General features: G+C 42.3%; 49 protein-coding genes. 23 read left to right on the plus strand and 26 right to left on the minus strand.

Annotated features, from left to right (window positions below; all coding sequences use genetic code 11):
* The first annotated feature begins 206 nt into the window (after positions 1-206).
* Positions 207-1,907, plus strand: coding sequence for an AMP-binding protein (locus tag I6E84_RS03120; protein WP_197216083.1), 1,701 nt, complete (start codon positions 207-209; stop codon positions 1,905-1,907).
* Positions 1,908-2,169: 262 nt separating this feature from the next.
* On the opposite strand, the gene I6E84_RS03125 is transcribed toward I6E84_RS03120, so the two are convergent.
* The 5 genes from I6E84_RS03125 to sohB all read right to left on the minus strand — a co-directional run bounded on the left by I6E84_RS03125 (position 2,170) and on the right by sohB (position 8,149).
* Positions 2,170-3,042: an SDR family oxidoreductase gene (locus I6E84_RS03125; RefSeq protein ID WP_197216084.1), complete on the minus strand. Its 873-nt coding sequence runs from the start codon at positions 3,040-3,042 to the stop codon at positions 2,170-2,172.
* Between the two features lie 199 nt (positions 3,043-3,241).
* The gene (locus I6E84_RS03130; protein WP_197216085.1) at positions 3,242-4,006 is read right to left on the minus strand and encodes a histidine phosphatase family protein; all 765 of its coding nucleotides are present in this window, start codon (positions 4,004-4,006) and stop codon (positions 3,242-3,244) included.
* 48 nt (positions 4,007-4,054) lie between these two features.
* Positions 4,055-5,299, minus strand: a complete 1,245-nt coding sequence (locus tag I6E84_RS03135; protein ID WP_197216086.1) for a phosphotransferase family protein — start codon at positions 5,297-5,299, stop codon at positions 4,055-4,057.
* Between the two features lie 255 nt (positions 5,300-5,554).
* Entirely contained in the window at positions 5,555-6,805 is a 1,251-nt protein-coding gene (locus I6E84_RS03140; protein WP_227681297.1) for an acyl-CoA dehydrogenase family protein, read from the minus strand.
* Between the two features lie 363 nt (positions 6,806-7,168).
* Positions 7,169-8,149 carry a protease SohB gene (gene sohB / locus I6E84_RS03145; RefSeq protein WP_197216088.1) on the minus strand — a complete coding sequence of 327 codons (981 nt, stop codon included), beginning with the start codon at positions 8,147-8,149 and terminating at the stop codon, positions 7,169-7,171.
* A 379-nt stretch (positions 8,150-8,528) separates the two neighbouring features.
* Here sohB and aspS point away from each other — a divergent pair, with 379 nt between their 5' ends.
* The 7 genes from aspS (at position 8,529) to I6E84_RS03180 (ending at position 16,630) form a co-directional block, all read left to right on the plus strand.
* Positions 8,529-10,355 (plus strand): aspartate--tRNA ligase, encoded by a 1,827-nt coding sequence (aspS, locus tag I6E84_RS03150; RefSeq protein ID WP_197216090.1) that lies wholly within the window; start codon positions 8,529-8,531, stop codon positions 10,353-10,355.
* 68 nt (positions 10,356-10,423) lie between these two features.
* Positions 10,424-11,389, plus strand: coding sequence for a lysophospholipid acyltransferase family protein (locus I6E84_RS03155; protein ID WP_197216092.1), 966 nt, complete (start codon positions 10,424-10,426; stop codon positions 11,387-11,389).
* Positions 11,390-11,593: 204 nt separating this feature from the next.
* Entirely contained in the window at positions 11,594-12,310 is a 717-nt protein-coding gene (locus tag I6E84_RS03160; protein WP_413786935.1) for a glycosyltransferase, read from the plus strand.
* Between the two features lie 20 nt (positions 12,311-12,330).
* On the plus strand, positions 12,331-13,329 hold the full coding sequence (locus tag I6E84_RS03165; protein WP_197216096.1) for a Stealth CR1 domain-containing protein: 999 nt from the start codon (positions 12,331-12,333) through the stop codon (positions 13,327-13,329).
* A gap of 228 nt (positions 13,330-13,557) precedes the next feature.
* A complete protein-coding gene (locus I6E84_RS03170) occupies positions 13,558-14,724 on the plus strand; it encodes a nucleotide sugar dehydrogenase (protein WP_197216098.1) in 1,167 nt (388 codons plus the stop codon).
* Positions 14,724-15,737, plus strand: a complete 1,014-nt coding sequence (locus tag I6E84_RS03175) for an NAD-dependent epimerase (RefSeq protein ID WP_197216100.1) — start codon at positions 14,724-14,726, stop codon at positions 15,735-15,737. Before I6E84_RS03170 ends, I6E84_RS03175 begins: the two co-directional genes overlap by 1 nt.
* Positions 15,738-15,862: 125 nt before the next feature.
* Entirely contained in the window at positions 15,863-16,630 is a 768-nt protein-coding gene (locus I6E84_RS03180) for a hypothetical protein (RefSeq protein WP_197216102.1), read from the plus strand.
* Here the strand turns inward: I6E84_RS03180 and I6E84_RS03185 are convergent.
* The 6 genes from I6E84_RS03185 to glnE all read right to left on the minus strand — a co-directional run bounded on the left by I6E84_RS03185 (position 16,627) and on the right by glnE (position 24,953).
* On the minus strand, positions 16,627-17,763 hold the full coding sequence (locus tag I6E84_RS03185) for a glycosyltransferase (RefSeq protein ID WP_197216104.1): 1,137 nt from the start codon (positions 17,761-17,763) through the stop codon (positions 16,627-16,629). The genes I6E84_RS03180 and I6E84_RS03185 overlap by 4 nt on opposite strands.
* A gap of 52 nt (positions 17,764-17,815) precedes the next feature.
* Positions 17,816-18,907: a glycosyltransferase gene (locus tag I6E84_RS03190; protein ID WP_197216106.1), complete on the minus strand. Its 1,092-nt coding sequence runs from the start codon at positions 18,905-18,907 to the stop codon at positions 17,816-17,818.
* Between the two features lie 66 nt (positions 18,908-18,973).
* A complete protein-coding gene (locus I6E84_RS03195; protein ID WP_197216107.1) occupies positions 18,974-19,840 on the minus strand; it encodes a glycosyltransferase in 867 nt (288 codons plus the stop codon).
* Between the two features lie 108 nt (positions 19,841-19,948).
* Positions 19,949-20,785 carry a glycosyl transferase gene (locus I6E84_RS03200; protein WP_197216108.1) on the minus strand — a complete coding sequence of 279 codons (837 nt, stop codon included), beginning with the start codon at positions 20,783-20,785 and terminating at the stop codon, positions 19,949-19,951.
* 109 nt (positions 20,786-20,894) lie between these two features.
* Complete coding sequence (locus I6E84_RS03205; protein ID WP_197100309.1) at positions 20,895-21,824, minus strand: branched-chain amino acid transaminase; 930 nt, start codon at positions 21,822-21,824, stop codon at positions 20,895-20,897.
* Positions 21,825-22,085: 261 nt separating this feature from the next.
* Entirely contained in the window at positions 22,086-24,953 is a 2,868-nt protein-coding gene (glnE, locus tag I6E84_RS03210; RefSeq protein WP_197216109.1) for a bifunctional [glutamate--ammonia ligase]-adenylyl-L-tyrosine phosphorylase/[glutamate--ammonia-ligase] adenylyltransferase, read from the minus strand.
* A gap of 217 nt (positions 24,954-25,170) precedes the next feature.
* Here glnE and tusD point away from each other — a divergent pair, with 217 nt between their 5' ends.
* From tusD to I6E84_RS03230, 4 genes are all read left to right on the plus strand, one after another.
* Complete coding sequence (gene tusD / locus I6E84_RS03215; protein ID WP_197216110.1) at positions 25,171-25,587, plus strand: sulfurtransferase complex subunit TusD; 417 nt, start codon at positions 25,171-25,173, stop codon at positions 25,585-25,587.
* Positions 25,588-25,675: 88 nt separating this feature from the next.
* On the plus strand, positions 25,676-25,999 hold the full coding sequence (locus I6E84_RS03220; RefSeq protein WP_110922923.1) for a hypothetical protein: 324 nt from the start codon (positions 25,676-25,678) through the stop codon (positions 25,997-25,999).
* 22 nt (positions 26,000-26,021) lie between these two features.
* Positions 26,022-26,351 carry a hypothetical protein gene (locus I6E84_RS03225; RefSeq protein WP_197216111.1) on the plus strand — a complete coding sequence of 110 codons (330 nt, stop codon included), beginning with the start codon at positions 26,022-26,024 and terminating at the stop codon, positions 26,349-26,351.
* Between the two features lie 26 nt (positions 26,352-26,377).
* The gene (locus I6E84_RS03230; protein WP_197216482.1) at positions 26,378-26,713 is read left to right on the plus strand and encodes a TusE/DsrC/DsvC family sulfur relay protein; all 336 of its coding nucleotides are present in this window, start codon (positions 26,378-26,380) and stop codon (positions 26,711-26,713) included.
* Positions 26,714-26,961: 248 nt separating this feature from the next.
* On the opposite strand, the gene I6E84_RS03235 is transcribed toward I6E84_RS03230, so the two are convergent.
* On the minus strand, positions 26,962-27,534 hold the full coding sequence (locus tag I6E84_RS03235) for a tRNA (cytidine(34)-2'-O)-methyltransferase (protein ID WP_197216112.1): 573 nt from the start codon (positions 27,532-27,534) through the stop codon (positions 26,962-26,964).
* A 260-nt stretch (positions 27,535-27,794) separates the two neighbouring features.
* Between I6E84_RS03235 and I6E84_RS03240 the strand changes: the two genes are divergently transcribed.
* A complete protein-coding gene (locus I6E84_RS03240; RefSeq protein WP_101204419.1) occupies positions 27,795-27,935 on the plus strand; it encodes an entericidin A/B family lipoprotein in 141 nt (46 codons plus the stop codon).
* A 122-nt stretch (positions 27,936-28,057) separates the two neighbouring features.
* Here the strand turns inward: I6E84_RS03240 and hemW are convergent, their stop codons facing one another.
* Positions 28,058-29,311, minus strand: coding sequence for a radical SAM family heme chaperone HemW (gene hemW, locus I6E84_RS03245; protein ID WP_227681299.1), 1,254 nt, complete (start codon positions 29,309-29,311; stop codon positions 28,058-28,060).
* Between the two features lie 317 nt (positions 29,312-29,628).
* On the opposite strand from hemW, the gene I6E84_RS03250 reads away from it, so the two are divergent.
* The 4 genes from I6E84_RS03250 to accC all read left to right on the plus strand — a co-directional run bounded on the left by I6E84_RS03250 (position 29,629) and on the right by accC (position 34,402).
* A complete protein-coding gene (locus tag I6E84_RS03250) occupies positions 29,629-30,102 on the plus strand; it encodes an EVE domain-containing protein (protein ID WP_197216116.1) in 474 nt (157 codons plus the stop codon).
* Between the two features lie 626 nt (positions 30,103-30,728).
* Positions 30,729-32,096, plus strand: a complete 1,368-nt coding sequence (locus tag I6E84_RS03255) for an MATE family efflux transporter (RefSeq protein ID WP_197216118.1) — start codon at positions 30,729-30,731, stop codon at positions 32,094-32,096.
* A gap of 359 nt (positions 32,097-32,455) precedes the next feature.
* A complete protein-coding gene (gene accB, locus I6E84_RS03260; protein WP_110922931.1) occupies positions 32,456-32,884 on the plus strand; it encodes an acetyl-CoA carboxylase biotin carboxyl carrier protein in 429 nt (142 codons plus the stop codon).
* Positions 32,885-33,040: 156 nt separating this feature from the next.
* Complete coding sequence (gene accC / locus I6E84_RS03265) at positions 33,041-34,402, plus strand: acetyl-CoA carboxylase biotin carboxylase subunit (RefSeq protein WP_197216120.1); 1,362 nt, start codon at positions 33,041-33,043, stop codon at positions 34,400-34,402.
* Positions 34,403-34,572: 170 nt separating this feature from the next.
* Here the strand turns inward: accC and I6E84_RS03270 are convergent, their stop codons facing one another.
* Both I6E84_RS03270 and leuA read right to left on the minus strand, forming a co-directional pair.
* Complete coding sequence (locus I6E84_RS03270; protein ID WP_197216123.1) at positions 34,573-35,193, minus strand: hypothetical protein; 621 nt, start codon at positions 35,191-35,193, stop codon at positions 34,573-34,575.
* Positions 35,194-35,444: 251 nt separating this feature from the next.
* Positions 35,445-37,232: a 2-isopropylmalate synthase gene (gene leuA / locus I6E84_RS03275; protein WP_197216125.1), complete on the minus strand. Its 1,788-nt coding sequence runs from the start codon at positions 37,230-37,232 to the stop codon at positions 35,445-35,447.
* 217 nt (positions 37,233-37,449) lie between these two features.
* Here leuA and I6E84_RS03280 point away from each other — a divergent pair, with 217 nt between their 5' ends.
* Positions 37,450-37,938 (plus strand): Lrp/AsnC family transcriptional regulator, encoded by a 489-nt coding sequence (locus I6E84_RS03280; protein ID WP_197216127.1) that lies wholly within the window; start codon positions 37,450-37,452, stop codon positions 37,936-37,938.
* A 263-nt stretch (positions 37,939-38,201) separates the two neighbouring features.
* Here the strand turns inward: I6E84_RS03280 and I6E84_RS03285 are convergent, their stop codons facing one another.
* From I6E84_RS03285 to I6E84_RS03305, 5 genes are all read right to left on the minus strand, one after another.
* Complete coding sequence (locus I6E84_RS03285) at positions 38,202-38,963, minus strand: hypothetical protein (protein WP_197216129.1); 762 nt, start codon at positions 38,961-38,963, stop codon at positions 38,202-38,204.
* A gap of 37 nt (positions 38,964-39,000) precedes the next feature.
* The gene (locus tag I6E84_RS03290; protein WP_197216130.1) at positions 39,001-40,308 is read right to left on the minus strand and encodes an ABC1 kinase family protein; all 1,308 of its coding nucleotides are present in this window, start codon (positions 40,306-40,308) and stop codon (positions 39,001-39,003) included.
* Between the two features lie 90 nt (positions 40,309-40,398).
* Positions 40,399-41,193: a HesA/MoeB/ThiF family protein gene (locus I6E84_RS03295; protein ID WP_197216131.1), complete on the minus strand. Its 795-nt coding sequence runs from the start codon at positions 41,191-41,193 to the stop codon at positions 40,399-40,401.
* Between the two features lie 56 nt (positions 41,194-41,249).
* Positions 41,250-42,128 carry a peptide chain release factor N(5)-glutamine methyltransferase gene (prmC, locus tag I6E84_RS03300; RefSeq protein WP_197216132.1) on the minus strand — a complete coding sequence of 293 codons (879 nt, stop codon included), beginning with the start codon at positions 42,126-42,128 and terminating at the stop codon, positions 41,250-41,252.
* Positions 42,125-44,107 (minus strand): AmpG family muropeptide MFS transporter, encoded by a 1,983-nt coding sequence (locus tag I6E84_RS03305; protein WP_197216133.1) that lies wholly within the window; start codon positions 44,105-44,107, stop codon positions 42,125-42,127. The genes prmC and I6E84_RS03305 overlap by 4 nt, the downstream gene beginning before the upstream one ends.
* 847 nt (positions 44,108-44,954) lie before the next feature.
* Between I6E84_RS03305 and katG the strand changes: the two genes are divergently transcribed.
* From katG to I6E84_RS03325, 4 genes are all read left to right on the plus strand, one after another.
* Entirely contained in the window at positions 44,955-47,132 is a 2,178-nt protein-coding gene (gene katG, locus I6E84_RS03310; RefSeq protein ID WP_197216484.1) for a catalase/peroxidase HPI, read from the plus strand.
* A gap of 338 nt (positions 47,133-47,470) precedes the next feature.
* Positions 47,471-48,397 (plus strand): LysR substrate-binding domain-containing protein, encoded by a 927-nt coding sequence (locus I6E84_RS03315; RefSeq protein WP_197216134.1) that lies wholly within the window; start codon positions 47,471-47,473, stop codon positions 48,395-48,397.
* A 328-nt stretch (positions 48,398-48,725) separates the two neighbouring features.
* Entirely contained in the window at positions 48,726-49,727 is a 1,002-nt protein-coding gene (locus I6E84_RS03320; RefSeq protein WP_110922941.1) for an LLM class flavin-dependent oxidoreductase, read from the plus strand.
* A gap of 48 nt (positions 49,728-49,775) precedes the next feature.
* Entirely contained in the window at positions 49,776-49,931 is a 156-nt protein-coding gene (locus I6E84_RS03325) for a hypothetical protein (RefSeq protein ID WP_197216135.1), read from the plus strand.
* A gap of 82 nt (positions 49,932-50,013) precedes the next feature.
* Here I6E84_RS03325 and I6E84_RS03330 read toward each other — a convergent pair whose 3' ends face one another.
* The 6 genes from I6E84_RS03330 to ispF form a co-directional block, all read right to left on the minus strand.
* Complete coding sequence (locus I6E84_RS03330) at positions 50,014-51,045, minus strand: ornithine cyclodeaminase family protein (protein WP_197216136.1); 1,032 nt, start codon at positions 51,043-51,045, stop codon at positions 50,014-50,016.
* Positions 51,046-51,112: 67 nt separating this feature from the next.
* Entirely contained in the window at positions 51,113-52,072 is a 960-nt protein-coding gene (locus I6E84_RS03335) for an AEC family transporter (RefSeq protein ID WP_197216138.1), read from the minus strand.
* A 258-nt stretch (positions 52,073-52,330) separates the two neighbouring features.
* The gene (mnmG, locus tag I6E84_RS03340; RefSeq protein WP_197216140.1) at positions 52,331-54,226 is read right to left on the minus strand and encodes a tRNA uridine-5-carboxymethylaminomethyl(34) synthesis enzyme MnmG; all 1,896 of its coding nucleotides are present in this window, start codon (positions 54,224-54,226) and stop codon (positions 52,331-52,333) included.
* 230 nt (positions 54,227-54,456) lie between these two features.
* On the minus strand, positions 54,457-54,987 hold the full coding sequence (locus I6E84_RS03345) for a hypothetical protein (RefSeq protein WP_194363140.1): 531 nt from the start codon (positions 54,985-54,987) through the stop codon (positions 54,457-54,459).
* 172 nt (positions 54,988-55,159) lie between these two features.
* Positions 55,160-55,510, minus strand: coding sequence for a Grx4 family monothiol glutaredoxin (gene grxD / locus I6E84_RS03350; protein ID WP_110922946.1), 351 nt, complete (start codon positions 55,508-55,510; stop codon positions 55,160-55,162).
* Positions 55,511-55,633: 123 nt separating this feature from the next.
* Positions 55,634-56,134 carry a 2-C-methyl-D-erythritol 2,4-cyclodiphosphate synthase gene (gene ispF, locus I6E84_RS03355; RefSeq protein ID WP_194197513.1) on the minus strand — a complete coding sequence of 167 codons (501 nt, stop codon included), beginning with the start codon at positions 56,132-56,134 and terminating at the stop codon, positions 55,634-55,636.
* A 274-nt stretch (positions 56,135-56,408) separates the two neighbouring features.
* Between ispF and mnmA the strand changes: the two genes are divergently transcribed.
* Positions 56,409-57,635: a tRNA 2-thiouridine(34) synthase MnmA gene (gene mnmA, locus I6E84_RS03360; protein ID WP_197216142.1), complete on the plus strand. Its 1,227-nt coding sequence runs from the start codon at positions 56,409-56,411 to the stop codon at positions 57,633-57,635.
* Positions 57,636-57,671 lie beyond the last annotated feature (36 nt).

Raw genomic sequence — 57,671 nt, forward strand, 5'->3', positions numbered from 1 at the left:
CTACTCAGATTCTTACCTTTTGCGGTTAAATCAATTTGTAGTTAAAAACTTTATACATGTAAAGGCCACCGTATTCTAGCAGTCTGTGAATCACTATGATGTCACTCGACAATTTATTGCTATTTTAGCGATAATATATTGTTGACACGGATGTGACTACTTTTTTATAGAACCTTAACTTATTTCAACACTTAGGGACTTCAAGTATGACAGTAGATAAACCTTGGCTTGCTCAATATCCAAAAAACGTACCCAAAACCATTAACCCTGATCAATATACCAGTCTTATAGAACTGTATGAGGAATGTTTTGAGCGATTCCGTATGCATCCTATGACCATCTGTATGGGTGTTACTCATACTTATGGCGATGTTGATAAAGCCTCAATGGCGGTTGCGGCATGGTTACAAGCACAAGGCATTCCTAAAGGCAGCGTTGTGGCATTGATGATGCCAAACGTTCCACAATACTTGCCTACGATGATTGGTATTTTGCGCGCAGGATACGTGTGTACGCCTATTAATCCACTTTATACTGGTCGTGAACTGCGCCATCAGTTGAATGATTCGGGCGCTCAGGTTATTTTTGTGGTTGACAACTTTGCCCAAGCACTTGAGCAAGTCATCGAAGAGACCAATATCAAGCGCATTGTCCTCTCAAAAATGGGCGATATGATGGGTCTTAAAGGTATCTTGGTCAATACGGTTATCCGTCAAGTTAAACGACTTGTTCCTAAATATAATCTTAATGATCCTAAGTACCATGTTACTAAGTTTCCTGAAGTACTCAAAAAAGGTAAGCACCTACCTGTTCAGTCACCAAAAGCCACCATGCAACAAAAAGCCATTCTGCAGTATACGGGCGGAACGACTGGACTGTCTAAAGGTGCTGTTTTAACTCAACGTAACATCGTTGCTGCTGCCATGCAGTCAGAAGCATGGTACCGCCCCGTGACCTCAGATATTAATGAAGTCTATATCAATATGGTGATGGCCCTACCGCTATATCATATATTTGCGTTTATGCTAAGTCTGCTCGGTATGCGCTCTGGCTACACCTTTATATTGATACCCAATCCGCGCGATATGCCAGGGTTCATCAAAACTTTATCAAAGCAACCGTTCCATATTTTCCCTGCGGTAAATACCCTATTTAAAGGTTTGCTCGATCAGCCAAACTTTAAAGATTTGAACTTTAGCTCATTACGTATCACTCAAGCGGGCGGTATGGCTGCGACTGAACAGACAGCAGCACGCTGGCTTGAAGTGACTGGCTGTCCTATGGTTGAAGGTTGGGGTATGACTGAAGGGGTAGCTGCAGGTACTGCCAACGTCATCACTGACCGTAAATTCAACGGCACTATTGGCATACCAGTCCCTAGTGTTGATGTCATCGTAGTCGATGATAACGGCAAACGCATGGGGCTGAATGAAGCGGGTGAAATGTGCATTAAGGGCCCTAATGTCACTTCAGGCTATTTCAACAAAGACAGTAGCAATGACTTTACCAGTGATGGTTATTTCCGCACTGGCGATATTATTAGCATGGATGAAAAAGGCTATATCACCCTACTCGATCGCAAAAAAGACATGGTGCTAGTCTCAGGGTTCAACGTATTCCCGAACGAAATTGAATCTGTCATGCTAGATTGCAAAGCTATCGTTGATTGCGCAGTCATTGGTATTCCTGATGCACATCAAGGCGAAGCCGTTAAAATTTATGTCGTTCCTGCTGATAATAATGTCACTAAAAATGATATTAAAGAGTTTGCATTGGAAAACCTCACTGGTTATAAGTGTCCACGCCATATTGAGTTTGTAAGTGAACTGCCAAAGAGTGCTGTTGGTAAAGTCTTACGTCAGAAATTGCGTGAAAAACATATATCAGACAACCCTCAAACTCTTTAATTTTTAAGCGCTGTACACTTAAAGGTGGAAAGAATAAAAAAAGCCCTTTACCTAATTAGGTAAAGGGCTTTTTTTATTCTTCTGTAATATGTTTACTTTAGGGCGTGTCATCAATTAGATTGTGAGGCTTAAAATGAGAAAAATTGTAGATAAACAAGGAATAAATTGCCGTTAATATGAACATATTGGCAAAATTACTGACGATGTTTAGCAAAACTTAGCCATTTTAAGACCACTAAATCTAATTGATGACACGCACTAGCTACTTATTTACTTTATTAATCACCTGTAGTGGCATATGCTTCATCGCCTGTCCCACGATCGACCATGGCAAACTTGGTACACAAGCTTCGTCAACACCAGCTTCAATCGCCGCAACGATTGCCTTGGTACCTGTATCGGAATCTACTTCAAACGGTAATGGCTTCGCATTTTCATTGATTTCAGTACGAATATAGCCTGGGTAAATAGTAGAAACCTTGATAGGTAATTTAGTTAGTAGCATATCAGCACGAATGCCTTCTGCTAAGTGTGCCAAGCCAGCTTTACTAGCACCATAGGCTGTCAAGTGCTTGGGCATTCCACGAATGGCTGACATGCTTGATATGACCACTAGATGGCCACTACTCTGTGCCCGAAAAATATTCATGGCGGCTTCACATTGCGCCAACGCTGAGATAAAATTAATCTCAACCGTACGGCGGTTCGTCTCAAAACGACCTTTACCAATCCGGCGACTTTCGCCAATACCTGCATTCACAACCACTTTATCGATATGACCAAAATCCGTAGTGAACGCATCAAACACCTCAAATATGGCATCATAGTCACTGACATCTAAAGCTCGGTACTCAACACGAATATTAGGATATTCCGCTACTAGTTCTGACTGTAAGCTCTCTAAGCGATCAGTACGACGAGCACATATCGCAAGGTTGTAGCCAAGCTTAGCGAAGAGTCTGGCCATCCCCTCACCCAAACCTGAACTCGCACCCGTGATGAGCACGGTTTTATCATGTCCAACCTGCTGCTTATTTAATTTTCGTAAATAACGTGATGGCTGAACGGCACCGATTATCTCATCTTTACGTTGTTTAGCGCTTTTAGTGACTAAATTTATCAATCTATTTTGCATGGACAGTCCTTTTCATATCGACATGAGATCAAAACAATAATCTATCATATCGCAAATTTATAGGTTGATTTTGTCAGTGATCAAAATAAATTTATAGTATTCAACAATTACGACGGCTAATCTTAATCGAATAAAAGGTGGCTAACTATTTTAAGTAACTGCTTTACCTTGCTTTTAACTCTATTTACTGGTTGCTAGCTTAACGCCACGTCACAAAAGAATTACCATCAGAGAATAAATGACTATATTCATTGAGTGACATCAAGCGAGTACTTTGATCTTTGAATGTGACCGAGGTTACCCCAGTATTGACCAAGCTTTTATTCAACTGATAAGCCGTCTGACTGCCTTGCTTGAGCAGCTGTGCAGTGATAGCTGCAATGACACCACCTGAGGTGAATACCAACACAGTACTGTCACGATTTAACCCTAAGCTTGCTACTTGTGCGCGTACCTGTTCAAGCGCTTGCTGTGCACGGTCATTAAACTGCGGCCAGCTTTCAATATAGTCCTGATCGTTATCGCCACCATGCCAGCGCTGCATTGCCTGATCAAATAACTCAGCCAAACGCGTGGCTGGCACCTCTGATTTAGCCACCTCAGCCGTGATTGCACCTTTATTGATGAAGTCAGGATCAGATTTAATGAATACATCTTTGTGATTAAACTCATCAAATTGCGGCAGAATATAACTATCAGGCTCATTTATATTTATGATAGGCAACACAGGCATACCATTGCTCTCATTAGAAGAAATAGACAGTTCATAGCGTGCCAAAAAATGCCGTGCAGAGTCTTGTTGTCTTACCAAGCTACCAGTAAATATCGCATCGATACGGCGCTGTGTGGCTGCATAATGCTGACCTAACATTTGCGCCTGAATACAACCCAGCTCTGAGAGCTGATCATAGTTCTCTTGCCCAAAAGACGCTTGACCATGACGTGCTAAAAGTATGGTTGTCATAAATTATTACCTTTTATCATATTTGCTAAAGTACGGTTTTCTGAATGCTTAAGCTTCAGGAGAATGAGGTGCTTTTGCAAAATAACCTTTCGGTAAAATACTTTTGACAACTTGTTGAACAGTGCTTGGTAACTGCTCGATAGCAGCAGCATCTACGCTTATGTCTTCTAAATTTGGCTGGACGTACTCATTAAACAGCGCCTCACCTTCGTATTGCGCAATTAATTTAAGACATTTAGCATGCATCACGTGTATGGCAAGCCACGCATCTTTGAAAGCAGAATTGGTCGTTTGCTTATGGTAATAACGATAATAAATCTGTTGGATAATACCTGACAAGCGGAACAAGCCGAATACTTCATAGAAAGTCCAGTTGTCTATTTCCAAACCCGATTGTTCGAGATAATAAGCAACCACTTCGTCACGTGTCATCATGCCTTCTAAATGGGTGGGCTGACGACGGAATTGCTGCATCACGACATTGTCATCTTCTTCAATCCAATAAGCCAATGCACTACCCAAATCCATCAATGGATCACCAAGGGTGGCCATCTCCCAGTCAAGAACGCCGATGACTTTGGTGGGGTTAGCCACATCAAGTATCACATTATCAAAACGCCAATCATTATGAATAATACAGGTTTTACTATCAGCAGGTGTGTGCTTGGCAAGCCATTCTCTGACTAACGCAAAGCTGGGTACATTGGGGGTTTTTGCTTTGACATAACGCTTGTCCCAACCACTTACCTGACGCGCGCAATAGCCATCGCCTCGACCCAAATTCACCAAATCAGGGTGCTCGGTATAATCCATTTGATGTAGTTCAACCAAGGCATCTAGGACATTGGTACAAAGTAGACGAGTTTGCTCCGGATCTAGATCGATACCCTCTGGTAATTCTGCACGAGGAATAATGCCTTCCATGCGCTCCATCACGTAAAAATCTGAACCGATAACGGCTTCATCGGTACACAGAGCAATCATCTCTGGTACATAAGGGTATGCTTCTTTTAAAGCTTTTTGAACGGTATGCTCACGCACCATGTCATGGGCAGATTTGGCTTTAGTGCCTTTTGGTGGACGACGCAGTATCAAATCTTGGTTTTTGTCGTTGCCTTCGTACTGTAAACGATAGGTCCAGTTTGATGCACCACCTGAGAACTGAGTGACGGTAGGCTCGCCTACTACATCGATACCTTGGCTTCGAAGCCATTCACTAACTGCTTGTGCATCGAGCTCTTCGCCCTCACGTACCATGCCGCCTTGGTCTAGTACTTTATTATCAGTTGCCATGAGATATTCCTTATCATGTGGTCTTTTATTTTTATAACAAATATGCGAGCTAGTTCTCAATTCAATTTATCTTATGCTTATTACCATTTTTGAAATGAGGATACGCCCTAGTGATAAAACATCAGTAGTGATGAAAAATTCACTACTAAGTCGTTAATAGTGAATTTTCAATTAGCATTACGATTGGCTTATTTCTAATAAAGGTTGCATGAGCAAATTAAGACTGACTCACACAACCGTTTGTTAAGATAAAGCTTAAGCTTTATCAGATTTAGTCGAACGGCTAAAGCCCTGACGTTTGAGTTCTAGTTTGGCAATCATGGTTTTGTGTACTTCATCAGGACCGTCTGCCAAACGTAGCACACGTGCTTGCGCATAGAAATTCGGTAGTAATGTGTCTTGACAGACGCCCATACCACCATGAATCTGAATCGCCATATCGACGACTTCTTGTAATACAGTTGGTGCCACGACTTTGATAGCAGAGATTTCAGTCAATGCTGCTTTGGTGCCATGCGCATCCATCTTCTGTGCAGCATATAAGGTCATCAAACGAGCTTGATCAATCTTAATACGGGCTTCAGCGATACGCTCAAAGTTACCACCTAATTGTAGCAATGGCTTACCAAAGGCAGTACGTGACATGCCGCGCTTAACTGCTAACTCTAGAGACTTTTCAGCAGCACCGATACAACGCATGCAATGATGAATACGACCTGGCCCTAAACGACCTTGTGCAATCTCGAAGCCCTTACCTGGTCCACCAATAAAGTGGCTGACTGGCACGCGCACATTTTCAAAACTAATCTCACCATGTCCGTGCGGTGCATCATAATCACCAAATACTTTGAGCATACGTTTGATATTCACACCCGGTGTATTGACTGGTACCAGCACCATTGAATGTTGATGATGACGGTCTGCGGTCTCATCAGCGGTATATGCCATGACAATTAGAATATCAACCGCAGGATCGCCAAGACCAGATGACCACCATTTGCTACCGTTTATGACAATCTCATCGCCATCGACTACAGCGGTTGCTTCCATATTGGTTGCATCACTTGATGCCACATCAGGCTCAGTCATACAAAACACAGAGCGCGTCTTACCTTCTAGAATTGGTGTCAGCCACTTGTCTTGCTGCTCTTGAGTACCGTAGCGCCACAATAGCTCCATATTACCGCTGTCAGGCGCATTACAGTTGAATACATGGGGCGCAAGCAAACTGCGACCCGTTAACTCTGCGATAGGCGCGTAATCAGTTACCGAAAGCCCTGCACCTAACGTATCATCAGGCAAGAATAAATTCCACAAGCCAGCTTCACGGGCCTGTTTACGTAGGCTTTCGTAAGCTTCAGGCCACTCCCAGTTTTCCCAATTACCATCAGGATTTTTCTTATGACACTCTTCCCAAAATTGCGCTTCGATTGGCTCAATGTGCGTTTCAATGAACGCTTTGACTTTGGCATGCATGGCTTGACCATGTTCTGTTGCGGTAAACATTAAATTATCGTTAGACATAAATGACTTCCTTTTCTTTATTGATTGTCTAAATCAAGTGTTGATAAAAAGCTCCATGAGAACCTTATAGTCGATTCAATTTAAAAGTAGTAAAAGGCAACCTAGTGAAGATGTATATGTGATACTTCAAGCGAGGTTAATGCAGTAATACTTTTATAGTGAAATGACTATAGTGCACGTACGTATACTGTTTTCTGTATGCTACATTTATATCACAGCAATTATCAATAAACAGCAAAAAGGCGCGACCAGCTAGGCCACGCCTTTTACAAAATACAAACAATGTATAAAGAACCATTTGAACTCTAAAATATTAGAGGTTCGCTATCATAATGATATCTAACCTTATTTTAGAATATTTAAGCGACTATTTAAATCAAAACGCGCAAGTGCATCAGGCAGTTTATCAACTGCTATACTCAACGTTGCCTCAGCTGCTTGCGCCAATCCTAGCTTTTCAGCGAGTGTTGGTTTTTGACGTGAATGTAGTGCGTACACTTCACTGTCTTCCATGCGCTCTAAAATATAGCTGTCTGAGGTTTGCAAGCTATCAATCAAATTAAGTTTTAGCGCATCTTCGCCATACCAATGCTCTCCAGTGGCCACTTTTGCCACATCGAGTGTTGGACGGTAGTTATTGACAAAGTGTTTGAATAGCTCGTGCGTCTGCTCTAGTTCTTCTTGATATTTGGCACGATCTTCAGCATCGTTCTCACCAAAGACAGTAACTGTGCGCTTGTAGTCGCCAGCAGTAAACATCTCATAATCGACGTCATGGTTTTTTAGCCATTTATGGAAGTTTGGTAATTGTGAGACCACACCAATTGAGCCAATGATGGCAAACGGTGCCGCCACTACCTTATCTGCGACACAAGCCATCATATAGCCACCGCTCGCTGCGACTTTGTCCACACAGACAGTTAACTTTAGACCAGCGTCTTTTAAGCGAACCAATTGCGCTGCGGCTAAGCCATAACCATGCACCACACCACCACCTGACTCAAGGCGTACGACGACTTCATCACCTTTATTTGCCGTGCTGATAAGCGTGCTGATTTCTTCGCGTAGATGCTTGACCGCTGTTGCTTTGATATCACCATCAAAATCAAGGACAAAAACTTGTGCTTTATCATCCGCATGTTTTTTCTTATTTTTGGTTTTTACCTTTAGCGCCTGCTTGGCTTTCTTAGCCATTGTTTTTTTGAACTGCTTAAGCGCCGCTTTACCTTGCGTGGCTTCCATTAAGTCTTCACGGCGTTGCTCTTGGTTTTTATTTAGATGAATGACGCGCAATTCAACAGGGTTTTTGGCAGGATGAAAAAGCATGAACAGTATTCCTTACATGATTAAGATAACTTTAATAAGATCAATAGTAATAGGATCAATAGAATTTTATAAGTGAGCCTGATATAGGCACAGTCACTCAGGTTTTCAAGCAAAATGACAATTTTTAACCCAATACAAATGTTTGGGCACAAATACATCTGATACCTAAGCATTCCTATACTTCGATTAGACTCAGCTGGTTGTATAACAAGGGCAGATTAGGCATAATACGCGTTTACATTAAATTTTCTGCAGTCGACGTGATGACCATTTGTCTTAATCGCGTTGTTTGTGCGTTTTTTTAGCGAATAGCTTGAATCGCGCAGTAATGGCTGCATTATTGTATTTCGAATTGGGCTGACAACTGGATAACTATATTATGACGCATAGCGAATACCGAGACGAATATTGCGGAGCTGTAACCGAAAGCTTAATTGAGCAAACCATTAGTGTCGTAGGCTGGGTACATCGTCGTCGCGATCACGGTGGCGTGATTTTTTTAGACATGCGTGACCGCGCTGGTATCTTGCAGGTAGTCGTCGATCCTGATACCCCAGAAGCTTTTGCTACTGCTGATGCGGTACGTCCTGAATATGTGCTAAAAATCACTGGTCGTGTACGTCGCCGTTATGAAGGCACTGAAAACGCTACTATGACCAGTGGTCAAATCGAGCTATTAGGCAAAGAGATTGAAGTACTGGCCAAATCTGAAACACCACCATTCCCGTTGAACGATGAGAAGACTACCGTATCAGAAGATTTGCGTCTTAAGTATCGCTATCTCGATATGCGCCGTCCGCAAATGCAAGAACGTATGGTGTTCCGTGCCAAAGCGACTTCAACAATTCGTCGTTATTTAGACGATCATGGTTTCTTAGATGTTGAAACACCTATTCTGACTCGTGCGACGCCAGAAGGTGCGCGTGATTATCTAGTACCATCGCGTACTCGCCCAGGTAACTTTTTTGCATTGCCACAGTCGCCACAGCTGTTTAAACAGTTACTAATGGTGTCAGGTTTTGACCGTTATTATCAAATCGCTAAATGCTTCCGTGATGAAGACTTACGTGCTGATCGTCAGCCTGAATTTACTCAGGTGGATATTGAGACTTCTTTCTTAAATGAAGAAGAAATCATGAACATCAACGAAGGCCTTATCAAGCACTTGTTTAAGACCATGATGGACGTTGAGTTTGAACAATTCCCACGTATGACTTACGCAGAGGCTATGCGTGATTATGCATCAGACAAGCCTGACTTACGTATTCCACTAAAATTGGTCGACGTTGCAGATTTGATGAAAGATGTCGATTTTAAAGTATTCGCAGGTCCTGCTAACGATCCTAAAGGTCGTGTGGCTGCCCTACGTATCCCTGGCGGCGCTTCATTAAGCCGTAAGCAAATCGATGCTTATACCAAGTTTGTTGGTATCTATGGCGCACGCGGTTTGGCTTATATCAAAGTTAATGACGCTAGCAGCATCAACAACGGTGTGGACAAAGAATCTGGCCTACAGTCTCCAATCATCAAAAACATGACTGATGATGTGCTTGTCAGCCTAATCGAGCGTACTGCTGCAGAAGATGGCGATATTATCTTCTTTGGTGCCGATAAAGCCAGTGTTGTGAACGATGCAATTGGTGCACTACGTCAAAAAATCGGTCTCGATCTTGAAATGACTACCTGCCAGTGGGCGCCACTTTGGGTCACTGACTTCCCAATGTTTGAAGAGACTGACGATGGTCGTTGGACATCAATGCATCATCCATTCACCAAGCCTAAAGGTTCAGTTGATGAGTTGAAAAACAACCCAGAATCTGCCCTTTCTATCGCTTATGACATGGTATTGAATGGTACAGAAGTTGGCGGTGGTAGCTTACGTATCAATACTTACGATATGCAGCAAGCCGTATTAGAAGCTTTAGGTATCGGCGAGCAAGAAGCTGAAGACAAGTTTGGTTTCTTACTTGATGCATTGAAATTCGGTGCACCACCACATGGTGGCTTAGCATTTGGCTTGGATCGTTTGATTATGTTGATGGTAGGCGCTGACTCTATCCGTGACGTAATTGCCTTCCCAAAAACCAAAACTGCTGAATGCCCACTAACTCAAGCACCTGCTGGTGTTGATGGTAAGCAACTGCGTGAACTTGGTATCCGTGTGCGTGAAAAAGCACAGGCTGACAACAATCAACCTGCACAGTAAATAGTTAAGATAATGTTTAGTTCTTTGCTATCTAACTGGTTACGTGATTTATCACCGTGTGAATGGTCATGAATCCGTATCATATTTTCAGAATCGTGCCATTGTCTGTATTGCAGATGCTGGCACGTTTTGTTGCGTGGGTGATTATAAAGATACCCAGCTTAAGTATTATGCGTACTGTCAGTACCAACATGGCGCTGATTGCCCCTGAATTATCCACTACGCAAAAACAAGCGTTAACCAAAGAAATCATCTATCACCAGTGTTTAACCAGTATTGAATCGATCAAAAGCTGGGCAATGTCTCCTGAATGGAGTATCGCTCAAATTCGTGATGTCCATAATAAAGAGATTTTATTAGAAGGACTTGCTAACCCTAACGGTATGCTTGCAATCGTCCCACATCTCGGTACATGGGAGATGATGAATGCTTGGCTTAACCAGTTTGGTTCGCCGACCATCATGTATAAGCCCGTCAAGGGCAATATTACCAATGACTTCGTCTTACAAGGTCGTTCACGGCTCAATGCCACGTTAGTTCCTACTGATGGTAGCGGCGTCAAAGCTGTCTTTAAAACGCTTAAGCAAGGTGGTTTTAGTATTGTGCTTCCTGACCATGTACCTGACCCATCGGGCGGTGTGGTTGTACCCTTTTTTGGGGTAGAAACATTGACCAGTACGCTGGCCTCAAAACTCGCTAGCAAAACCAAATGTGCGCTAGTCGGCATATCTTGTATTCGCCGTAAAGATGGTCATGGGTTTGATATCTATTGTTATAAACTCGATGACCCAGCACTCTACGACCGCAATGCCGAAACAGCTGCTCATGCGCTGAACCAAGCCATGCAACAGATGATTGAGAGCAAATGTAGTCACTATATGTGGGGCTATCGACGTTTCAAGCGCATTCCCTCATTGGGAAATCCTTATAACGCCAATGAAGAAACTTTGGCGAAATTCATTCGCAATAATAAGCAGTCTATTCATCATGATCATAACGCTAGTGATACGGCCAAATCCAATAGCAATGAGTAATAACCGTACAATCAGTTAAGCGTTTAGAGAGGTGGTGAATCGTAGTCGTGCTAATATTAGCTAACTTTTAAATCTTTTATTTTATTAACCATTTTTTATTGAAATCAATATGAGTGCATTATGGCAACTGACGTAACGAAGACCTCATCGACAGACCACACGAAAGCAAAGCTTAAAGTTGCTGATCAGCGTTATGTTATCTGTATGAAATGGGGTGATAAATACGGTCCTGAATACGTCAATCGCCTTTATAATATGGTCAGCCGCCACCTTACCTTAGATTTTCAAATGGTCTGTCTCACCGATGATAGTACGGGCATTGATCCTGCTATTACGTGCCACCCTATCCCAGAGATGGATCTACCAGCGGGTCCTGAGCGTGGTTGGAAAAAACTCACGACGTTTAAACCAGAGCTGTATGACCTTAAAGGGGTCGCGCTGTTTCTAGACATTGATATTGTGATTGTCGATAATATCGATGCTTTTTTCACTTATGAAGCTGCGCATAGAGACAGTGTTGTGATTATTCGTGATTGGAAAAAGCCATGGCGAATGATTGGTAACAGCTCCGTGTATCGCTTTAACATCGGTATGGGCACTTATCCTGATTTGCTTGCAAACTTTGAGCGAAACTTCGACACCATTAGGCAGAAAGTACGCCACGAGCAAGCTTATCTATCCAACTATTTGCGTGAGCATCATCATTTAGAGTACTGGGATAAAACCTGGTGTGTCAGCTTCAAGTACCAGTGCATTGCCCCCATTCCATTCAATTTTGTGCGTACACCTACTCTGCCTGATAACGCAAAGATTGTTATCTTTCATGGTGAGATTAATCCACCAGATGCCATCAACGGTAGTGGCGGCAAATGGTATCGTCATGTTAAGCCAAGTCCTTGGCTAAAAGATTATTGGCGATAGGCTCGAAAAGAGGATAACCCATGAAGTCAGATAATGAAAAACAAATAGATATCGTCATTGCTTGGGTTGATGGTAATGATCCAGTGCTTAAACAAAAAAGAGCACAATATCAAAAAACAACGAGCGCTGCCTCTGACGCCGTCAGCTCAACACGATTCGCTAGTAATGATGAGATTTATTACAACATTGCTTCTATCTTAAAATACGTTCCTTTTTGTCGCTATATTTATGTGGTTACAGACCAACAGCAGCCAGCACTTATCTCTGAATTTGCCAATCAAGGTATTTGTGCTAAAGATAAAATACGTATTGTCGATCATAAAGAAATATTTTCTGGATATGAGCAATTTTTGCCGACCTTCAACACCAGATCTATTGAAACCATGCTATGGAATATCTCAGGTCTATCTGACTACTTTATATACATGAATGATGATTTTTTCTTTAATCAGCCTGCGATTCAGGAAGATTTTTTAGACAATGACAATATTGTTATTTATGGACATTGGAGAAAAAGCGCTCTTTTACAAGCCAAGCTAAACTATCGGAAATCTCTACAAAAATTATCGGGTAAAGCCGTTCAACCCAAACATACCGTTGCTCAGATGTTAAGTGCCAAAGCGCTTGGGATGAATCAGTTTTTTGAGGTTCACCATTATCCACATGTCGTTGATAAGAATGTTTTAAAGAGCTATCTACTAGACAACCCTCAGTTGCTGAACGAGCAGATTAGGTATAAATTTAGAGACGTGGCTCAAGTTAACCCCATAACGCTAATGAATCATTTAAAGATTCAGAATAACGAAACCTCTCTTAAACCACCGATATCCGTTAACTACCTCAAAAATGAAAATAGTGTTGAAGGTTTTTTAGCTGATTTGCACAAAGAATCAATCAAATATGGCTGCATACAAAGCTTAGACTTGCTCAATTCAGGCTCATGCAAAAAAATTAGCGATGCTATGATTCATAAATTTTCAGCGTATCTGCCGCCATCACTATTACAAGCTGCTAACTAATAAATGCTAGGGCGTGTCATCAATTAGATTGTGAGGCTTAAAATGAGAAAAATTGTAGATAAACGAGGAAGAAATTGCCGTTAATATGAACATATTGACAAAATTTCTGACGATGTTTAGCAAAATTTAGCCATTTTAGGGCCACTAAATGTATTAATGTGCTAATTGATGACACGCCCTAGATAGCAGTCGATAAAATAATAAACAAAATATAATATTGGGATTTTTATGAAAATAACAGTGGTAGGTACAGGCTATGTCGGTTTATCTAATGCTATGTTGCTTGCTCAGCACAATGACGTTGTAGCTGTTGATATCATCGCTGAAAGAGTCGATCTGCTTAATGCCAAGCAGTCGCCTATTGAAGACACAGAGATTGAAGATTTTTTACTGAATAAAAATATTAACTTTACCGCTACATTAGATGCTAAATCTGCTTATAAAGATGCTGATTTCATTATCGTTGCCACTCCTACTGATTACGACTCAAAAACCAATTACTTTAATACCAAAAGTGTAGAAAACGTCATTGAGGAAGTGCTTAGTGTCAATGAAACTGCGTTAATCATCATAAAATCTACCGTCCCTGTTGGATACACCAACGAAGTTAAAGAACGTTTTTCAACAGATAATATTGTCTTTTCTCCTGAGTTTCTGCGAGAAGGTAAAGCGCTCTATGACAATCTTTACCCTTCTAGAATCATCGTTGGTGAGCAATCTGAACGTGCCAAGCAATTTGCAAACTTACTTCTTGAAGGCGCCTTAAAAAAAGAAGTTCCTCAGCTGTTTACAGAGTCTACCGAAGCCGAAGCCATTAAGTTATTTTCTAACACCTATCTAGCGATGCGTGTTGCCTATTTTAATGAGCTAGATACCTATGCCCAGACCTTTGGACTGGATACCAAGCAGATTATAGAAGGCATTGGCTTAGATCCTCGTATTGGCAACCACTATAATAACCCATCATTTGGCTATGGTGGCTACTGCCTGCCCAAAGACACCAAACAGCTATTGGCAAATTATGATGAAGTGCCGAGCAATCTTATTAGAGCCATCGTTGATTCAAATAGTACCCGTAAAGACTTCATTGCGGATAAAATCATCGAAAGAAAGCCCAGAATTGTGGGTATTCATCGACTGGTTATGAAAAGTGGCTCAGACAATTTTAGAGCCTCCGCTATTCAAGGCATCATGAAACGTATTAAAGCAAAGGGTATCGAAGTCGTTGTTTACGAACCTGTATTGAAAGAAAATAACTTCTTTAACTCGCGAGTTATTCAAGATTTAGAAGCATTCAAATCAATGAGTGACGTCATTGTAGCAAACCGCCTATCTACTGATATAGAAGATGTAGCGGATAAAGTATTCACAAGAGACTTATTCGGGAGCGACTGATGAATATATTAGTCACTGGTGCGGCAGGTTTTATCGGTTTTCACTTAATCAAGGCGCTCTTAAAAATAGAGTCGACTGATCAAAACCATTTCATCGTTGGTATCGATAACATCAACGATTATTATGACGTCAATCTAAAAGCAGAACGTCTAAAAATATTAAGTGACTTATCAGAGCCAGAGAATTTTACATTCATTAAATTGGATCTTGCTGATCGCGAAGCCATATCTGGACTTTTTTCAACCTATCAATTCGATACGGTTATTAATTTGGGTGCACAAGCAGGTGTCCGCTACTCTATAGAAAACCCACACGCCTATGTTGATTCAAATGTGGTTGGGTTTGTGAACATCCTCGAAGGCTGTCGTCACCATGCTATCAAGCATCTGATTTATGCAAGCTCTAGCTCTGTCTATGGTATGAACATCAAGCAGCCATTTACAACTTCTGACTGTGTTGATTTCCCTATTAGCTTGTATGCTGCCACAAAAAAATCAAATGAGCTCATGGCACACAGCTATAGTCATCTATATAACATTCCAACGACAGGACTACGGTTCTTTACGGTTTATGGCCCTTACGGTCGACCCGATATGGCATATTTCTCTTTTACTAAAAGAATACTGGCTGGCGACCCAATTGATGTCTTCAACAATGGCGATATGCAGCGTGATTTCACTTATATTGATGACATCGTAAAAGGTGTCATTCGAATAATAGACAAAGTTCCCTCTCCCCAGCATTCCACTATCACGACGACATCAGCCCCCTATAAGATTTATAATATTGGCAATAATCAACCTGTAACTTTACGCCGTTTTATCACTGCTATTGAAAGCGCTTGTGGCAAAAAAGCTCAAGAGAACTTGTTACCCATGCAAGCAGGCGATGTACCGATCACTTACGCAGATATAGACGACTTGGTAGATGATATTGATTTTAAACCTGAGACTAGCATCGAGGATGGGATTGAAAAGTTTGTCACTTGGTATAAACAATATTATTCAGTATGATTAGGTAACTTTCAGTTTGATTAGGGATCTTTCACAAACAATGTAAGCACCTATGTTTCGGACATTTAGGCTCTAATCGCATCATACCTTAATCGCATCATACCTTTTTAAAGGATTTTAGTGACATGACCACATCTACAAACTGGCAAAGAAAACTGCTATTAATATTTCGAAGTGAAAAAAGATTGAATGCGGGTAAAGTTTTTAAAAATTATGATGGCAAAAGCTTTGATGAGATGAAAGCAACAACCATTACTGAAGCATTGTGCGATATTGAAGCGCTAACAGATGAGCGTAAAAGTACAGACTTAGAGATCCATTTAAATAACCTAAAGCATCAATCGTTGGGTGAGTCTGAGCTCTGTTTTTATCACAATACGCTTGTTATATTGATGCGGCGCAAATACAAAACAGATAAAACCTTTGCTGAATTTGAGAGACTTTGGAAGGCAGAAAGCGATTATTTATTAGAGCATCTCTCATTACGTTGGATAGTTTCTGCTTGCGATACTTTCATCGACTATTCAGATGATACTAATAGAGCTGCAATCCTGATGAACGTCATTACTCTAATGAATACGTTGAGAGTGCATGAAACCAGAAGTTTTTTACAGTCAAGTGCTAATGCTGAACCTATGCCTCTACTGGATGAAAAAACTGATCAACTTTATGCTGGGGATTTACCCTTATATGACGGGCTTACCTATTTTCGTATAGGTACAGACGATAGCTTAAGAAATATGCGCAAACGCTATAGTAAATTCCTTAAAGTCGACAAATTAGCGACAACTATACTATTGGCTGTATTCGAAAAACTACAAAATAATCAAAGTGCGTTTGCCACGCTACGGCAATTACACAGAGATGATTGGTCTAAATGGTGGTTGGATTAGGCTTTCTCACCTATATTCTCACAATTAGAAGCGAACTCAATATATTTTTTTGCTATCGTGATAGGTAGCAATGCCTCATTAAATTCAGAATGAAATTGCTCTGAATTTTTCATTGCTAAGCTTAATTTAGCAGCAATCGCATCTATATCTCTCATTGGCATTAAGTTGTTTTGAGGTAGTAACTCACTTGGACCTGAGGGACAGTCAGTACTAATAACTGGTGTGCCCAACACTTGGGACTCTGCAATTACCAAAGCAAAACCTTCCCAATCAGAAGTTAGTACTTTAAATCTTGCATGTTTTATATAAGGGAAAGGGTTTTCATGGAAACCTAAAAAAACCACCTTATCCTCTAAGTTGAGTTCAACTACCAATTGCTCTATATCACTCTTAAGTTTACCTTTACCTAAAAGCAATAAAGGTAGAGACTGATCTGTCTTAGCATAAGCTCTCAAGAGTACATCATGACGTTTTGCTTCTTTAAAGCTACCCACATGAATAATATAATTCTCATACTCAGGAACGAACGCGTCACCTAGTTTTCGAATACAGTCTCTATCTATTGGATTGTGAATGGCTATCGTTGGTGTAATATCACCAAAATTTTCTAAAAAATCTTTCTGAACGCCATTGCTTACGCAGGCACAAGGATTTTTTGAGTAAATCTTAGTAAAGTTTTCTTTTTTCTGATGACCGATATCAGCCTGTTGAAACTTATACAATAAAGATAAAGTATTATGAATCACATATACAATATTGGGCAAACGACTATAACTAAAAACGCTGTCTGAGCGATCAAGATTGGATAAAATCACATCAGGCTGACCAATTTTTTTTGTGATATAGCGATCTACAGTACGAGCAAAAAACTTATCTCGACGCTGTGCTCCTGGTATCTTTTTATAAAGCCTGAATTTTAGAACATGATAAATAAGGTTCGGATTAAGGTCATACTCTACCCGAGGCTTGAATCTTAAAACATGTACTTCATATCCCAACTCATAAAAGCCCTGCCCTAATGTAAGTACAACACGCTCAGCGCCACCACCTTGTAGGCAGTTGATGACTAAAAGTATTTTTTTCTTATTTTCTCTAGGTAAATTATTGATTATGCTCGTGGCATTATTAGTCATTTTAAACTTTCTTAAAAGTGAGTGTTTTGAGTATAAAGAGGATTTGACAGTATCACTTTATGACATCTAGTCTTTGAGAGAATTTTAGATATTTCTCAGCTATTTTAACTGGAAGCAGTGACTCATCAAACGGGGTATGGAACTGTTGTGGATTGCTCATTGCCTGACGCATTTTTTCAGCAATGGCTTCAACATCTCCCATCGGCATCAAGTTGCTTTCAGGTAGCAGCTCACTCGGGCCTGACGGACAGTTGGTGCTTATAACTGGCGTACCTAGCACTAAAGCTTCAGCAATGACTAAAGCAAAACCTTCCCAGTCAGAAGTCAGTACCTTAAATTGTGCATGTTTGATATAAGGAAAAGGATTTTCGTGAAAGCCTAAAAACACCACCTTATTTTCTAGTTTCAACGCTGTGACTAAATTCTCTATCTCATTTTTATGCTTGCCTTGGCCTAAGAGCAACAATGGCATAGATTGATCAGTTTTTGCGTAGGCTTTTACCAATACATCATGACGCTTCGCATCTTTGAAGCTTCCCACATGAATTATATAGTTCTGATATTCAGGAACAAAAGCATTGGCCTGTTTTTGGATATTGTCTCTATCAATTGGATTGTGGATGGCCGCCGTTGGTGTGATATTGCCAAAGCTTTTGATAAAATCCTTTTCAGCACCCTCACTCACACATACACAAGGATGTTTAGAATAAATCTCGACCATTTTTCTTTTTAATTGCTCAGCATCTTGATTTTTATTGAATTTGTAGAGCAGCGATACGGTGTTATGAATAATATAAGTGATATTCGGTAGCTTACTATTACTCAAGATACTATCCGCACGATCAAGATTAGAAAGTATCATGTCAGGCTGACCGATATTTTGTGAAACATACTTATCGACAGAACGCGCAAAAAGCTTATCACGCCTTTCAGATCCTGGTATGAGCTTGTAAGGTTTAAATTTGAGCACATGATAATGAAGGTCTGGGCTCAACTCATACTCTACCAAGGGTTTAAATCGTAGAACATGTACTTCGTAGCCCAATTCATAAAACCCTTGACCTAACGTTAATACCACACGTTCCGCACCGCCGCCTTGTAAGCAATTAATAACAAGTAACACTATTTTTTTGTGCTGTTTCATAAACTACGACCTATCGAGTGATATCTTTATCCACTTAAAGAAACTTACAGTTATTTGATCGAAAAATCAGCGCTTAAAGAGTCTCGAAAACAGTGATTTGGAAGCACTCGGGCGAGTGACTTTATTACCACTGTAGCCTTGTTGAGATTTTTTTGGAAAACTACCGAAAGGTTCAACTCGATAACTGTCTAAATGATATCCAGCGGCAAGCGCTTCATGATAATACTTATCAAAAAAGTCGACCAAATCTTGTCTTGGATGTGGCATTATTTCACCATCGAACCAATGCTCGAACCCTTCCTCGCTCACTCTGGGTAACGAATATTTGTGACTGAACTGCGTTCCCATATCCGAGTAATGTAAGACCTTGATGTCCTCTATCGCTAAGTCTTCACCATCTATACAGTTATAGCTATTTTGATAAGACTCAATCAGCTGAGTATTTTTCTTAAATACCGCCATCATTTCTTTATGACTTTTAGGATCTTGTTTGAGTTTTTCGATAGGTAAAATGACAGACTTTGCAGCTTCACAATCCCACACGCAAGTACATAACCGAGTCATATCAGCATTCGTTTTAGCCGCTACTATGGCCTGTCCTTCGATAGGATGCTGCCATAATTTTGCCAAATCATCTAAAACAACGACATCAGCATCCATATAGATCGCACGTCCAGAATAATTGCAATACGCTGGAATCGCCCATCTAAAACCTGAAAAAGGCGTTGACCACTTGGTGGTATCCCAGCCTTTACCAGTCTCAGGGTTAGAATACCAATAACTATCAGGGTCACGTGAGAGCTGCATCCACACTATTTCCACTGGCACACTGGTATGTTTATGGATACTATAATCTAGAACCATCATCTGTTCTAGATCACAGTTATTTGGGTCACAGCCCACAAAGACTCTGATGATATCGTTTGTTTTCATAGTTCTATCCGTTCACTGGAGAATACTCTAACCCTAGTCATTTACAAGGCTATAAAACATCAGTATTAATTACGTCTAATGTGATAATACTCACTTATAAAGTTAAGCCTATTCTTTCCAATACTTTTCAATCCATCCTACTGGCAAGATAAAGTGGCGTAAATGTCGTAAGGGGCGTTTCAAATTTTTAGGTTCTGCCAGTCTTTTGAGATGATCTTTAGCATTATTAGCCGCATTTTTATTATACATGCCATCAATTGCATGCGTAGGGTATAAATCACCAGGGAAAATAACCAGACGAGCACCTTTAGGAATCTTTGGCTCTTTAAAGTAATTGAACGGAAATGGCTGACGACATTTACGTCTAAAGTGTGCCACCCATGCCTTTGGAAACAGCTTCACACCACCTGGTGCGTTACGAGTGACAAAACGCTGCTCGAAACGATACTCATCAGCGATACCTTGTGGATCCGCCTTGAATTTTTCTTGTAGTGAAACAAGCGAACCTATCTGGAATCTGAAACACGAAGTCTGTCCCAAACGCTCTAATGGGTTGCTCGGGTTATAAGATAAAATAACATCGTCCGGCTTGCCATACTCAAAGAAAGGATCGAGGCTATCGACAATAATCACATCCAAATCTACAAACAGTACTGTACCGGTTAAATCGCCAAGCTTTTCACCCCATAAACGAGATTTTGGCCACTTACCTAGTGTATTGGTTGGCATAGTGACATCTAATGGTGGCAATGCTTGGCATTCGATCTCTGGACGTACATCGGTGGTATCATCTGTAAAGCAAACAAAACGAAATGGCGGCGTAATATTACGAGACACCATGCCATATAGTTTGTTGGCATAATCAGCCCCGTACTTTGTACCCCATTTAATACAAATGATTTGTTTGATGTTTTTATTATCTGCTGTATCAGAATCTATTGGCATTGACTGCTCACTTTAACGGTATGAATAAATATGATGGCTATATTAGCATAAAAAAAAGACTGGACAATTATGTTCAGCCTTTTTAGTTTTTCAAAGTAACAGCATTGTATCAGTCAATAAAGCTTAACCAATCCATATATTGCTCATTGCGACCGTGTACTACATCAAAGTATAAAGTTTGTAGCTTTTCAGTCAAAGGTCCGCGGCCACCGTTACCGACCGTGCGATCATCATATTCGCGAATAGGTGTCACTTCAGCAGCAGTACCTGTCATAAATATCTCATCCGCTAAGTAAAACTCATCGCGAGTAATACGGCGTTCAACCACTTTGATACCTAGATCATCAGCAAACTGAATGATAGTGCGGCGAGTGATACCATCTAACGCACCACCAGCGAGATCCGGCGTATGCAATACGCCATCTTTTACTAAGAACAAGTTCTCGCCTGCACCTTGGCAAACATAGCCTTGTGAATCCATCAAGATAGCTTCGTCATAACCATTACGAGTGACTTCTTGATTGGCCATGATAGACACTGGATAGTTACTTGATGCTTTAGCCTTACACATCGTCACATTGGTCATATGATGTGTGAATGAAGACGTTTTCACACGGATACCGTTTTTGATACCTTCGTCACCCAAATAAGCACCCCAATGCCAAGCAGCAACCATCGCATTGATACTGTTATCACGCGAAGACAGACCTAGCTTTTCTGCACCGACCCAAATTAATGGACGAATATACGCTTCTGCCAAGTTGTTTTGTTTAACCACATCTTTATGTGCTTGCTCTAAAGTAGCTGCATCGAATGGTACGTCCATTTGAAAAATTTTTGCAGAGCCTAACAAGCGCTCGGTATGCTCTTTTAGACGAAAAATAGCAGTACGATTATCAGCAGTTTGGTAAGCACGCACACCTTCAAATACAGCCATGCCATAATGCAAACTGTGTGTCAGTACGTGAACTTTAGCATCTGGCTGCTCAATCATTGTGCCATTCATCCAAAGCTTACCGTCTTGTGTTGCCATGTTCATTTTGTAGTCCTTATGCTAGCGCTAACGTCTAACTTTTTTAGGTAAATTATATTTAATAGTATTTATCGACATCATATGATAACACCACTGCGTCAAATTTCATTGCTAAAATTCAGCATTATTGTCACCAATAAATGATGAAGAATTGCCAGTAATATCACGATGTGTGACCGATTATATCACTGGCAGTCCTAGCAAATGAACTCTTTTGGTTTGGACCTAGTAGGCTATTATTTATAGTTAAAAAACTGGAGATTCATACTACTCTTCATCTGCTGTATCTACACCCATCAAATGCTTCCATTGGTCTTGTACCAATGCCCGTGTTTCTTTCCATAATGACTCGTCAACCAACAATGATTGCTCTGACAATGCCAGTTGATGGGTAGCTGCACGAATTCTTAGATAAGCATCTGTCAAATCTTGACAGACTTGCGCCTCCCAAATGCCAAGTAAGGCAACTTCCTCGAAGATACGGACGTTGTCACTCCATTTGGTCAAACTTGGATGCTCGTGCGAGTAAGCCAATACCGCAAATTGTGCTAAAAACTCAATATCGATTATTCCGCCCGCATCTTGTTTGAGATGGAACTTACCAGATTTCTGCTGCCATTGATTGGTTCCTAGATGCTTTTGCATCTTGATACGCATACTGGTGACTTCCGTTCGTACCTGCTCTAGCGTACGCGGCAATGCTAGTACATTTCGGCGAATATCACAAAAGCGTGCTGTGACTCGTTTATCGCCACAAATCGCCCGCGCGCGCACCAATGCTTGATGCTCCCATGACCAGGCTTTATCTAGTTGGTACGTCTCAAAAGCGTCACATGACACCACCATCATGCCTGCATTACCTGATGGGCGCAGACGCATATCAATCTCGTAAGCACGGCCATCTCGAGTTTGGGTATTGAGATAGTTCATTAATTTTTGTACCAAGCGCGCGGCAAACTTCATTCCACTGACAGACTTTTCGCCCGTGGTCATGCCCTGCTCTTTTATCTTGTGTAAAAACACCAAATCCAAGTCAGAAGAATACGACAGCTCCAGCCCACCAAGTTTGCCGTAACCAATAATAGCAAAGCCACAATCCGCTTCGGTCACAGGATCGCCATCTTGACCAATAGGATAACCATAACGTCTGACAATTTCTGCAAACGCCCGCTCTAACACCGCTTCTAGTACCACCGCAGCGATATAAGTTAAAGAATCAGACACCTTCATAATCGGACGCGCAGCCAATATATCACTAGCCGCTACTGCCAGTATCTGGTTCTTTTTAAACAGCCGTACAACGCTGAGCAGCTTCTCTTCGTCATTGGGCTCTACGCGTAGTAATTGTTGACGTAGAATGTCACGCAGCTCACGCTTATCAGGCAAATGATGATAGCGCTGCTGTAAAAAAGTATCTAACAGTACAGGATAGTGAGCCAGCTCTTTTGCAATCCAAGGACTGGCTGACAGCATCGGAATCAACTCAATCGTTGCATTGGGGTTTTCTGCAATCATCACGAGATAGATAGAACGACGGCAAATCGCTTCGAGTAATGAGATCAGACGAGGCAAAGCCGTATTAGCAAGTTGCTGCTGGTCTTGATGTGCCAACAGCGCGTGGACGATGACAGGATACGCATCATCTAAACGTTCTCTGGCTTCATCACTTAAATTGGCAACCAGTTTTGACTGCCAAAAATTCTCTAACAGATCACGGTTTTTTTCTGTGAGTACGGTATCCAATCGTGCAATCTGCTCATCAAGATCTTTTGGCTCGAGGCTAGCATCTTCTTGATCCGGCACTTGACGTTCGGTGACCATACGCTCGAATGGGACGTTTACATTATTTCGATGCTGATTGAGCGTGCTGAGTAGCGCAGCCCAATCCTCAAATCCAAGGGTGATAGCCAGATTATATTGCCACTGCGTATCATGTGGTAAGCGCTGGGTCTGCTGATCGTTAATCGCCTGAATCGCATGTTCAAGCCGGCGCAAAAATCGATAGGCAGCTTGTAGTTGCTTATAGGTCGAGAGCTCTAGATATTTAAGTTGATATAACACCTTCATCGCGTCCAGACAGGATTTAATCTGTAGCTGAGGATGCCTACCGCCATAAATCAATTGAAACGCTTGTACGATGAACTCAATATCTCTGATACCACCTGCACCAAGCTTGATATTGTCTAAATCTTCACGCTGTGCCACTTGGTTTTGAATAAGAGATTTCATCTCTCTCAATGCTGAAAAAGCACTGTAATCGACATAGTAGCGAAAGACGAATGGCTTGATGAGCGCTTGTAACTCATCATAGAATGGCTGCTCTAACTGCCCGACTACGCGAGCTTTTAGCCAAGCAAAACGTTCCCACGCACGGCCATGTTGAGAAAAGTATTTTTGTAGTGCCGACAAGTGAATGGCTAAGTCGCTACCATCGCCCCACGGACGCAGGCGCATATCAACGCGAAAGACAAAACCATCTGCTGTTTTATGATCCAATAGCTTGATAATACCTTGACCCAGTCGAGTCATAAAGCGCTTGTTGTCTATGCTCCGAGTGCCTTTGGCCTTATCACCATTGGTTTCACCTAACGCCTGATGGACAAAAATCAAATCGATATCACTTGAGAGATTCAGCTCGTGGGCACCAAGTTTACCCATGGCCATGATGGCCATATCATCAATTTGCACATTACCTTTAGCATCAATAAAAGTTGGTTCACCATACTGCTCAATCAAATGCTGATAGGTATAATCCTTGGCAAAAGAGATACAACCCCCTGCAAACTCAGAAAGCTCATCAGTCAACTGCTCAAGTGAGATCAGCTGTAAGGCATCTTGCCAGATCCAACGCATCATTAGCAAAGTACGCAAATCACGTAGTCCTTTCATTACCTTGGCTTCATCAGCGATCTGATAGTTCTCATCCAAAGTATAGTCTTGTATCAGATCGTCAATTTGCTGGCGCGTTAGGGTCTGATCTAATGGATAGCTGCGCAAAAAAGTTTGACATGAGACCGTACGGCTTTCCCAAATCTGATAAGCAAACTCACTCGCCGTCTGCAATACTTGCAGCTGCTCTACTGTAGGCTGACTATCTGTACCATGGGTCTCGCGTGAAGGCATAGCAGGTAACATAGGTAAATAAACTCCTTGCATGGAATGATAAGACTACGTGAACCTAGCGCATAATATTAGCGTTTTTTCTTACGAGGTAGTCACCGAATCTGACAACCATACTAATATATGCCAGTATTTATGATAAAACCACTTTTAATCACACTGACGCACTTTGCTTTTGAGCGCTTTATGGTAGCATAAACACCTTTAGCATTGACGATCGACAAGAATCCTTATGACAACCATGCCCCCTTTACTTTTGATTACCGCTGATCCCAGTCATCCACTGGGCTCTCTAGCGCTACGTTATGCTCGTGCTTATCTTAAAAATACCTCAAACGAAGAAAACACGAATAGCAGCGAAACGTTAAATGTCTTTTTTTATGGAGATGCTGCCCATACTGCCAACCGCCTACGCTGGCAGTCAGCAGAGCAAGTTAATTTGACCAAAGAGTGGCAAAATCTTGCCGAGCAGTATCAGTTATCGCTACCCGTCTGCGTTAGTACTGCTCTCAGTCGAGGGATTAGTGACACGGATAACAGCTCACGCCATCAGCTTAGTGGTGATAATCTTGCGAAAGAATTTTCGCTGGTCGGACTGAGTGAGCTTGCGATGATGATGCAAGAAGACTGCCGCCTGATTCAATTTTAACAACGCATCGTTTTGAGATATTTTGGCTTGGAAGATATGATTGCAAAGACAGCAATCGTCACGCAAGTAATCAGATTAGGATTTAACCATGAAACTATTAATTCAGTTGCACACGCCGACTGAAATGGCCAGCTATGAGGGCTGCGCGCTTGCGCTAACGCTAGCGACCTTTGGGCATGACGTACAACTATATTTGGATGCCCCTGTCTTTGGCCTATTGATGCAGTCTGAATCGCGTTTGCATGGCATGATTCAATCACTGGAGCTGTACGACATGCCAGCGGCTTGGCTGCCTGATGATGTCTTCAGTGGATGGGTCACAGGTATGCTGCCAGCAGATCTGGCGTCACAACTGACCTTGATACCAGAAGTCGTGAACTCACAAGACTTTGAGCAGATACTGACCTTTTAACTGATCAGATAGGAAGAACCAAATGGCAACGTTATATCAATTGCACAGTCCGATGGATACACTGAGACGCGGTATTGACGAGATGTCACGTACATGGCGCACTGGTGACAGTATTTTGCTGCTAGGCACTACTGTTGCCTTTATCGACTGGTTGGACGCTTATTTGGGCGATATTGAGATTGAGGGTATTGCTGGTATTTATGCACTAGCCGATGATGTCTCGCAACTGACGACCAATACGACTCTCAAGCTTAATTTAGAGGCCAAATTGAGTAGAATATTGACAGATAACGAGTGGGTCGAGCTGACTCAAAATACACAATTTGATAAAGTCGTGACCATTGCCTTATGAATAATAATAATGCCACTACCCCTGCTATGACGCCTAGTAATACTGAAATCAGTGTTGAATTAGATCAAGACGGTCATCTGTGTGATCATACTATCTGGACACCTGATATCGCACAACAACTGGCCGACACATTAGACGTCCAGTTGGAAGCTGAGCATTTGCAGATTTTACAACAAGTACGTGCGTTTTTTGCTAAATTCAATCATGCGCCAGCCACGCGCCCATTGATTAAATGGCTACAAAAAACCTTGCCTGAGCACGATATCAGTAATCAAAAACTACAGCAGCTATTCAAAACAGGGTTGGTCGCCCGCCATGTCAATCGCCTGTCAGGTCTACCTAAGCCACCCAACTGTTTGTAACAAATAATTAGCTGCTATATCAAGTCGCTCTGAACGTCATTCTGAACAAAGCGACCTACTAAAAAGACCTATTACTGGGATAATTTTTTTCGCTTACTGTGTTGATGCAAAGATAAGCTATCAAATACTGATATTTATCCCAATAGTACATCATTAAAGGTATAGCTCATTAGCGTGGTGCTACACCTTGATCTAAATATGGATACCTTGCTGTATATTCAGTATTTCACTAGTCAGAAAAAACCACGCTATTTGGGATCATACACCGTCAAGGTCTCATAGCCGACACTACGTCCTTCATCGCCAGCGAAGCCTTGCTGACGCCATATCTCATACAGACATATCGCAACACTGTTAGATAAGTTTAGACTGCGCGAATCAGCCAGCATAGGTAATCTCAACCAATTATCAGCGCCAATATCTTCGCGTATATCATCTGCTAGACCTGCCGTTTCAGAACCAAATACCAATGCAATATTGGGCATTTTCTTAGCTGTCTGAGCACTATTCAAATTTTCACTAGCCTGCAACCCACTAAAGTCATAATCGTAAAATGGTTTGCTCAGCTTAGTAGTCAATGCTGTGACCACATAGCAATCGGCAACGTTCAATGCCTCTCTTGCGGCTGCCCAGTCATCATGTACTTGCAGATGTGCGTATTCATGATAATCCAAGCCTGCACGGCGTAGCTTTTTGTCATCGAGCTCAAACCCTAAAGGTCTGACCAAGTGCAGCTGTGCCCCGCTATTGGCACACAAACGAATGATATTGCCAGTATTACTGGGCATTTTAGGGGCTACCAACACAATATGGATGGTCATACTAACTCCGTCAGTGGACAAAACTTATTATTTGTATTTATCATCGATAAGTAATCGAAAGTTACAGTTTACTGCCAATAATTACATTTTGATACTGTGCACCGTTTTTAACTTTCACTATGATGTCTGTAACGGATAAAGAGATAGTTATTACTTATAATTATCTCTCTATCTAATAAACCTTCAGTGAGTGTTAAGCATTACGCTTGGCATCGCTGTTATTATTTATAACAATCCATTTATTTTTTGAGGATACTATTATGAAAAAAGTAATCATCGCATCTTTGACCGCTATGTTTGTACTAACTGGTTGCAACACTTTTAAAGGTCTAGGCCAAGACGTATCAAGCGCTGGCAATGCTGTAACTGGTGGCGCACAAGACGTACAAGATAAAATCTAAGGTTTGATTTTTTTAGATTTTAGTAAAGGCTTATCATTTATTTGGTAAGCCTTTTTTTATTCCTTTATTTGATACTTATCCTACACTACTACTTTATTCTGAAAAGCTATAACAATACAGTGCTATAAAAACTCTCGTAATATCTGATTGAGATAACGCTGTCCTAATTCTGTTGGCTGTAACCGCTCAGCACTGTCTGTCAATAAACCTTGAGCCACGAGCTTATCTACTGATGGTGCAATACTATTAGCGCTTAGTCCGGTTCTTTCTTGAAACAGTGACCAAGCTACCCCGCCATGTAGGCGCAGCGCATTTAGCATAAACTCACTGACCAGCTCATCACTGTCAATTTCTTGCCAGCCCACCATCTTCGGTGTATTTTGGCTGACAGTAGATTGCTCATTAGCATCTAAATGCCCTACATAATCCTTAGGCAATCGCGACTTGCTAAAACGATAAATACCAGATTGTATTAACAACTCGCTCTTTAACGTTTTATTCGTTTCTGCTGTTTCGCTCGCTTTGTGATGCATCGTCGCTTTATGACTAATTGTCACTTTGCCATGCGCACCAGCCCCAATGGCCAAATAATCCCCAAATTGCCAATAATTGACATTATGACGACACGGCTGATCGGATGCGCCTGCCCAAGCGGACACTTCATAATTGTTGTAGCCCAATTGCTGCAATAGCGCCTGACCTGCTTGTTCAATATCTGCCAAATTGTCTTCGTCTGGCAAAATAGGCTGACTACGATAAAACACGGTATTGGGCTCAATCGTCAGCTGATACCAAGAGATATGTGTCGCCCCTGCATCGTGAGCCATTTGAATATCATCCAACGCTTCGCTCATCGTTTGTTGTGGCAACCCATGCATCAAATCAACATTGACGCGCTCAAAACCAGCAGCGCGTGCAGCGTGAATGGCAGACAGTGCTTGAGCAGGATCGTGTATGCGTCCAAGCGTGGTCAACTTATCAGCAGCAAAGCTCTGTACACCTATAGATAAACGATTGATACCGACCTCTAGGTATTGAGCAAAGGGCGCATGCTCTAGAGTGCCAGGATTGGCTTCCATGGTCACTTCTATATCATCAGCGAATGTAAAAGTATTACGCAAGCTAGTAAACAGTCGACGATACTGTGCAATAGGTAATAGCGATGGCGTGCCTCCGCCGATAAATATTGAACTGATCTCGCGCCCTTGGGCTAGTGATTGCTGCATGTTTGCATCTAACAGCAATGCATCTACGTATTCGTCATACATCGATATCTGACTGTCTATCGGTAGCTCATGAGAGTTAAAGTCGCAGTAAGGGCATTTTTTTACACACCACGGTATATGAATATATAACGCTAGTGGAATGCCACTCATTTCTATTGCACTGGTAGTAGATTCATTAGAGGTATCAGTGTGCTGTAAATCGTTAACGATATTGATATTTGACATAAAAGGATTTATCTATAAATGCGTTGCTGCTGTCATTAGCAGAAAGTAGCGCTAGGATAACGCCTAAATTCAGTAAAAAAAAGACTCTCTTAAAGAAAATCACTGCAATAACAAAACCAGTAACAAACACTCATGTTAACTACATCTTCTTATTGGCAAAATAGCTACTACTGTCGTCGGTTAACGGCTGGTGAATATTCAACACCCCCTAATAAAACCATAATAATTAACAGGATAAAAATATGGCTTACTGGTTGATGAAATCTAATCCAAAGTTTTTTGGCATTGAGGATTTACAACGTCTAAAAACGGATCGTTGGGATGGCGTACGTAATTATCGTGCCCGCAACTTTATGCGCGATGACATGAAAGTCGGTGACCAAGTAATTTTTTATCACTCTAGCGCCAAACCATCAGGCGTGGCTGGCATCATGACGATTAGCAAAGCGGGCTACCCTGATCCCACCCAGTTCCATCCTGAACACCGTCACTACGATCCTATTGCAACCGAAGATGAGCCACGCTGGTATATGGTAGACGTCGAATTTGAGCAGGCCTTTACCGATGTCATACCACTACTAGATCTTAAGTTTTTGCCAGCGCTTGAAGATTCATTGTTACTCAGAAAAGGCTGTCAGCAGTTGACGGTCATTCCGCTAGAGCCAAAGCATTGGCAAGCAATTATGGATATGGCAGAGACACTGGATCTCATATAAAAGGTCATATTTTCTTTCTTTATATTTCTTTATAGTTGTCTTGTATCCGCCATCATTGCTCGCCTTTGAAACATTGACATTATAGCCCAGCTTCTTTACCATCTTATTTATTTATGACCTGTTAATCCCCCCTTTGGATTGACGGGTTATTTTTATTTTAGTGCCGTCACTTTTTTTCATACTCTATTTATCTACTTATGCAACATTATAGGCTTGCTCATATTATTTATCGGAGTATTATCGTCGGCACTACTCTCATCTCATTGTTTCGTTTTATCTCCCTGTCTCGCTATTAGGGTCTGTTGAACATTCAAATGTGGTGCTGGCAGTCACTATTTTTTAGACAATATGCAGTGAAATTTTTGACACCTAGTCATTCTAGGTTAAACAATTTCGCCATGTATTGGCAAAAAATAGTACTACCCTGAAGGGCTGATGCTAAAATCACCCCAAACGTTGTTGCAAGCCTAGCTAAGGTCTCGACATTATCGTCGACTTGCGCCTAGTTTGGTGCAATTTTAGCAATCAGCAGCCCTAATATTTGAATGTTCAACAGACCCTGGTTTATTGATGGCAGGTTTTGCTCGTTCCTAATAAATACCGTAAAGAATAAAAAGTTGCTCACTATGGTTTTCCCATTATCCTTTAGAGATTTTAAAAGCTACAGCTTACGTTTAGGTGTGCTCGCACTACCTATCTTGATTACCCAATTTTGCCAAGCGGCACTTGGGGTAGTCGATGCCATCATGGCAGGTCAAGTCTCTGCACTCGATTTGGCTGCTGTTGCCGTTGGTTCCGGTATTTGGCTACCACTATTCTTATTAGCCACTGGTATTTTGATTGCTACCACACCGCTCATTGGTGAGGCAATCGGTCAAAACAAGCATGACCAAGTACCTCATATCACGCAGCAATCCTTATGGACTGCTGGTGTCATTGGTATTATTGGCTTTATTGTGGTTAATTTAGCCCCAAACGTACTTGGAATCATGGGGGTGCCTGAAAACATCCAACCAATCGCCACGCAGTATTTGCATGGTGTCTCGTTTGGTTTCCCTGCACTAGCCGTCTATGCCGTACTACGCAGTTATTGCGAAGCGCTTGGACGCCCTGAGCCTGTCACCGTCATTAGTATCATTGGTCTACTGGCAGATATTCCGCTTAACTATATTTTCATTCATGGTTTATTCGGCATGCCTGAGATGGGCGGCGCAGGCTGCGGTATCGCGACGGCCTTAGTATTATGGATAAATGTATTACTACTTGCTGCTTATACCAGCTTCACTAAACGACAGCAGTTTGCCAGCACACGGTTCTTTTATGGCTTTGCCAGTCCCAATCGTGAACAGATCAAAAAACTGCTGAAATTGGGTATTCCAATTGGTATCTCGATATTTTTTGAAGCAAGCCTATTTAGCTTAGGTGCCCTAGTTATCAGTCCCTTAGGTGAGATAGCAACCGCATCGCATCAAGTAGCATTGGCGGTAACCTCGCAGCTATTTATGATACCCATATCAGTCGCCATGGCGCTGACTATTATGATATCCAATCGCTTCGGCGAAAAAAACCTACTGGCATTACGACAAGTACAAGCCACAGGGCTGATTTGGACCGTATTGATTGCATTGACTTGTATGCTTGGCATATGGCTGTTTAGACCACAACTGGCAGCAGCATTTACTGACAATCCGGTGGTCAGAGCACAAGCCATGCACTTGCTCATCTTTGCATTGGCTTATCAGTTATTTGATGGCTGGCAAGTCAACATTGCCGGGATATTGCGCGGCATGCAAGACACGACCATACCAATGTGGGTCACGCTATTCTGCTATTGGTTAGTCGCTCTACCGCTCGGTATTTACTTGGTGCGTTTCACTGACGTTGGCGCCCAAGGGTTTTGGATGGCATTAATCACAGGGTTGTTTTTATCGTCTATTCTACTGACGCTGCGACTGCGTTATCAACAGAGACGCTTAACGGCGAAATGGGCTTAATAGACTATCTAAACCATGTTTATCTAACGTATAGTTGATTCCAAATATTTTCGATACAAGGAAGCCGAGTGCAAGCTATACATTAGTATGGTTAGTGAGGAGGACGATATAGCGAATTTATATGTATTTGACTATAGTATCTCGTAACCATCACTGGCGCTATATGGTTACATAGACTATGATAAATCATTGAGCATTTCTTACGCATAACATATGCATACGTCATAATATGTAAAAAATCTCAGTTAACAACTGTACATCGATTGCTCATTGACGTGAATATAGGTATCATTAGCAATTATCTGCACAATATTTAGTTACACTATTTCTCGAATTTAGTACAAGGCAAAATTAAAACTATGGATATTGAAAAAATACGCACTCTGATCGCACTCATGGAAGAAAGTGAACTGGTTAATCTAGAAATCAGCTCAGACGACGAACACATTAGTTTGACTCGTCACTATGATGCCCCTGCACCAACGATGATGGCTGCTCCTACTGCGAGCGCGGCTCCCATTGCTGCCGAAGCAAAACCTGCGGTAAAAGCCGGTAGCGTTGAGACATCACCAATGGTTGGCGTTTACTATTCAGCGCCTAGCCCTAATGACCCACCTTTCATCAAGGTTGGACAAAAGGTACAGGCTGGTGACACGCTCGGTATCATTGAAGCCATGAAAATCATGAATCCGCTTGAGGCAACTCAAAGTGGCGTCATTGACGAAATCTTAGTCGATAACTCTGAAGTAGTACAGTTTGGCCAACCTATCGTACGCTACAAAGCATAACGATAACTTTCGCCACACTTTATCTCATTATGATTGAGACCTCGTTACCATTTGGCATCTGAGTTTGAGTTATAGTGCATTAACTATAATAGCTTAGCGTCACGATGCCAAAATAACGACTCTATCAATGACTGCCGCTTCGACAAGGATGACCCCATGATAAAAAAACTGCTCATCGCCAATAGAGGTGAGATTGCCCTACGTATCGTTCGAGCTTGTAAAGCGCTTGGCATAGAGACCGTCGGTGTCTACTCCACGGCTGATGCCAACTTGATGCACCTGCGTTTTGTTGATGAGGCAATCTGTATTGGCAAACCTAATGCCAATCAAAGCTATCTTGATATCAATACTATTCTAACCGCTGCTGAAATCACTGGTGCCGATGCCATTCATCCTGGCTATGGTTTTTTATCAGAGAATGCTGAATTCGCTGAACAAGTTGAAGAAGCTGGTTTGACCTTTGTTGGTCCTAATGCTGATCATATCCGCTTAATGGGCAATAAAGTTTCTGCTATTAATGCCATGAAAAAAGCGGGTGTGCCTACCGTACCTGGTTCTGTTGGTGCTGTGACACTACATAACGCTGAAGAACAAGCGCGCAATATCGGCTTTCCCCTATTGATCAAAGCAGCTTCTGGCGGCGGTGGTCGCGGTATGCGTGTCGTTGAGCGCTTTGAAGAAGTGATCGGACAAGTACAAGCCGCCAAACAAGAAGCTGAGCTGTGGTTTGGCGATGATACGGTCTATATGGAACGCTATCTACAAAACCCGCGCCACGTAGAAGTACAGGTACTTGGTGACGGTAATGGTAACGCTATCCATCTATATGACCGTGATTGCTCATTGCAACGTCGTCATCAAAAAGTGCTAGAAGAAGCCCCTGCACCAGATATCCCTGACGACGTACGCGAGCCTATTTTAAGAGCCTGTGTCAAAGCATGCGAGCTCGTAAAATATCGCGGAGCAGGTACATTCGAATTTTTATTTGAAAACAACGAGTTCTTCTTTATTGAAATGAATACTCGTGTACAGGTCGAACATCCTGTGACCGAAATGATTACTGGTATTGATGTTGTCGTTGAGCAGCTTAAGATTGCAGCTGGTTATGGCTTGTCTTATCGTCAAAGCGAAATTGAAATCCAAGGCCATGCGATTGAATGTCGTATCAATGCTGAAGATGCTGCGACCTTTGTTCCTTGCCCTGGCACCGTTAGTCAATTGTTTGCGCCAAGTGGCTCAGGTGTGCGTTTTGACTCGCATCTATATCCTGGGTATGAGATACCGACTTATTATGATTCATTGATCGGTAAGCTTATTTGCCATGGCCAAACACGTCAGCAAGCGATATCTAAAACGTTGCATGCACTCGATGAATTAGTGATTGAAGGTATCAAAACCAATATACCGCTACATCGTGATGTGATTTTGGCAGATGATAACTTTGTTCATGAAGCGCAAAATATTCATTATCTAGAAAGAGAGCTTTTGACTGCGAATAAAGAAAAAGCTAAACCATAAGCTATTTCACTGATTCAGTACCTAAAAAACCGCTATCTAAATAGATAGCGGTTTTTTTATTTGTATAAGTAATAGAGTTAGGCGAAGTGCTAGATGATGATGCATATAGCCATATGTAGAAATCGATGAGCGGTGTTCGATAGCGGTGATAGATGATAAACACCTGACCTCTATGGCAACACTTTATGAAAATTCATAAAACACTCTTTTCCTTCAGGGTCTGCACACCACTGCATCTGATTACCATCGTGATTCAAAAAAGCAATCAAGGCTTCGCCAGTCTGATCAACTTGATTACCAGAGCAGTCTATTTCATTATTGTCAGAGACTGTTCTAATCGCAATGACTGGTAGCCCTTCCTCTCGGTGCGTTACCAAATAACGACTATAGGTCCGCTCTTTACCACTCACTGCCCACATCTCATTATCAGCCCCAAAATTATACAGCTCACGGCACTGATTTGGCTTTTTCGCAGATGCGTTCAATGTTGTATTCATATTAGGCTTGATATCAAAAACACGATTTTCACTTTGTGAGAAAATACCGCCCTCTGTACTAGCCATTACTTTAGGCTCGGTACTCTCTGCCTGTTGGGGAGATTTCAGCGTGTCTTGCTCGGCTTTGGCTTCTTTTGTCATCGTAATTGGACTATCTAAGTCGATCTCCCATTGTCCTGCAATAGCTGGACTAATATGGGTAGTAATGGTCGGCTTAGTGATAATTTCACCATTCGCTGGCACTGAAGCCAGAATAGATGCCAATGTCACTGAAGCAAAGGATAGAGGTTCCATGATTAACCTTATGTTTATATTAATATAATAATAGGTACTATATACATTAGCGTAAGTCTTAGACACCAAAAACACAAGTAATATTATGCTATTGGTCTTAGCACGCTAAGCAGCTCAAATATAGATTGTGTTGCGGTAGCACGCTCTAAAATGGCTTTTCTTTTTTTATGCAAAAAAATAACACCATCACTTTACTTGCTATAAATAAGCAAGAAGCGATGATGTTATCTTAAACTTAATGCTTTTTAGTATTAAGCAGTAGTCACAGTGCCAAGTGCTTGAGCAAAGGCTGATAATGCACCTTTTAGCATGGCTGACACAGTGCTACTACAAGTACCGATACCTGAGTAAACCTCACCATCGACATTTAGCTGAATGTAAGCTGCTGCGTTGGCATTGGTTTTGTTATCACGATTGGTGTCATCGTCGATGCCATCACCGTTATTGTGCTGCGGATTGATCGCATGTTCAGCATAATTGATAACATGTATCGACTTGCCTGTATGCTGAGCAAGACCATCGATGAATGATGACAATGGACCGTTACCCGTACCATCAATATTGATGGTTTCACCATTCATTTGTACTTGACCGTCAAAGCACACTTCGCCCGCTTTATTATTGACACTATAATCTAATAGCTCAAACTCACCTTGCTGTAGATAGGTGTTTTCAAAGGTCTGTAAAATCTCGTCATTTTGCAATTCGCGTGCTGCACTTTCAGCTTGCTTTTGTACCACACCGCTAAAGTCAATTTGCATCCAACGCGGTAAGTTAAAGCCATAATTACGCTGCAAGATATAAGCGACTCCGCCCTTGCCCGACTGACTATTGATACGTACGACGTCTTGATAGCTACGGCCGATATGCGCCGGATCAATCGGCAAATAAGCCACATCCCACACGTTGTCTGTTTCGTCTTGATGCTTTTCATTATAGTCGAGAGATTTTTTGATGGCATCTTGATGCGAACCACTGAATGCCGTAAATACTAGCTCACCAACATAAGGATGACGCGGATGCAAAGGCAAATTATTACATTCGCTAACGACCTGAACAATTTCGCTCATATTACTAAAATCAAGCTCTGGGTCGATACCTTGGCTAAACAAGTTCATCGCCATGACCATGATATCCATGTTACCGGTACGCTCGCCATTACCCAATAATGTCCCTTCGATGCGATCCGCACCAGCCAATACACCAAGCTCAGCAGCCGCAACCGCACAGCCTCGGTCATTATGCGTATGCAAGCTGACAATCACATGCTCACGCTGGGCAAGATGACGGCAAAAATACTCAACTTGATCAGCAAAGACGTTAGGCATAGAGGCTTCAACCGTTGCTGGCAAGTTAAAGATTACTTCCTGCCCATGTTGTGGTTGCCATACGTCACAGACTGCGTCACAAACTTCTACTGCATATTCAGTCTCTGTTTGGCTAAAGCTTTCTGGTGAATATTGAAAGACCCACTCTGTCTCAGGATATTTCGCTGCATATTGCTGCAATAGCTTGGCACCGGTGATAGCAATCTCTTTAATCTCAGCTTTGTCTTTGCCATAGACTTTTTCACGTTGAATGCGGCATGTTGAGTTATACACGTGAACCACAGCACGTTTCGCACCTTTTAATGACTCAAACGTACGAGCAATCAAATGCTCACGAGCTTGTACCAAAACTTGCAAAGTCACATCGTCAGGCACATGGTTTTCTTCGATAAGTTTACGAGCGAAATCAAACTCCACTTGCGCAGCTGAAGGAAAGCCAATTTCGATCTCTTTAAAACCCACATCGACTAGGGTTTCAAAAAAGCGCATTTTTTGTTCGATAGTCATCGGATCAATCAGTGCTTGGTTACCATCACGCAGATCCACACTTGCCCATATCGGCGATTTCTCAATTGTTTTGCTCGGCCAAGTACGATCTGGCAACGATGGTGCAAATGCAAATGGACGATACTTTTTATAATCAAAAGCGGCATTTTTGGGTGTAACCTTTGCAGTCGTAGCGGCTACAGTGCGTGTGGCTTGGTTAGACATAATCAATCCTTAAAAAGTATGGGAATTTATGTTGTAGCTAGATGGTTGATGACTAGGTCAATCTTTCTCATACGAGATAACCAATGTTTATGTCATTATAATATCAAAGTTTGCAAGATAGAAATCGGCTTTCTTTTATTAAATTTTAGGTTTTTTTAGTGGAAAAGCTTACATTTATAAGTATAATTAGATGAATCCACTAATAAGGCCATAAATTATGCCAAACAGCCCTTTTGATAGCACATCTTTGGCAGATATAGATGAGACTGATAGACAGTTATTACGCTTATTACAGACTCAGGCACGCATGAGTATCACGGAGCTTGCTGAGCACGTGAACCTTTCAGCCACGCCTTGTGCTCGCCGTATTAAACGCTTAGAGGATGCTGGCGTTATCACTGGCTATTACACCAAAACGGATGCGCAAAAGCTTGGTTACCCGCTGGCCGTATTCATTGCTATCAGTATGGATCGTCATACTGCCGAGCGTTTTGAACAGTTTGAATCCAAAATACAGAGCTTCGATGAAGTCATTAGCTGCAGCATTGTCACTGGACGTTCTGAAGACTATCTCATTAAAGTGAGAGTACGTGACATGGCACATTACGAAGAGTTTTTATTGCACAGATTGAATCGTATCGAAGGCGTTGCCCAAGTACATACCAGTTTTGAGTTACGAGAGGTGTTTAGCCGTAGTGTGGTGTAGACGATCTACGCGATCGTTGACGACTGCCGACGGAACAATATTAATAGTACCAATCCAATCATCAATCCAACAGCAGCAACAAGTTGAAGTATTGGAAAGTGAGAAAAAGCAATTAGCAGCCACAAACGACAAGTAGAATACTTTGCTGAAAGAAGCTGCAAAATTACTCAGATTGTAAGCCTTGACAGGGGTATGGAACGTTAGAAACCTACCAACACTAATAACAATGTGGCAGAATCAGCATTAACTACCCATTTAATTGTTTAATGTATTCTCTTACACATTCCTTTTATTTCTGGACAATCTAATACGAATGGCTGTAGATTAAAATCTTCACCTACATACCACATAAATCTAAATTCTTTTTGATCTGCATATGGGGATGAAGGCTTAACAAAGCCCATTGGACCAGGAGGTCTATTCAATCCGGTATAAGTACGATCTTTATATATAACATTACCCATAGCAGCTTCTTTGATAGTAGTTATTTCGTGAACTCTCTTTGAAACAGCGATAAAGAATCTTCTTGGATGTTTAATCTCAACACAGTATTTACCAAAAGTGTCGCTGAGTATTTCAGGTGAAAACTCAGTAGTAGTACACAAGACATATGCATCTTTAATAAAGGTTGTATTAGTACAATTATCAATACTAACATTGGTGCAATCTGCGCCAATAACTATACTAGCTCGTCTAGCTTTTTCAACGAAATGAGGGTCGTCACTTCCTCCAACTATATAACCTGTATGGTAGGTTTGATAACCTTCCTCTCTATCCCCTTGTTTTGCATCTTCATAACCTCTGCATACTTCTAATGTACTCAGGTATATTTTGCCTTGGATGAAATCCTCTGCCTGCCATTCTTCAGAAAAAAACCTATAAACAGGACCTGTATAGTCATCTAGGATGAATACATCTTTGGGTAAAACGATAGTTAAGCTATTTTTCTTTTTTTGTTTTGCCTTAATTTTCTGTTTTCTTCGTTCTTTCTTTAGATTGCTCGTTGAGCTACTTCTCTTACCCATCTAGTAGATCCTTTGATGTTGTTGTCTCTGTTTTCTCTTACCCTAGCATTTGCACACGCTGATCGCTAAACATATCCATATCAGGTGCAAGCGTACGCATAAAGCGATCAAAATACAGCATCTGCTTAGTCAATAAGGCAAAATCACGTGGGAAATGAATACCATGACGCTTACCTACTTCCACAATCTCAAGCATCATTTGATTGAGCTCATCGGCTTGTTCTTTACTATTAAAAGGTACACCACTCGTAAAGGCTCTATCCTCTGCCATGATGGTCTTCATCATACGCTGTAGATCATCACCCAGTGCCACCACATCGACCTGATTGCCACCATGCGTCATCTCCATATCAATCATATGACGCGCCATTGCTTGATAGTCACTGTCTTGCATGGCTTGCATCATGCCCATACACGCACGCCAGCTTTCCGCTTTTAGCTTACCTACGATACCAAAGTCTAAAAATCCAATGCGGCCATCAGTCAATAACATCAAATTGCCCGCATGCAAATCCGCATGAAAACTATTGCACAGCATCAAACTAGCAAACCATGTGTTCAATGTATCTGCCATAACTTGTGCAGGATCAGCACAGTACTGACGCATGAGCGACTCATCGACCATAGAGACACCATACAAGCGACTCATGGTCAGTACACGCTTAGTGGTCAACGCTTCATATACGGTCGGAGCCACCACACGAGTATTGCCTGATACGGCTAAGAACTGCTGAAAGTCACGGATATTCTGCGCTTCAGCGATAAAATCTGTTTCTGCTAGCATACGCAGACGAATCTCATCGATAATTGGCGCAATACTGGCAAACTTCATCGATGGCATAAGGATTTCAAGTAATTTGGTCACGCCATGCAATACGCCCAAATCCGTCTGCATGATGGTCTCAACGTTAGGCTTTTGCACCTTTAACACCACTTCATCGCCATTGTGCAAGCGTGCAGCATGCACTTGGGCAATAGACGCTGAAGCCAATGGCTCTGAGTCGATATGGGCAAACTTGTCATCCAGCGTCATGCCGTCAGCCGCCAACTCTTCTTTTAGCACCTGCTCGATATAAGCATAAGACAAGGGCGTGGTTTGATCTAAGCAGCTTTGAAAAGCTTTTACGTATTCACGTGGAAATAAAGACGGCGTGCTAGCGATGAATTGGCCAATCTTGATATAAGTCGTACCTAATTGCTCGAACGTTTCTTTTAATAGCATCGCGTCGGGCTTTTCCCCTCTCGCGACTCTGAGCGCTGACAGGCCTGCCACACTCGCCGTTTGGCGAACACGATTGACAACATTGAACGTATGTTTTAATAAATGCGGACGGTGAATTTTCATAAGAAACAACTATGGTCATAAAAAGGATGTGGGAAAATAGACGGTAATATGTGCAGATGAGCCAAGTAGCCACCAACTCATATCTATTGATTAATGACTGCTACAGACAGGACACTCTGCATCTTGGCGATAGCCCATTAGCCGTTGTTGCATTTGGCTACCATCCCATATGAGCAGCTTATTTGTCAGTGGATTTTTGGTTAATCCAAGGTATTGCAGGGCGGCATTGGCTTGCAAATTTCCCATAATCGCAGTCGTGCTAGCAAGCACACCTGAGTTGGCACAAGTACGCTCATCAGACTCTGTATCGCTCACCACTGAACCAAACACGCAATGATAGCAGCCAGTATTTAACTGTGGCTCATACAAAGCTAACTGTCCTTGCATCGCAATTGCAGACGCAGATAATAACGGAATCTGATAACGCACACTAATACGATTGATCACATCACGTGTGGCAAAATTATCAGTACAGTCTAAGAGCAAATCAGGCTTATCGGTCGCTATATCGAGCAATTCATAAGCATTGTCTTCATTCAAACGCGCCACCGTACCGCGAGCAGTGATTAAGGGATTGGTCTTCTCTAACATCTGCGCCGCTGCGATCGCTTTAGGCTTACCGATATCTTCAGGTAAAAACAATGTCTGACGCTGTAAGTTACTGGCTTCAATCTCATCGTCATCAATTAGATGAATATACCCAAGCCCTGCACGCACTAGCGTCTCAGAAGCAGGACAACCTAGGCCTCCTGCGCCTATCATGACCACACGAGACGACTTCAAGCGTATCTGAGCATCAATATCCCAGCCATCGAGTAATATCTGCCGTGCATAACGCAGCAGCTCATCATCCGATAGCTGCGCTGTCTCTAATGAATATGCCATATTTAACCCTTATCTACTACAGTCTCAAATCTATTCTCAAACAAAAAAACTGTCTATTAAATTTGCCCTAGCGTCACACGATCATTATCACCGTAGTCTTTTACCGTATGAACAGACTCAAAGCCATTATCCAGAAACAGCTGTCGAATAGCCACTCCTTGGTCAAAACCATGTTCAATCGCTAACAACCCACCTACACGCAAGTATTGCGAAGCTGTCTGGACGATATGCTCTATATCAGACAGACCTTGATTGGGGGAACTTAATGCGCTAATAGGTTCAGCGATTAAACGAGCCAAATGCTCATCTTCCTCATCGATATAAGGAGGATTGGACACAATCACATCGAATCGCTGACTGTCATCAGTAGGCAGACTGTCGTACCAACTGCTTTGTATAAACTCAATATTGGCAACATTATTGCTCACGGCATTGTGCTGAGCAACGTTAAGCGCCTCTGACGATAAATCAACCGCCACGACTTGCCAATTAGCTTGCTTAAGTTCATGGGCAAGACTAATAGCGATACAACCTGACCCTGTACCCAAGTCAAGCAAGCGCTTTGGTCGACTATCACCTGCACGATTTGATTGCGTATTTATCCAACCTAATACTTGCTCAATCAACACTTCAGTATCAGGTCTAGGAATTAACGTATGCTCATTAACAGTAAACGTCAGCGACCAAAACTCCTGTTGACCCGTCAAATACGCAAGCGGTATTCCTGCCTGCATCTTGGCAACACCTGCATTGAATTGCTCAAATTCGCTGTCTGTTAGCTGATAACCTTCATCTGTCATCAACGCTATCGCAGGCTTATCAACGACATACAACAGCCAGTCCGTTAGCCAAAATGACGGTAGCTTGCTGTTCTCAGCCTCATTCATCCATTGCTGGATGTGCTGCTTTATCTGACGAATATTTGATGCGGTCATATATAGTTCTTAAAAATAACGTACATAGCGAATAATAAGATAAAAACCAGATACAACCACCGCTCTGAAACACGTGGCCGCTCTTTGGTATCACTTAAGTTTGGATTAGACTTGGATAACTTATCCCCCATACCATTACTACTGTTTCCATCACTGTTGTCATCATCGCCATAAATGTCATCGTTGTCGCCAATGACGATATGCTTATCGACATAGTAAATCAGCGCCAGAATCGGAATACCTATTGCAAAGGTAAAAATGAAGAAAAATGGATAGCCCATATTATCGACGATAGCACCCGAGTATCCGCCCATTACTTTAGGAATCAACGTCATGAGTGATGAAAAGATAGCATACTGTACCGCTGTAAAACGAATGGAGGTCAACGCTGATAAAAAAGCAATAAATACCGCACTGGCCAGTCCTGCTGCTAAGTTATCAAATATGACCGCAACATACATAAACGGCAAACTGCCTGGATTGTAAGTGAGTAGCACAAATAACAAATTGGTCACACACGCCAGAATTGCGCCAATCATCATGGCATGCATCATACGGAAACGCTGTGCTAATAGCCCACCCAAGAACCCACCCGCAATCGCCATAATCACGCCGACGAGTTTCACTGCGTTGGCGATATCAGTCTTACTAAAACCCATGTCCTGATAAAAGACGTTGGAGATCACGCCTGCCACAATATCTGAAATACGGTATAAACCAATGAGTGCCAATAATAAAAACGCCTTTTTACCATAGCGTCTAAAGAAATCTAAAATAGGCTCAACCCAAGTGGCCATCGCCACTTCTTTTTTGACCAACCCTACTTGTACGAGCGCATAGCCTGCAGCCATTGCCACACCCAAGCTTATCAGCAGATGTAATGTTTCTACAAAGAAGCTAGAAAACGCGCCTTCGAACTCTGGAAATAATGGTCCAATCAAGACATAAGCCATGACAAATGCAACGACAGAGAATACAAACAGCAATACCAATCTTACGTAATCTTCGCGAGTTTCAGCAACTAATGGGGCTTTATTAATAATTTTAGGTTGGTTGATAATGAAGTACAGCAGCAATAAAGGCGCACAAGCGACCAAGGCCAAAAAGTAAAATTTAATCGTTGGCATTGCCATTAATGGTATTAGCGCTAAGGTACTGCTAAATACTTTATTAACCAAGATATTGATTAAATATATCAAACTAAAAATCAATCCCGGTATTAGTAGTAAACCAGAATAAATCAGGAATACCTTAAGATTGCTCTTCTGCTTTTTGTGTTGCAACGTCTCAGCCGTTGGCTCATAGCTGGCAAACGTGGTCAATACCCCTAACGTCATGACACCTGCCATGATGTAATAAGTATTACGCCATGCCTCATAACTATAAAAAGTCTCATTCGAGCCAAAAAAGTCAGCCAAATATAAAGCGCCTGCCCCAGCGACAATCATACCGATGCGATAGCCTGAGACATAGATAGAAGATAAAATCGACTGCATCGATGGCGGTGCCAACTCAATACGGTAAGCATCAATCACGATATCTTGTGTGGCAGAAGAGAAGCCCAATAGCACCGCAGCACCTGCCATGTAAACTAAAACGTCTTCACTAACAGGGTTTACATTTGCCATCAAAAAGATGGCCAATATGATAAGCAGCTGCGATACCACCATCCAACTACGGCGTCGACCCAACCACTTGGTTAGAAATGGCACAGGAAGCGCATCGATTAATGGCGCCCAGATAAACTTAAACGAATAGCCAAGTGCTGCCCAACTAAACATGGTCACGACGCTACGATCAATACCAGCTTCTCTGAGCCATAATGATAAGCTTGAGAAAATAAGCAGTATGGGAATACCCGCTGAAAAGCCCAAAAATAACATGATAATGACACGGGGGTCTAAATAAGCTTTTGCAGCCTCTCCCCATGATTTTTTGACAGCCGGTTGATTGGGTGGCACAGATTTGACAGCAGACATAGTAGCTCACTAGCACTTAAGAAAAAGAACACAACCGCGCACAATTTTTATCAATCATTACTATCCACAATTGCTATCGTTTATTGATAACAAGGATCGATAAAAATTGCTCAACGTTGTACAAATACGACCATTACAACAAAATTCAATTATGGTACTTGAGAACGCTTACCTTGACTAGACATTCTAATAATATTTTTGAATTAACCATCCTTCATGCTTACTCGTGAAACTTAATTTATAGCCTAGCATTCGCTCTCATTTTAGAAGCATGTGCAGAGATAATATAGCCCTACTCAACGAGTGCATAGTTACTTCTCTCTATAAAAATCCTACTAACCAAATAAAATAGACACTCTCGTCGGTTCGCATCATATTCATTTCAATTGATATTAATTGTTGTTGAGCATTCAAAGTCTATAGAGCTATCATGCTTTAATTCAATCCTATTCGATCACTAGCATCTGATAGCGACCTGCATAGAGCCTTTTTTATCAATCAGTCTTATCACACATATATACCTATTACCTTGCAATCATTATCAATATAAAAAATAAATCACAACACTATCAATGATTGATAATATAAAACCTTATATTTGTATAAATTGGTTTTGTAAATCGATAATTATTCTATATGCTATATATTATGGATTACGCCCATGGACGATAATAAATAACACACACGATGACCCTTTACCTAACGACTGCTGAGGAGCTACCTGATGACTGACTCAAACTCAACACCAAATACTGCAAGCAACACCACTTATGAAAAAGGCGATGGCACTGGACCAACTATTCATAGTGAAAATGCAGATAAATCACACGAGCCAAAACGCCCTAGCATGGGTGGCTGCCCAGTTATGCATCAAGCACATACTACCACTGCATCTGCTGCAACAGATTGGTGGCCAAACGCTCTAAACCTAGATATCTTACATCAGCAAGATTACAAAACAGACCCAATGGGGGCGGATTTTGATTACTCTGAAGCATTCAAACAGCTAGACTTAGAAGCAGTCAAAACTGATCTAAAAAACCTAATGACAGAATCACAAGAGTGGTGGCCAGCAGATTGGGGACACTATGGTGGCTTGATGATTCGTATGGCTTGGCATTCGGCTGGTACGTATCGCCGCGCTGACGGCCGTGGTGGTTCTAATACTGGTAATCAACGCTTTGCCCCTCTAAACAGCTGGCCGGACAACGTCAACTTGGACAAAGCACGTCGTCTATTATGGCCAGTCAAGAAAAAATACGGCAATAAACTGTCTTGGGCAGATTTGATGATCCTAGCAGGTAACATGGCTTATGAATCTATGGGCTTCAAGACTTTAGGTTTTGCTGGTGGACGTGCTGATATCTGGCATCCAGAAAAAGATATCTACTGGGGTTCTGAGCGTGAATGGCTTGCCGCTACCAAAAACCGTTACGACAATGATGAAGAACGTGAATCATTAGAGAATCCTTTAGCCGCTGTGCAAATGGGCTTGATCTACGTCAATCCAGAAGGCGTTGATGGTAATCCTGATCCAATCAAAACGGCACAAGACATCCGTACTACGTTTGGTCGTATGTCGATGAATGATGAAGAGACGGTTGCTTTGACAGCGGGTGGTCACACCGTTGGTAAGTGTCACGGTAATGGTGATGCAACGATACTAGAAGATGAGCCAGAAGGTGCTGACATCAAAGAGCAAGGCCTAGGCTGGCGCAACCCTAAAGGTACAGGTAATGCTGGCGATACAGTTTCAAGTGGTATCGAGGGCGCATGGACCACGAATCCAACCGAATGGAACTATGAGTATTTTGACCTATTGCTCAATCACGAGTGGGCATTAACGAAGAGCCCAGCCGGTGCGTGGCAATGGGAGCCAGTCGATATTAAAGAAGAAGATCGTCCTTTAGATGCGCATGACCCAAGTGTACGCCGTAACCCAATCATGACTGATGCTGATATGGCGATGATTAAAGATCCTATTTATCGTGAAATTTCAGAGAATTTCCACAATAACCCAGAGTACTTCGACGAAGTATTTGCAAGAGCTTGGTTTAAACTAACCCATCGCGATTTGGGACCAAAATCTCGCTACTTAGGTGCAGATGTACCATCAGAAGACTTCACGTGGCAGGATCCAATTCCAGAAGGTAACGCTGATCTGAGTGCTGATGATATCGATCGCCTAAAAGCACAGATATTGGACAGTGGTATTGATCATCGCGAGCTTATTATTACCGCATGGGATAGCGCTCGTACGTTCCGCGCTTCGGATTATCGTGGCGGTGCCAATGGTGCACGCATTCGTTTAGCGCCGCAAAAAGACTGGTTGGGTAATGAGCCTGAGCAATTAAATCGCGTACTTGCAGCACTTACGACTATCCAAACGAACTTTGATAAAGAAGTAAGCATAGCGGATCTAATCGTATTGGCTGGTAATACCGCCATTGAAAAAGCCGCAGCGAGTGCAGGTGTTGAGATTGAAGTACCATTCAATGCTGGTCGCGGTGATGCTAGCGACGAGATGACTGAAGCCGAAAGCTTCTCTGATCTTGAACCGTTACATGATGGCTATCGCAACTGGATTAAAGGCAGCTACGTGGTATCTCCTGAAGAGATGCTATTAGACCGTACGCAGCTAATGGGTCTAACGGCTCCTGAAATGGTGGTATTGATCGGTGGCATGCGTGTCCTTGATACCAACTATGCTCAGAACCAACAAGGCGTCTTCACTGAGCGTGCAGGTACGCTTAGCAATGACTTCTTCGTGAACCTGACTGACATGAGCTACACTTGGAATCCTGTTAAAACCGATAACAATGAAGCCACGACACTATACGAATTGCGTGAGCGCGCTACTGGCAACGTGAAGTGGCAAGCCAGCCGTGTCGACCTCGTGTTTGGGTCTAACTCTATCTTACGCGCTTATGCTGAGCTCTATGCACAAGATGATAACTTAGAAAAATTCGTTAAAGACTTCGTTAATGCTTGGAATAAAGTCATGAATGCGGATCGTTTTAGCTAAGACTCACTGAAGGTAACATCATTATTTAAGTTGTAAACTAAGACAGTCATCGAAAGGTGGCTGTTTTTTTATGTTTATAGCATATTGTCTCAGGGTATGCCCTCATTTCAAGGGTCAACAACTCGCTGACAAAAGACGGTATAAATACTTTTAGAGACTCTAAAAAATTTCCAATATACCTTGTTTATACTTATATTCCAAAAAAATATAAATAGATAACTATTTAGTATATACAAGAATAACCACTTTGTTTTACACTGTTCTCTTACTATACATTGATAGATTTTTATTTTATGTATACGGACAGGGTTTGTATATTTATATAACAGGACTAAGTTATGGCAATCGATGTAGTGGTCAATCAGCGACATTTACAGATTCAGCTCAAGCAGCTGGAAACAGTATGGCATACAGTGATTAATGGCTATAACTTAAGTCAAGCGGCGACCGTGCTACATACCAGCCAATCAAGTCTGTCAAAGCATATTGCGGCGCTTGAAAACCAGCTAAAGACCGAGGTTTTTGTGCGTCAAGGCAAACGCCTGACAGGTCTTACGACCATGGGCACAGCGCTCATGCCTCACATTGAGTCTATCTTCGCTGAAATTCGTACCATTGAAAATCTTAGTCTTGATTTTAATAACCCAAATATCGGCACGTTGACTATTGCCACCACTCACACGCAGGCTCGCTATGTATTGCCGCAAGTGGTAAAAGAGTTTAAAGAGCGTTTTCCTAAGGTCAATCTAATCCTACAGCAGGCAGATCCAGAGACCATCGCCCAAATGGTCATTCGTGGTCAAGCCGATATTGGTATCGCAACCGAGTCTTTGCTGCACAATAACTATCTACGCTGTTATCGCTATTATGATTGGACGCATCGGGTCATCGTACCAAGCGACCATGAACTTGCCAATAAAGAGTCTATTGATTTACCGACTCTGGCTAGCTATCCGATAGTCACTTATCACGGCGGCTTTACAGGGCGCGGCGCGATTGATAAGACTTTCGACGAGGCAGGATTAGAGCCAGATATCGTGCTAGCAGCACTTGATGCTGATGTTATTAGCACGTATGTCGGTCTTGGTTTAGGCATTGGTATTATCGCCGAGATGGCGTTTGAGCCGAGTCATTATCAGAACTTGACCGCGATTCCAGTCGATCATTTTGGTCGCTTTACCAGTTGGATGGCAGTACGTGACGATGCCGAAATTCGCCAATATGGACGTGCTTTTATGGAATTATGCCAAAAGCAATTTAGTTAAAAGCTACCTTAGCTAAAAAGCCTTTTAAATTCAAAAGACAAATTGGCTAACATTTCTATCCATACAAAATTCAACCGCACCCTCGTCACTAGATAAGGGTGCGGTTTGCTTTTCATACTGCCATTTCTGTTAGAAACTTACTCTCAATCTTCTCCTATTGTATTCACATCACATTATTAATATTTGTTATCGTCTCCATCTCTGACCTTTATATTCAGTAGAACTGCCCCATCATGTTAAAGGTCAAGCACTCAACGTTTTTTATAAGCAGCCTATAAGACTGTCAGAAAAACGATGTATGCTTTTAAACTGACCAAACAGGTGATTTATGAGTAAAACCATTCCCTTATCTTTTTTAGACCTCGCACCCGTACCTCAAGGCAAAACTATCGCTGAAGGTATTGCCCAGACCGTTGACACTGCACAGCAAGCAGAAAAATTCGGTCTAAACCGCTACTGGATGGCCGAGCATCACAACATGCCCGGTATTGCTAGTGCAGCAACTTCAGTACTATTGGCTCATATTGGCAGTCAAACCAAGCGTATACGTATCGGTGCAGGCGGTGTCATGCTACCCAACCATGCGCCGCTCGTCATTGCTGAGCAATTCGGCACTTTGCAAGCATTGTATGGCGATCGTGTAGACTTAGGTCTGGGCCGTGCACCCGGTACTGATGGTGCGACTTTTCAGGCGTTACGCAGACAAATGAAAGATGCGGAGCGCTTCCCGCAAGACGTACAAGAGCTGATGTACTTTTTAGGCAATGATACAGATGGCAGTGCTGTGCAAGCGTTCCCAGGAGCAAAATCAAACATTCCTATTTGGATATTAGGCTCGTCTCTCTTTGGTGCGACGCTAGCTGCACATTTTGGGCTGCCTTATGTATTTGCCTCTCACTTTGCCCCGCAAATGCTTGAGCAAGCGATTACCGCTTATCGTGAGCAGTTCAAGCCATCCGCTTATTTAGACAAGCCTTATGTCATGCTAGCCGCGAACTTGTTACTGGCAGATGATGATGCGACTGCACAGTATCACTTTACCTCAGCGCAGCAAAGCTTTGTACGCTTGCGCCGTGGTGAAACAGGTCAAATGCCAAAGCCTACTCACGATATGGATAGCATCTGGAGTCAAGCAGAAAAAATGATGGTAGATAATGCATTGTCAGTATCGTTCATCGGCTCTGTCGAAACCGTCAAACCAAAACTTGCTGCATTTCTCGCACAATATGAGCCAGATGAGCTGATTGTGACTGCCAACATCTACGATCAGGCAGCTCGTTTGCGTTCACTTGAACTTACATCTGAGCTAAATTTGTTTACTTTACAATGATATAGGACAATTGCATAATTATTGATAAACCCTAATAAGACAAGTGCTATGGAAACTTCTACTTTGATTGGTTCATCGATATTTTTGTACATTGTCGCGTTCCTTGCTGTGATGGTCGTTGGCGGTTATTTGACGTACCGCACTAGCCCAAAACGCAAACAGCGTAGAGAAGACAAACGCAATAAAGACAATTTGAATTCATAAAAAAAGCCTCCTTCTCTTATTTGAAAAGGAGGCTTTTTTAATTTCGCGAATCATCATTTATCATTTTAAATGATAAGCAGTTTTACCAATCTACTGAAGAACCTAGACTCTGTTGTTGGGCTTGTTTTGCCACATATAATGCAACTGCCGCATCGAAACTGGCTGCACCGACCGATTTAAATAGCGTAATACCTTTATCGCTCTTAACACTTTCTTGTTTTAATGCTGCTGTGACTAGCGCTTGCAAATCACCGCTCAGGTCATCCCATACCCACGTACAGTCATCGCTGTCATGCGCCTGAATTAAGTCACCCGCTTCGTGATGGCTGCCAGCCAAATCATCCACGATGACCATCTTACTATTGGCAATCACATCATTACTTATCTCTTTCATCGAAGGCTGATAGGCCCCGACTGCATTGATATGTACTTCAGATTTGATTTGATCAATACTAAATAAACCTTTAGTGGCTCGGGTTGCTACGTTAATAATATCGGCATCACGGACGGCATCGTCTAACGCTTCACAGACCTGAATGTCTACATTCCATTGGGCATAATCACGGGCAAAACGCGTTTTAAACTGCTGCGCTCCTTCATGATTTCTATTCCATAAATACACCGTTTTAATCTCTGGACGTACCGTTAGCACCGCATGCAATTGCTCATAGGCCATACCGCCACAACCAACCACTGCGACACTATGGCAATCGGCTTTTGCCATATACTTGGTCGCGATACCTGACAATGCGGCGGTACGTACCTGCGTAATATAGATGCCGTCCATAACTGCTAGTATAGCGCCAGTATCGTTATTTGATACGGTAACAATAGCTGTGGTCGTTGGCATATCACGACTGGGATTATCAGGACAGATAGTCACTAACTTTACGACCGTGTATTCGTTCTCACCATCATACATCGTGGCTGGCATAGATAGATGTGATCCTGAACGATGACTATCAGAATCAGTAAAGGTACTTATCACCAAACGCTCAGGGGATTTAATCCAATTAGGATGTGCTGCTTGCTGATGTAACAATGTCTCAATTGCATCAATGGCTGCCTGCATATTAAGGTGTTCCGTCACGACTTCTTTATTTAACAATTGCACTTTTAGTGCTCCTACTTATGAATTTATTATTTAACTCGTGTGTCATCTTATAGCCCCAAAACAGAGCTTACATCATACCCAATCCGCGTAAAGTTGCCGCGCCAATTGCCATGCCAAACATACCAACGACGGTGGTAAACGCTAGAATATTGGCCGCGAGTATGTCATTGCCACCCATCGCTTTTGCCATCACGTAACTGGCCGCGGCGGTTGGGGATGCCACCATCAAAAACAGCACGCCCATGTGTACGCTAGATAGACCAAATGCCAAGCCAATGGCGATAGCAACGATTGGCGCAATGACGATACGTCCTATACTGGCCTGCATAGACAGTCCTGATGGATGTAACATGGACTTCATGTCGATGCTCGCACCTGCGCAAATAAGTGCTAATGGCAAGGCCACTGCTGCCAATAAATCACCGGTCGTATGAATGACGCCAGTAATAGGCGGCAATGGCAGCGCTTTATAAACAAAAGCACTGACCAAAGCTAGAATCAGCGGATTGGTCAATAGTTTTTTGACTATCATAATACTGCGACTGGACCACGTATCATTTACACTTTTAGACACACGGCTGAGGGTAATCACGGCTAAGATATTAAACAATATCGTGACGACTCCCATGTAGACGGCCCCGATACTCAAACCTCGCTCTCCGTAGGCATTGGCAACCGTGGCTAACCCTATAATCGCCATATTGCTACGGAACACACCTTGCACAAATACGCCTTGGTCAGCAGGTTTGCTCACAAAATACTTGGCGTAGACTTCTGCTCCAATAAATAAGAGGAACGTCACTAAGATACCAGCGATAATCAATGTGATTTGCTTGGCATAATCGACATCACTGTCGACCACACTGAAAAACAGCAGGCAAGGTAAGCAGTAATTAAAGACAAAACTAGAGGCTTGATCGATAAACGTCTTACTCGCTTCGCCACGCCTTTGCATAAAAAAACCCAACCACATTAAGGCAAGGTTGGGTAAGACGATAGTAATAGCAAATACAATAGCATCAATCATAAATAGGCTCAGTTCGATGACAAGCCCATCATAATATGGACATCAGCGAGATAAATTAACAAGTAATGAGAAAGTTTCTGACCTAGTATAGAGACAAAGTAGCAAGTAAGACAAGGTTACATGCTCCTTTCTTTCGAAACCAACTGTAATCCTAACAAACAAAAGCCCGTAACGAGATGTCGTTACGGGCTTTTGCTTATTGTAAGTACTTTGTTATGAAAGGCTTTGTTAGGCTGTCATCAAAAATTAATACGGCTATTATGAATCTAGCGCAGCCTTCGCTTTTTTCTGTTTTTTAACCGTCATGGCTAACAGTTGAATGGCAGCAGGCGTAACACCACTCACTCGTCCGGCTTGGGCTAAAGTCGAAGGACGGACTTGCGTGAGTTTTTGCACAATCTCATTTGATAATCCAGATACGACACTATAGTCAAAGTCCATCGGTAGTGCGGTATTTTCGAGACGTTTCATTTGATCGATGTCTTCTTGCTGGCGATCGATATAGCCTGCATATTTGACAGAAATCTCTATCTGCTCGCCCACTTGTGTATCGACCTGCGAATCAGTAATAGCAGCGATATCAGCAAAATGTATCTGCGGACGCTTGAGCAAATCAAAGGCTGTCGCTTCTTTGCTAAGCACCTCTCCTGTTTGCTCTGTCACTTTTTTGCCTAGCGCATTAGCAGGGGTTGCCCACATGTCTTTTAGGCGTGAAGTCTCTGTCGTAATCGCTTCCATTTTTTCTTGATAAGCCTGCCAACGCACATCGTCAACCAAGCCAAGCTTGCGACCCGTTTCAGTCAAGCGTTGATCCGCATTGTCTTCACGTAACAATAGACGATACTCTGCGCGGCTCGTGAACATACGATACGGCTCAGTCGTACCATGGGTAATCAAATCGTCAACCAACACGCCAAGATACGCTTCATCACGGCGCGGTGTCCACACGTCAAATTCACTATTATTAGTGGTCACCAATGCGGCGTTTGTACCTGCCAATAAACCCTGTACGCCCGCTTCTTCATAACCTGTCGTACCATTGATCTGACCGGCAAAGTACAAGCCATCAATAGATTTGGTTTCGAGCGTTGGTTTTAGGTTTTGTGGATCAAAGTAATCATACTCAATAGCATAACCTGGACGGGTAATGTGCGCGTTCTCTAACCCTTTCATACTATGAATAAACTCTAACTGCACATCAAATGGCAAGCTGGTTGAGATACCATTTGGATAGAGCTCATGCGTGGTTAGACCTTCTGGCTCAATAAATATCTGATGGCTGTCTTTGTCTGCAAAGCGATGGATCTTGTCTTCAATAGATGGGCAATAACGTGGACCCACGCCTTCGATTTTGCCAGAGAACATCGGCGAACGATCTAAATTCTCACGGATAATGTCATGAGTACGCGCATTGGTATGCGTGATATAGCAGTTGACCTGCTCTGGATGCATAGAGACGTCACCCATATAGCTCATGACTGGTAACGGTGTGTCACCCGGCTGTACGGTCATCACACTAAAGTCAACGCTACGCGCATCAATACGTGCTGGTGTACCTGTCTTTAGACGACCGACTGGTAGCTTAAGCTCACGCAAACGATCTGCCAACTTGATAGACGGCTGATCCCCTGCACGTCCACCTTTGGAATTCTCTAGGCCGATATGAATCACACCACCCAAGAAAGTCCCTGAAGTCAGTACCACTGTTTCAGTCTTAAAGATAATACCAGTAGAGGTAACCACTGCCGTTGCACGACCATTCTCTACCAAGATATCATCAGCGGCTTGCTGAAATAGATCAAGGTTTGGCTGGTTTTCTAGCGTATGACGGATAGAGGCTTTATAAAGAATACGATCCGCTTGCGCACGTGTGGCACGAACGGCAGCACCTTTACGGCTGTTTAGCACGCGAAACTGGATACCAGCTTTGTCTGTTGCTAGCGCCATCGCACCACCTAATGCATCAATCTCACGCACCAGATGTGATTTACCGATACCACCAATCGCAGGATTACAGCTCATCTGTCCGAGTGTCTCAATGTTATGCGTCAACAGCAAGGTCTGCGCGCCCATACGTGCGGCCGCCAAAGCAGCTTCTGTGCCAGCATGACCGCCACCGATTACTATCACGTCGTAATGTTTTGGGTATTGCATGTGTGCCTCACTTGACTCATAACGCTGCCGATTACCCTATTTTATTATCAAACCGTGTGATTATAAAATAGTATGGCAATCGGCAAATAAACGTCAGTCGAATTTATAAAAAAGACAACGACTCAGATAAGTCGTTGGTAATTGGGTAGATAACCTATCATTATAACAATTTTTTGATGCTTAAAAAACGTCATAGCAAAAACTATTCATATTAAGGTCTACTATAAAAATTATTTCCCAGGGCTCAGCGGTACGATCTGATCGAATTGACCACTAGACAGCATATGATGGCTACCATAGCCTTCTGGATTGATCTGCAGATACGCATTCATTTGACCAATCGCATCGCCGTCATCACTGGCTAAAATCTGCTCTTTAATCAGTTCAACAGGCGGTAATAGTAAGTTTTTAAGCAATGCCAAGCGCTGTTGGTTATCACCTTTATTGGCCACCAACTCAATCAGCTGGCGCGCGTCAATTGGTAGATCTGGTGTGTTTTGAGCCAGTAACGCCAAATGATAAGCACCTGCCGTATCTTGATCGGCGACAATGCGCTGTTCGATAGCAACATACGTCGCTTCTGTCGCGCCGCCTGCCACACTAAGCTGATGGATACATTTCAGTGCTGAGTTGGACTCACTACTGGCAATTTCGATGATACGTGTCGATTCATTTTTTAAATGCTCGCGGCGTTTCTCTATTGCTGCTTGCTCAGCAGATACCGGTTCAGCCAATTGTTGTTCTGTTGGTTGATTGCTCATAATATTCTCTCACTATTTATGTTTTTATAATATTTGCTGTTGAGCCATATATGGGGGCAAGACTGACAAAAACAATAAAAGCCCGAGCGACCAATTAAGGACTGACTCGAGCTTTTATTGTTAATAACTTACCAGCTTGATAATAAAAAAGCTTAGATAAGTGTTTTTAGCATTAAGCAGCTGGGCTGTTTGCTTCAACCAATGGCTTTAGCTCACCTGATTGATACATCTGCAAGATGATGTCTGATCCGCCCATCAACTCACCGTCGATCCATAATTGTGGAAACGTCGGCCAATTCGCCACTTTTGGTAAAGTTGCACGAATTTCTGGGTTTTCTAAAATATTTACAAAGGCAAATGGGCGACCGATCTGAGTAAGAACTTCAATCGATTTAGCAGAAAAGCCACATTGTGGAAACTGCGGTGTGCCTTTCATATAAATAATAACTTTATTGTCACGGATTTGATCACGGATCAATTGTTCAACGTCGTTTGCAGCAGTGTTTGGGGTTTGCTCAGTCATAAAAGCTCCTATTGATAAAGCGGTTCATTGAAAACAGTGATTAATATTACAAAATAATTGAGTAAAGAGACGGCTGATACATGGGGCAATCAACACGATATTACAAGTATGATTATATATCGGTTAAACATCAACTCTATGAGGCACTAATAATACCACGGCATTGGCCATGATGCCCTCTTGACGACCTGTAAAGCCTAACTTTTCAGTCGTGGTGGCTTTCACACTGATATTGCTAATATCCGTTTGCAAATCACTGGCGATATTTTCACGCATTGCCTGACTGTGCGGCGCCAGCTTTGGACGTTCGCACATCACAGTAATATCCGCATTGCCTAACCGATATCCTGCCTCTTGTACTTTGCCATAGACGTAGCGTAACAAGACTCGCGAATCTAAACCTGCATGTGCCGCATCGGTATCAGGGAAATGCTGACCGATATCACCAAGCGCCAATGCGCCAAGCAGTGCATCAGCGAGCGCATGTAACACCACATCACCGTCAGAATGTGCAAGCAAACTGTGAGTATGCTCAATGGGCACGCCTGCTAATATGACATATTGCTGCTGCTGACCATTATTATGGAAAGCATGAACATCGATACCTTGTCCAATTTTTATCATTAGTATTCCAAATAAAATAAAGGCGATTAAAATAATTTAAAACTACTATCTGAATTTTCAAAGCAGTTTTACGAGCAGTAAGATGCCATAGGTCGCCACCCGTTTCAATTAACTGGTATAATATGACGCTTATTTTATCATAATACCAAATCTGAAAGATGAGATGACAGTGTCAATGTGGTCAACTTACTAAATCTAGTAACTTTAGTAAGCAGCACCAGCTTATATGGTCATATCAAATTTTGAATTAAGGTATAAATAGTTGAGCCGTCTTATGTCAGCCATCCCAAATACATCAAGCACACCCGTTTCTGATTCTTTCAGCGCCCAGCGTACTTTGACGCTTGCCGATATTGATAATCCTAGCACCAAGCATGTGATTGTCGGTATGTCAGGTGGTGTTGATTCTTCTGTGTCTGCCGTCCTACTCCAACAAGCAGGGTTTAAGGTAGAAGGCCTGTTTATGAAGAACTGGGAAGAAGATGACGGTACGGAATACTGTACGGCGATGGATGATTTGGCAGACGCGCAAGCCGTGTGTGACAAAATCGGCATGAAGCTGCACACGGCCAATTTTGCGATGGAATACTGGGATCGTGTTTTTGAGCACTTTTTAGCGGAATATAAAGCCGGTCGCACCCCAAACCCTGATATTTTATGCAACAAAGAAATCAAGTTCAAAGCATTCTTAGACTATGCCTTGACCCTTGGTGCTGATTACATCGCTACTGGTCACTATACGCGACGCAGTGTAAATTATACCAATGCCGATGGGGATGAAGTTGCTCAGCTCTTACGTGGCTTGGATAATAACAAAGATCAAAGCTACTTCTTACATGCTGTCGGCGGCGATAAAATTGCCAAGACATTGTTCCCAGTCGGTGAGCTCGAAAAACCTGTCGTGCGCCAGATTGCAGAAGAGCATGATTTAGCGACAGCTAAAAAGAAAGACTCTACTGGTATTTGCTTCATTGGCGAGCGCCGTTTCAAGGACTTTTTACAGCAATACTTACCTGCCCAAAAAGGCGATATCGTGACCGACGATGGACATACCATCGGCACTCATGATGGCCTGATGTATTACACCTTAGGCCAACGTGGCGGTATTGGTATTGGCGGTGTCAAAGATCGTCCTGAAGAGCCTTGGTTTGTATTGGCAAAAGACCTAGACAAAAACCGTTTGATTGTCGGTCAAGGTCACGAACATCCAATGATGCTCAGTAATGAGCTGACGGCTTATAAAATGGATTGGGTCGACGGCCTGCCACCTGCGGAAGTGTTTACCACAGAGGGCCTACTCTGTATGGCAAAAGCACGCTATCGCCAGCCAGATCAAGCGTGTCGTGTATTTGCAACAAGTGCTGACGGAAACGATGTTCGTGTGGTGTTTTACGAGCCACAACGTGCCGTCACTCCAGGTCAGTCAGCCGTATTTTATATCAATGAAGTTTGTCTAGGTGGCGGCGTGATTGCTTCAATTGATGCGCCATGCGGCTTCTAAAAGAATTACAGCGTTACTTTCGAGAACCGCGACACC

It is taken from the genome of Psychrobacter sp. SCQQ22 (assembly GCF_015864605.1).
Lineage (GTDB): Bacteria > Pseudomonadota > Gammaproteobacteria > Pseudomonadales > Moraxellaceae > Psychrobacter > Psychrobacter fozii.

Coding starts and splice junctions, on each gene's coding strand:
- katG (WP_197216484.1), top strand. CDS start 44,955: ATGGGTGGCTGCCCAGTTATGCATCAAGCACATACTACCACTGCATCT.
- I6E84_RS03235 (WP_197216112.1), bottom strand. CDS start 27,534: ATGACCATCCATATTGTGTTGGTAGCCCCTAAAATGCCCAGTAATACT.
- I6E84_RS03345 (WP_194363140.1), bottom strand. CDS start 54,987: ATGAGCAATCAACCAACAGAACAACAATTGGCTGAACCGGTATCTGCT.
- mnmG (WP_197216140.1), bottom strand. CDS start 54,226: ATGCAATACCCAAAACATTACGACGTGATAGTAATCGGTGGCGGTCAT.
- leuA (WP_197216125.1), bottom strand. CDS start 37,232: ATGTCTAACCAAGCCACACGCACTGTAGCCGCTACGACTGCAAAGGTT.
- I6E84_RS03165 (WP_197216096.1), top strand. CDS start 12,331: ATGAAGTCAGATAATGAAAAACAAATAGATATCGTCATTGCTTGGGTT.
- I6E84_RS03125 (WP_197216084.1), bottom strand. CDS start 3,042: ATGCAAAATAGATTGATAAATTTAGTCACTAAAAGCGCTAAACAACGT.
- accB (WP_110922931.1), top strand. CDS start 32,456: ATGGATATTGAAAAAATACGCACTCTGATCGCACTCATGGAAGAAAGT.
- ispF (WP_194197513.1), bottom strand. CDS start 56,134: ATGATAAAAATTGGACAAGGTATCGATGTTCATGCTTTCCATAATAAT.
- I6E84_RS03160 (WP_413786935.1), top strand. CDS start 11,594: ATGAAATGGGGTGATAAATACGGTCCTGAATACGTCAATCGCCTTTAT.
- mnmA (WP_197216142.1), top strand. CDS start 56,409: ATGTCAGCCATCCCAAATACATCAAGCACACCCGTTTCTGATTCTTTC.
- glnE (WP_197216109.1), bottom strand. CDS start 24,953: ATGTTACCTGCTATGCCTTCACGCGAGACCCATGGTACAGATAGTCAG.
- I6E84_RS03280 (WP_197216127.1), top strand. CDS start 37,450: ATGCCAAACAGCCCTTTTGATAGCACATCTTTGGCAGATATAGATGAG.
- I6E84_RS03250 (WP_197216116.1), top strand. CDS start 29,629: ATGGCTTACTGGTTGATGAAATCTAATCCAAAGTTTTTTGGCATTGAG.
- I6E84_RS03225 (WP_197216111.1), top strand. CDS start 26,022: ATGGCAACGTTATATCAATTGCACAGTCCGATGGATACACTGAGACGC.
- prmC (WP_197216132.1), bottom strand. CDS start 42,128: ATGACCGCATCAAATATTCGTCAGATAAAGCAGCACATCCAGCAATGG.
- accC (WP_197216120.1), top strand. CDS start 33,041: ATGATAAAAAAACTGCTCATCGCCAATAGAGGTGAGATTGCCCTACGT.
- I6E84_RS03305 (WP_197216133.1), bottom strand. CDS start 44,107: ATGTCTGCTGTCAAATCTGTGCCACCCAATCAACCGGCTGTCAAAAAA.
- sohB (WP_197216088.1), bottom strand. CDS start 8,149: ATGCTTTTTCATCCTGCCAAAAACCCTGTTGAATTGCGCGTCATTCAT.
- I6E84_RS03315 (WP_197216134.1), top strand. CDS start 47,471: ATGGCAATCGATGTAGTGGTCAATCAGCGACATTTACAGATTCAGCTC.
- I6E84_RS03335 (WP_197216138.1), bottom strand. CDS start 52,072: ATGATTGATGCTATTGTATTTGCTATTACTATCGTCTTACCCAACCTT.
- I6E84_RS03230 (WP_197216482.1), top strand. CDS start 26,378: ATGACGCCTAGTAATACTGAAATCAGTGTTGAATTAGATCAAGACGGT.
- I6E84_RS03295 (WP_197216131.1), bottom strand. CDS start 41,193: ATGGCATATTCATTAGAGACAGCGCAGCTATCGGATGATGAGCTGCTG.
- I6E84_RS03195 (WP_197216107.1), bottom strand. CDS start 19,840: ATGAAAACAAACGATATCATCAGAGTCTTTGTGGGCTGTGACCCAAAT.
- I6E84_RS03185 (WP_197216104.1), bottom strand. CDS start 17,763: ATGACTAATAATGCCACGAGCATAATCAATAATTTACCTAGAGAAAAT.
- tusD (WP_197216110.1), top strand. CDS start 25,171: ATGACAACCATGCCCCCTTTACTTTTGATTACCGCTGATCCCAGTCAT.
- I6E84_RS03270 (WP_197216123.1), bottom strand. CDS start 35,193: ATGGAACCTCTATCCTTTGCTTCAGTGACATTGGCATCTATTCTGGCT.
- I6E84_RS03180 (WP_197216102.1), top strand. CDS start 15,863: ATGACCACATCTACAAACTGGCAAAGAAAACTGCTATTAATATTTCGA.
- I6E84_RS03325 (WP_197216135.1), top strand. CDS start 49,776: ATGGAAACTTCTACTTTGATTGGTTCATCGATATTTTTGTACATTGTC.
- hemW (WP_227681299.1), bottom strand. CDS start 29,311: ATGAGTGGCATTCCACTAGCGTTATATATTCATATACCGTGGTGTGTA.
- I6E84_RS03220 (WP_110922923.1), top strand. CDS start 25,676: ATGAAACTATTAATTCAGTTGCACACGCCGACTGAAATGGCCAGCTAT.
- I6E84_RS03205 (WP_197100309.1), bottom strand. CDS start 21,824: ATGAACATGGCAACACAAGACGGTAAGCTTTGGATGAATGGCACAATG.
- I6E84_RS03130 (WP_197216085.1), bottom strand. CDS start 4,006: ATGACAACCATACTTTTAGCACGTCATGGTCAAGCGTCTTTTGGGCAA.
- I6E84_RS03120 (WP_197216083.1), top strand. CDS start 207: ATGACAGTAGATAAACCTTGGCTTGCTCAATATCCAAAAAACGTACCC.
- I6E84_RS03200 (WP_197216108.1), bottom strand. CDS start 20,785: ATGCCAATAGATTCTGATACAGCAGATAATAAAAACATCAAACAAATC.
- I6E84_RS03320 (WP_110922941.1), top strand. CDS start 48,726: ATGAGTAAAACCATTCCCTTATCTTTTTTAGACCTCGCACCCGTACCT.
- grxD (WP_110922946.1), bottom strand. CDS start 55,510: ATGACTGAGCAAACCCCAAACACTGCTGCAAACGACGTTGAACAATTG.
- I6E84_RS03140 (WP_227681297.1), bottom strand. CDS start 6,805: ATGTTTACCGCAACAGAACATGGTCAAGCCATGCATGCCAAAGTCAAA.
- I6E84_RS03170 (WP_197216098.1), top strand. CDS start 13,558: ATGAAAATAACAGTGGTAGGTACAGGCTATGTCGGTTTATCTAATGCT.
- I6E84_RS03190 (WP_197216106.1), bottom strand. CDS start 18,907: ATGAAACAGCACAAAAAAATAGTGTTACTTGTTATTAATTGCTTACAA.
- I6E84_RS03240 (WP_101204419.1), top strand. CDS start 27,795: ATGAAAAAAGTAATCATCGCATCTTTGACCGCTATGTTTGTACTAACT.
- aspS (WP_197216090.1), top strand. CDS start 8,529: ATGACGCATAGCGAATACCGAGACGAATATTGCGGAGCTGTAACCGAA.
- I6E84_RS03285 (WP_197216129.1), bottom strand. CDS start 38,963: ATGGGTAAGAGAAGTAGCTCAACGAGCAATCTAAAGAAAGAACGAAGA.
- I6E84_RS03290 (WP_197216130.1), bottom strand. CDS start 40,308: ATGAAAATTCACCGTCCGCATTTATTAAAACATACGTTCAATGTTGTC.
- I6E84_RS03135 (WP_197216086.1), bottom strand. CDS start 5,299: ATGGCAACTGATAATAAAGTACTAGACCAAGGCGGCATGGTACGTGAG.
- I6E84_RS03175 (WP_197216100.1), top strand. CDS start 14,724: ATGAATATATTAGTCACTGGTGCGGCAGGTTTTATCGGTTTTCACTTA.
- I6E84_RS03155 (WP_197216092.1), top strand. CDS start 10,424: ATGAATCCGTATCATATTTTCAGAATCGTGCCATTGTCTGTATTGCAG.
- I6E84_RS03255 (WP_197216118.1), top strand. CDS start 30,729: ATGGTTTTCCCATTATCCTTTAGAGATTTTAAAAGCTACAGCTTACGT.